This is a genomic window from Streptomyces sp. NPDC008150 (assembly GCF_042956945.1).
Taxonomy (GTDB): domain Bacteria; phylum Actinomycetota; class Actinomycetes; order Streptomycetales; family Streptomycetaceae; genus Streptomyces.
The window spans coordinates 398236-453590 of the sequence record NZ_JBIBHJ010000004.1; the positions used below are offsets into that span (position 1 = coordinate 398236).

The 55355-nt window shown below is 72.8% G+C and carries 54 protein-coding genes and 1 tRNA gene (2 of these 55 only partly in view); 22 read left to right on the plus strand and 33 right to left on the minus strand.

All coding sequences use genetic code 11. The annotated features are described in order from the left end of the window. Positions 1-256, plus strand: the 3' portion of a protein-coding gene (locus ACFZA0_RS13505) for a hypothetical protein (RefSeq protein WP_391015076.1). The gene continues 245 nt to the left of window position 1, outside the view; only the last 256 of its 501 coding nucleotides appear in the window; its start codon lies beyond the left edge, outside the window; its stop codon occupies positions 254-256. A 44-nt stretch (positions 257-300) separates the two neighbouring features. Here ACFZA0_RS13505 and ACFZA0_RS13510 read toward each other — a convergent pair whose 3' ends face one another. Then, positions 301-951 (minus strand): pentapeptide repeat-containing protein, encoded by a 651-nt coding sequence (locus tag ACFZA0_RS13510; RefSeq protein ID WP_391015375.1) that lies wholly within the window; start codon positions 949-951, stop codon positions 301-303. A 252-nt stretch (positions 952-1203) separates the two neighbouring features. On the opposite strand from ACFZA0_RS13510, the gene ACFZA0_RS13515 reads away from it, so the two are divergent. After that, positions 1204-2190 (plus strand): zinc-binding dehydrogenase, encoded by a 987-nt coding sequence (locus ACFZA0_RS13515; RefSeq protein ID WP_391015079.1) that lies wholly within the window; start codon positions 1204-1206, stop codon positions 2188-2190. Between the two features lie 134 nt (positions 2191-2324). Further along, entirely contained in the window at positions 2325-3851 is a 1527-nt protein-coding gene (locus ACFZA0_RS13520; RefSeq protein ID WP_391015081.1) for a DHA2 family efflux MFS transporter permease subunit, read from the plus strand. 52 nt (positions 3852-3903) lie between these two features. Here the strand turns inward: ACFZA0_RS13520 and ACFZA0_RS13525 are convergent, their stop codons facing one another. From ACFZA0_RS13525 to ACFZA0_RS13535, 3 genes are all read right to left on the minus strand, one after another. Next, the gene (locus ACFZA0_RS13525) at positions 3904-5319 is read right to left on the minus strand and encodes an FAD-dependent oxidoreductase (protein ID WP_391015083.1); all 1416 of its coding nucleotides are present in this window, start codon (positions 5317-5319) and stop codon (positions 3904-3906) included. Between the two features lie 10 nt (positions 5320-5329). Beyond that, positions 5330-5983, minus strand: coding sequence for a rhomboid-like protein (locus ACFZA0_RS13530; protein WP_391015086.1), 654 nt, complete (start codon positions 5981-5983; stop codon positions 5330-5332). Between the two features lie 104 nt (positions 5984-6087). Continuing rightward, positions 6088-6164: transfer RNA gene (locus ACFZA0_RS13535), tRNA-Thr, on the minus strand. Between the two features lie 238 nt (positions 6165-6402). Between ACFZA0_RS13535 and ACFZA0_RS13540 the strand changes: the two genes are divergently transcribed. The 3 genes from ACFZA0_RS13540 (at position 6403) to ACFZA0_RS13550 (ending at position 9229) form a co-directional block, all read left to right on the plus strand. Continuing rightward, positions 6403-7539 (plus strand): sn-glycerol-3-phosphate ABC transporter ATP-binding protein UgpC, encoded by a 1137-nt coding sequence (locus ACFZA0_RS13540; RefSeq protein ID WP_391015088.1) that lies wholly within the window; start codon positions 6403-6405, stop codon positions 7537-7539. A 232-nt stretch (positions 7540-7771) separates the two neighbouring features. Next, on the plus strand, positions 7772-8218 hold the full coding sequence (locus ACFZA0_RS13545) for a hypothetical protein (protein WP_391015091.1): 447 nt from the start codon (positions 7772-7774) through the stop codon (positions 8216-8218). Between the two features lie 279 nt (positions 8219-8497). Then, positions 8498-9229, plus strand: coding sequence for a sugar phosphate nucleotidyltransferase (locus ACFZA0_RS13550; RefSeq protein ID WP_391015093.1), 732 nt, complete (start codon positions 8498-8500; stop codon positions 9227-9229). A 431-nt stretch (positions 9230-9660) separates the two neighbouring features. Here the strand turns inward: ACFZA0_RS13550 and ACFZA0_RS13555 are convergent, their stop codons facing one another. The 7 genes from ACFZA0_RS13555 to ACFZA0_RS13585 all read right to left on the minus strand — a co-directional run bounded on the left by ACFZA0_RS13555 (position 9661) and on the right by ACFZA0_RS13585 (position 16926). Continuing rightward, positions 9661-11337 carry a DoxX family membrane protein gene (locus tag ACFZA0_RS13555; RefSeq protein WP_391015095.1) on the minus strand — a complete coding sequence of 559 codons (1677 nt, stop codon included), beginning with the start codon at positions 11335-11337 and terminating at the stop codon, positions 9661-9663. Positions 11338-11473: 136 nt separating this feature from the next. Further along, positions 11474-12415: a 23S rRNA (guanosine(2251)-2'-O)-methyltransferase RlmB gene (rlmB, locus tag ACFZA0_RS13560; protein ID WP_391015098.1), complete on the minus strand. Its 942-nt coding sequence runs from the start codon at positions 12413-12415 to the stop codon at positions 11474-11476. Between the two features lie 156 nt (positions 12416-12571). After that, on the minus strand, positions 12572-13975 hold the full coding sequence (cysS, locus tag ACFZA0_RS13565) for a cysteine--tRNA ligase (RefSeq protein WP_391015100.1): 1404 nt from the start codon (positions 13973-13975) through the stop codon (positions 12572-12574). A gap of 120 nt (positions 13976-14095) precedes the next feature. Continuing rightward, entirely contained in the window at positions 14096-14500 is a 405-nt protein-coding gene (locus ACFZA0_RS13570; RefSeq protein WP_391015103.1) for a TIGR03618 family F420-dependent PPOX class oxidoreductase, read from the minus strand. A 154-nt stretch (positions 14501-14654) separates the two neighbouring features. Beyond that, positions 14655-15164 carry a 2-C-methyl-D-erythritol 2,4-cyclodiphosphate synthase gene (gene ispF, locus ACFZA0_RS13575; protein WP_391015106.1) on the minus strand — a complete coding sequence of 170 codons (510 nt, stop codon included), beginning with the start codon at positions 15162-15164 and terminating at the stop codon, positions 14655-14657. Continuing rightward, positions 15154-15972 carry a 2-C-methyl-D-erythritol 4-phosphate cytidylyltransferase gene (gene ispD, locus ACFZA0_RS13580; protein ID WP_391015109.1) on the minus strand — a complete coding sequence of 273 codons (819 nt, stop codon included), beginning with the start codon at positions 15970-15972 and terminating at the stop codon, positions 15154-15156. Before ispD ends, ispF begins: the two co-directional genes overlap by 11 nt. A 471-nt stretch (positions 15973-16443) precedes the next feature. Next, on the minus strand, positions 16444-16926 hold the full coding sequence (locus tag ACFZA0_RS13585) for a CarD family transcriptional regulator (protein ID WP_003953493.1): 483 nt from the start codon (positions 16924-16926) through the stop codon (positions 16444-16446). Positions 16927-17605: 679 nt separating this feature from the next. Here ACFZA0_RS13585 and ACFZA0_RS13590 point away from each other — a divergent pair. Then, positions 17606-18253: a DUF461 domain-containing protein gene (locus ACFZA0_RS13590; RefSeq protein ID WP_391015112.1), complete on the plus strand. Its 648-nt coding sequence runs from the start codon at positions 17606-17608 to the stop codon at positions 18251-18253. A gap of 129 nt (positions 18254-18382) precedes the next feature. Here the strand turns inward: ACFZA0_RS13590 and ACFZA0_RS13595 are convergent, their stop codons facing one another. Next, on the minus strand, positions 18383-19063 hold the full coding sequence (locus tag ACFZA0_RS13595; protein ID WP_010358452.1) for a response regulator transcription factor: 681 nt from the start codon (positions 19061-19063) through the stop codon (positions 18383-18385). Then, a complete protein-coding gene (locus ACFZA0_RS13600; protein ID WP_391015114.1) occupies positions 19060-20373 on the minus strand; it encodes an ATP-binding protein in 1314 nt (437 codons plus the stop codon). Before ACFZA0_RS13600 ends, ACFZA0_RS13595 begins: the two co-directional genes overlap by 4 nt. A 224-nt stretch (positions 20374-20597) precedes the next feature. On the opposite strand from ACFZA0_RS13600, the gene phoU reads away from it, so the two are divergent. Both phoU and ACFZA0_RS13610 read left to right on the plus strand, forming a co-directional pair. Further along, positions 20598-21290, plus strand: a complete 693-nt coding sequence (phoU, locus tag ACFZA0_RS13605) for a phosphate signaling complex protein PhoU (RefSeq protein WP_391015116.1) — start codon at positions 20598-20600, stop codon at positions 21288-21290. A 179-nt stretch (positions 21291-21469) separates the two neighbouring features. Then, positions 21470-21625 carry a hypothetical protein gene (locus tag ACFZA0_RS13610; protein WP_391015119.1) on the plus strand — a complete coding sequence of 52 codons (156 nt, stop codon included), beginning with the start codon at positions 21470-21472 and terminating at the stop codon, positions 21623-21625. A 125-nt stretch (positions 21626-21750) separates the two neighbouring features. Here ACFZA0_RS13610 and ACFZA0_RS13615 read toward each other — a convergent pair whose 3' ends face one another. Then, positions 21751-22545 carry a helix-turn-helix domain-containing protein gene (locus tag ACFZA0_RS13615; RefSeq protein WP_391015122.1) on the minus strand — a complete coding sequence of 265 codons (795 nt, stop codon included), beginning with the start codon at positions 22543-22545 and terminating at the stop codon, positions 21751-21753. A gap of 54 nt (positions 22546-22599) precedes the next feature. On the opposite strand from ACFZA0_RS13615, the gene ACFZA0_RS13620 reads away from it, so the two are divergent. Both ACFZA0_RS13620 and ACFZA0_RS13625 read left to right on the plus strand, forming a co-directional pair. Further along, positions 22600-24609 (plus strand): ABC transporter transmembrane domain-containing protein, encoded by a 2010-nt coding sequence (locus tag ACFZA0_RS13620; protein ID WP_391015125.1) that lies wholly within the window; start codon positions 22600-22602, stop codon positions 24607-24609. Then, the gene (locus ACFZA0_RS13625) at positions 24606-26495 is read left to right on the plus strand and encodes an ABC transporter transmembrane domain-containing protein (RefSeq protein WP_391015128.1); all 1890 of its coding nucleotides are present in this window, start codon (positions 24606-24608) and stop codon (positions 26493-26495) included. The genes ACFZA0_RS13620 and ACFZA0_RS13625 overlap by 4 nt, the downstream gene beginning before the upstream one ends. A 16-nt stretch (positions 26496-26511) precedes the next feature. Here the strand turns inward: ACFZA0_RS13625 and ACFZA0_RS13630 are convergent, their stop codons facing one another. Next, positions 26512-27255: a phosphotransferase gene (locus ACFZA0_RS13630; RefSeq protein WP_391015129.1), complete on the minus strand. Its 744-nt coding sequence runs from the start codon at positions 27253-27255 to the stop codon at positions 26512-26514. 320 nt (positions 27256-27575) lie between these two features. Here ACFZA0_RS13630 and ACFZA0_RS13635 point away from each other — a divergent pair, with 320 nt between their 5' ends. Next, positions 27576-28586 (plus strand): hypothetical protein, encoded by a 1011-nt coding sequence (locus ACFZA0_RS13635; RefSeq protein WP_391015132.1) that lies wholly within the window; start codon positions 27576-27578, stop codon positions 28584-28586. A gap of 117 nt (positions 28587-28703) precedes the next feature. Here ACFZA0_RS13635 and ACFZA0_RS13640 read toward each other — a convergent pair whose 3' ends face one another. Next, positions 28704-29324 carry a TetR/AcrR family transcriptional regulator C-terminal ligand-binding domain-containing protein gene (locus ACFZA0_RS13640; protein WP_391015135.1) on the minus strand — a complete coding sequence of 207 codons (621 nt, stop codon included), beginning with the start codon at positions 29322-29324 and terminating at the stop codon, positions 28704-28706. A 139-nt stretch (positions 29325-29463) separates the two neighbouring features. Here ACFZA0_RS13640 and ACFZA0_RS13645 point away from each other — a divergent pair, with 139 nt between their 5' ends. Then, positions 29464-30465, plus strand: coding sequence for a zinc-binding dehydrogenase (locus ACFZA0_RS13645; protein ID WP_391015378.1), 1002 nt, complete (start codon positions 29464-29466; stop codon positions 30463-30465). A 48-nt stretch (positions 30466-30513) separates the two neighbouring features. On the opposite strand, the gene ACFZA0_RS13650 is transcribed toward ACFZA0_RS13645, so the two are convergent. The 4 genes from ACFZA0_RS13650 to ACFZA0_RS13665 form a co-directional block, all read right to left on the minus strand. Continuing rightward, on the minus strand, positions 30514-31002 hold the full coding sequence (locus ACFZA0_RS13650) for a DUF4265 domain-containing protein (protein WP_391015137.1): 489 nt from the start codon (positions 31000-31002) through the stop codon (positions 30514-30516). Positions 31003-31155: 153 nt separating this feature from the next. Next, positions 31156-31344 carry a hypothetical protein gene (locus ACFZA0_RS13655; RefSeq protein WP_391015140.1) on the minus strand — a complete coding sequence of 63 codons (189 nt, stop codon included), beginning with the start codon at positions 31342-31344 and terminating at the stop codon, positions 31156-31158. 100 nt (positions 31345-31444) lie between these two features. Then, the gene (locus tag ACFZA0_RS13660) at positions 31445-32926 is read right to left on the minus strand and encodes a DUF2252 family protein (RefSeq protein ID WP_391015142.1); all 1482 of its coding nucleotides are present in this window, start codon (positions 32924-32926) and stop codon (positions 31445-31447) included. A gap of 272 nt (positions 32927-33198) precedes the next feature. Beyond that, positions 33199-33960: a phosphoglyceromutase gene (locus ACFZA0_RS13665; protein WP_391015145.1), complete on the minus strand. Its 762-nt coding sequence runs from the start codon at positions 33958-33960 to the stop codon at positions 33199-33201. A 292-nt stretch (positions 33961-34252) separates the two neighbouring features. On the opposite strand from ACFZA0_RS13665, the gene ACFZA0_RS13670 reads away from it, so the two are divergent. Further along, entirely contained in the window at positions 34253-35671 is a 1419-nt protein-coding gene (locus ACFZA0_RS13670) for an MFS transporter (protein WP_391015148.1), read from the plus strand. A gap of 119 nt (positions 35672-35790) precedes the next feature. On the opposite strand, the gene ACFZA0_RS13675 is transcribed toward ACFZA0_RS13670, so the two are convergent. Continuing rightward, positions 35791-36336: a DUF2000 family protein gene (locus ACFZA0_RS13675; RefSeq protein WP_391015151.1), complete on the minus strand. Its 546-nt coding sequence runs from the start codon at positions 36334-36336 to the stop codon at positions 35791-35793. Positions 36337-36385: 49 nt separating this feature from the next. Here ACFZA0_RS13675 and ACFZA0_RS13680 point away from each other — a divergent pair, with 49 nt between their 5' ends. Then, positions 36386-37279: an AraC family ligand binding domain-containing protein gene (locus ACFZA0_RS13680; protein WP_391015153.1), complete on the plus strand. Its 894-nt coding sequence runs from the start codon at positions 36386-36388 to the stop codon at positions 37277-37279. Between the two features lie 19 nt (positions 37280-37298). Here the strand turns inward: ACFZA0_RS13680 and ACFZA0_RS13685 are convergent, their stop codons facing one another. Together ACFZA0_RS13685 and mshA are read right to left on the minus strand one after the other, a co-directional pair. Next, positions 37299-37964: a YbjN domain-containing protein gene (locus ACFZA0_RS13685; RefSeq protein ID WP_391015155.1), complete on the minus strand. Its 666-nt coding sequence runs from the start codon at positions 37962-37964 to the stop codon at positions 37299-37301. After that, positions 37957-39294, minus strand: coding sequence for a D-inositol-3-phosphate glycosyltransferase (mshA, locus tag ACFZA0_RS13690; protein WP_391015157.1), 1338 nt, complete (start codon positions 39292-39294; stop codon positions 37957-37959). The genes ACFZA0_RS13685 and mshA overlap by 8 nt, the downstream gene beginning before the upstream one ends. A gap of 297 nt (positions 39295-39591) precedes the next feature. Between mshA and ACFZA0_RS13695 the strand changes: the two genes are divergently transcribed. From ACFZA0_RS13695 to ACFZA0_RS13705, 3 genes are all read left to right on the plus strand, one after another. Continuing rightward, the gene (locus ACFZA0_RS13695) at positions 39592-40422 is read left to right on the plus strand and encodes a class I SAM-dependent methyltransferase (protein ID WP_391015158.1); all 831 of its coding nucleotides are present in this window, start codon (positions 39592-39594) and stop codon (positions 40420-40422) included. 386 nt (positions 40423-40808) lie between these two features. Further along, positions 40809-41960: an NlpC/P60 family protein gene (locus ACFZA0_RS13700; protein ID WP_391015160.1), complete on the plus strand. Its 1152-nt coding sequence runs from the start codon at positions 40809-40811 to the stop codon at positions 41958-41960. A gap of 303 nt (positions 41961-42263) precedes the next feature. Next, positions 42264-43718 carry a SpoIIE family protein phosphatase gene (locus ACFZA0_RS13705; RefSeq protein WP_391015162.1) on the plus strand — a complete coding sequence of 485 codons (1455 nt, stop codon included), beginning with the start codon at positions 42264-42266 and terminating at the stop codon, positions 43716-43718. Positions 43719-43810: 92 nt separating this feature from the next. On the opposite strand, the gene ACFZA0_RS13710 is transcribed toward ACFZA0_RS13705, so the two are convergent. The 3 genes from ACFZA0_RS13710 to ACFZA0_RS13720 all read right to left on the minus strand — a co-directional run bounded on the left by ACFZA0_RS13710 (position 43811) and on the right by ACFZA0_RS13720 (position 45861). Beyond that, positions 43811-44149, minus strand: a complete 339-nt coding sequence (locus ACFZA0_RS13710; protein WP_391015164.1) for a DUF2516 family protein — start codon at positions 44147-44149, stop codon at positions 43811-43813. 284 nt (positions 44150-44433) lie between these two features. Next, on the minus strand, positions 44434-45111 hold the full coding sequence (locus tag ACFZA0_RS13715) for a hypothetical protein (protein ID WP_391015166.1): 678 nt from the start codon (positions 45109-45111) through the stop codon (positions 44434-44436). Between the two features lie 228 nt (positions 45112-45339). After that, positions 45340-45861, minus strand: coding sequence for a helix-turn-helix domain-containing protein (locus ACFZA0_RS13720; protein ID WP_391015168.1), 522 nt, complete (start codon positions 45859-45861; stop codon positions 45340-45342). A gap of 195 nt (positions 45862-46056) precedes the next feature. On the opposite strand from ACFZA0_RS13720, the gene ACFZA0_RS13725 reads away from it, so the two are divergent. Next, positions 46057-46476, plus strand: coding sequence for a helix-turn-helix domain-containing protein (locus ACFZA0_RS13725; RefSeq protein WP_391015380.1), 420 nt, complete (start codon positions 46057-46059; stop codon positions 46474-46476). 10 nt (positions 46477-46486) lie between these two features. Beyond that, entirely contained in the window at positions 46487-46903 is a 417-nt protein-coding gene (locus tag ACFZA0_RS13730) for a VOC family protein (RefSeq protein ID WP_391015169.1), read from the plus strand. Here ACFZA0_RS13730 and ACFZA0_RS13735 read toward each other — a convergent pair. From ACFZA0_RS13735 to ACFZA0_RS13760, 6 genes are all read right to left on the minus strand, one after another. Next, the gene (locus ACFZA0_RS13735) at positions 46881-47495 is read right to left on the minus strand and encodes a dienelactone hydrolase family protein (RefSeq protein WP_391015171.1); all 615 of its coding nucleotides are present in this window, start codon (positions 47493-47495) and stop codon (positions 46881-46883) included. The genes ACFZA0_RS13730 and ACFZA0_RS13735 overlap by 23 nt on opposite strands. Positions 47496-47598: 103 nt before the next feature. Further along, positions 47599-48141, minus strand: coding sequence for a hypothetical protein (locus tag ACFZA0_RS13740; protein ID WP_391015382.1), 543 nt, complete (start codon positions 48139-48141; stop codon positions 47599-47601). A 163-nt stretch (positions 48142-48304) separates the two neighbouring features. Continuing rightward, complete coding sequence (locus tag ACFZA0_RS13745; RefSeq protein WP_391015172.1) at positions 48305-50494, minus strand: phosphotransferase; 2190 nt, start codon at positions 50492-50494, stop codon at positions 48305-48307. A 253-nt stretch (positions 50495-50747) separates the two neighbouring features. Beyond that, complete coding sequence (locus tag ACFZA0_RS13750) at positions 50748-51620, minus strand: GntR family transcriptional regulator (protein ID WP_391015174.1); 873 nt, start codon at positions 51618-51620, stop codon at positions 50748-50750. A gap of 353 nt (positions 51621-51973) precedes the next feature. Continuing rightward, positions 51974-52804, minus strand: a complete 831-nt coding sequence (locus ACFZA0_RS13755) for an HAD family hydrolase (RefSeq protein WP_391015176.1) — start codon at positions 52802-52804, stop codon at positions 51974-51976. Further along, positions 52753-53619, minus strand: a complete 867-nt coding sequence (locus ACFZA0_RS13760; protein WP_391015385.1) for a GntR family transcriptional regulator — start codon at positions 53617-53619, stop codon at positions 52753-52755. The genes ACFZA0_RS13755 and ACFZA0_RS13760 overlap by 52 nt, the downstream gene beginning before the upstream one ends. Positions 53620-53885: 266 nt before the next feature. Here ACFZA0_RS13760 and ACFZA0_RS13765 point away from each other — a divergent pair, with 266 nt between their 5' ends. Next, positions 53886-54074 carry a hypothetical protein gene (locus tag ACFZA0_RS13765; RefSeq protein WP_391015179.1) on the plus strand — a complete coding sequence of 63 codons (189 nt, stop codon included), beginning with the start codon at positions 53886-53888 and terminating at the stop codon, positions 54072-54074. A gap of 52 nt (positions 54075-54126) precedes the next feature. Here ACFZA0_RS13765 and ACFZA0_RS13770 read toward each other — a convergent pair whose 3' ends face one another. Further along, positions 54127-55047 carry a GntR family transcriptional regulator gene (locus tag ACFZA0_RS13770; protein ID WP_391015182.1) on the minus strand — a complete coding sequence of 307 codons (921 nt, stop codon included), beginning with the start codon at positions 55045-55047 and terminating at the stop codon, positions 54127-54129. A 136-nt stretch (positions 55048-55183) separates the two neighbouring features. Here ACFZA0_RS13770 and ACFZA0_RS13775 point away from each other — a divergent pair, with 136 nt between their 5' ends. Further along, positions 55184-55355, plus strand: the 5' portion of a protein-coding gene (locus tag ACFZA0_RS13775) for a hypothetical protein (RefSeq protein WP_391015184.1). The gene runs 59 nt beyond the window's last position; 172 of the gene's 231 nt are visible here — the first part of the coding sequence; the start codon lies at positions 55184-55186; its stop codon lies off the right edge, out of view.

The following is a 55355-nucleotide window of genomic DNA, read 5'->3' on the forward strand; positions in this document are numbered from 1 at the left end:
CCCCCAGCGCGCCGAGCTCGACTTCACCGAGTCCACCGACCGCATGCTTTTCGAGCGGCGCTTCGGCTGGGTGGACATCGAGGCCGACTGGATGCCCTCCGAGGAACCGCCGTTGACCTTCCCGCACACCGAACTCCGGCGCGAGGCACGGGACTTCCTGCACGACCTGATCGCCGACCTGTCCGACATGCACGAGGACCTGGGCGAGAACCCGGCGATCTGGACGCTCCAGGCCCGCTTCCCGCGCGTCTCCTGACGCCCCGACCCGCCCCGCGCGCGGGCGTGTTCGGCCCGTCGCCGTCAGCCGGACACCACCCGCAGCCCCAGCTCGGCCGCCAACACCGGTGCCAGGTCCAGGAGTTGCGAAGGGCTGATCACCGCACCCGACAGCCGGTCGAAGCCGCGCGCGACCTCCAGCGGCACCGCGCCGCGCAGGTCGACGTCGGTGAGCGTCGCGGCGCTGAAGTCCGCTCCCCTGAGCGCGCAGTCCACGAACTCGACGCGCTCCAGCCGCGCCCCGCCGAAGTCGGGCTCGACCAGGACGCAGCCCTCGAAGACCACGTCCCGCAGCCGCGCCGTGCGCAGGTTCAGGTAGTCGATCTTGCCGCCGCGGACCACGACCCGTTCGAGCACCGCGCCGTGCAACTGCACGCCGCCGAGCCGCGCGTCGACGACCTCGGTGTCCCGCAGCGTCGACTCCGCGAGGTCGGTGCCGACGCCCCGCATACCGGTGAGGACCGAGTCGAGGAACCGGGCGCGGTGCAGCCGGGTCTCGTCGAGCGCGCAGTCGGTCAGCGCGCAGTCCATGAAGCGGGCTCCCCCGCCGTCCTGCCCGACGAAGTCCGCGTCGCGGAACTCCAGGGCGTCGTAGTCGCCGTCGGGCTCCAGCGGGGCGCCGTCGTGCGCGGTCAGGGACGGCAGCCGCAGCTCGGGCCGCCGTGCGCCCTTCACCACGTCCTCGCGGCCGGCGCCACCGCCGCGTGAGCCGGTCCTCCGCGAGCCGGAACCGGCGCCGCCCGTCGTCTGCCTGGCCATGCGTGTCATGCGCCCATGCTGCACCCCGCCGCCGACAGCCCCGCGCCGCCCCTGCCGGGCCACGGCCGCCGGACCGCCCGTCCGCGCACCCCTTGACCTCGACCACACTTGAGGTTGAAGGCTGTCCGCACGGCTCTCCCGGGCCACCGAACACCCCACGGAGGTCCCATGCACGCCGTCCGACTCCACGCCCACGGCCCCGCGGAGAACCTCACCTACGAGGAGGTCGACGACCCGGAGCCGGGGCCCGGCCAGGTGCGCGTCGCCGTGGCCGCCGCGGGCGTCCACCTCCTGGACACCGCCCTGCGCGAGGGGCTGCCGGGCCCCGCGCCCGCCCCGGTGCAGCTGCCCACCGTTCCCGGCCGCGAGGTCGCCGGCACCGTGGACGCCCTCGGCGAGGGCGCCGACCCCGCACTGCTCGGCCGCCGCGTGGTGGCCCACCTCGGTTTCGCGCCCGGCGGCTACGCCGAACTCGCCGTCACGGGCACCGAACGCCTGCACACGATCCCCGGCGGCCTCGACGCGGCGCAGGCCGTCGCCATGATCGGCACGGGCCGAACCGCCCTGGGCATCGCGCAGTTCACCGACCTGGGCCCGGAGTCCGTGGCGGTCGTGCTCGCCGCCGCCGGAGGCATCGGCACCCTCCTCGTGCAGTACGCGAAGAACGCGGGCGCCACCGTCGTCGGGCTGGCCGGCGGCCCCGCGAAGACCGCGCTCGTGCGGGCCAACGGCGCCGACCTCGCCGTCGACTACCGGGACGCCGACTGGCCGGACGCGGTGCGCGCGTACCTCGGCGGGCGTCCCGCCACCGACGTCTTCGACGGCGTGGGCGGCCCGGCGGCCCGCGCCTCCGTCGCCCTGCTCGACGGCTCCGCCGGCGGCCGGCACCTCGTCTACGGCTGGGCGGCGGAGGGCCTGGGCACCGGTGGCGCCCACCTGGTCGACGGGGTGTCCCAGCAGGTCCTGGGCCCCGCGATGCTGCGCCGCGCGGGCGGCGCCGACCCGCTGCGCACCCTGGAGCTGCGCGCGCTCGCGGAGGCCGCGGCCGGCCGTCTGGTACCGGCGGTCACCCGCTTCCCGCTGGCCGCGGCGGCCGACGCGCACCGCGCGCTGGAGACCCGCGCGACGACCGGCAAGGTGGTCCTGGAGCCGTGACCGCCGGGTCGCGCCCGCGCCTCCGGGGCCGGGGGCGCGAACCCCGTTCAGCGGATGCGACTCGTCCCGATTCATGGTGTTCTGTCGGAGTGAGAGTCACCCGAAAAGGTGAATCCGGCTCGACCGGCTCGACCATGTCGGACGCCGTGTCGGACGCCTCCTCCCCCGCCACCGGCACGACCTCCCCCGAAGCGGTCGATCCGCATCGCTGGTGGGGACTGGTCGTCATCGCCCTCGCCCAGCTCATGGTCGTCCTCGACGCGACGATCGTGAACATCGCACTGCCCTCGGCCCAGCGCGACCTCGGCATGTCCGACGGCAACCGCCAGTGGGTCATCACCGCGTACACGCTCGCCTTCGGCGGACTGCTGCTGCTGGGCGGGCGCGTGGCCGACCTGATGGGCCGCAAACGGACGTTCGTGATCGGCCTGATCGGCTTCGCCGCGGCGTCCGCGCTCGGCGGCGCGGCCGTCTCCTCCGGCATGCTCTTCGGCGCCCGCGCCCTCCAGGGGGTGTTCGCGGCGCTGCTCGCGCCGTCCGCGCTGTCGCTGCTGACGACGACGTTCACCGACCCCCGGGAACGCGGCAAGGCGTTCGGCATCTACGGCGCCCTGGCGGGCAGCGGGTCGGCGATCGGCTTCATCGTCGGCGGTCTGCTCACCGAGTACCTGGACTGGCGGTGGTGCCTGTACGTCAACGTGCCCATCGCCGTGATCGCCGTGTTCGGCGCGCTCACCCTGCTGCACGACCGGCCCGGACACGGGGGCCGCGCGAACCTCGACGTGCCCGGCGCGGTGCTCGGCTGCGGCGGTCTGGTGGCCGTGGTCTACGGGTTCAGCGAGGCCGAGTCGCGCGGCTGGACGGACGCGCTGGTGCTGGCACTGTTCGCCGTCGGTGTGGTGCTGCTCGTCGCGTTCGTGTGGTGGCAGAACCGGGCGCGCGTGCCGCTGCTGCCGCTGCGCATCGTGCGGGACCGCAACCGGGCCGGCTGCTTCCTGACCATGGGTCTCGCGATCATCGGCATGTTCGGCCTGTTCCTGTTCCTGACGTACTACCTCCAGGGCATCCTCGGGTACTCCCCGGTGAAGTCGGGCCTGGCGTTCCTGCCGCTGACCGTCGCGATCATCATCGGGTCCACCCAGATCTCGGCCCGGCTGCTGCAACGCGTCGCGCCGCGCTGGCTGATGGTGCCGGGCATGGTGCTCGCGGCGGGCGGCATGCTGATCCTCACGCAGATCACCGTCAGGTCCGACTACACGACGCAGATCATGCCGGCGCTGATCCTGCTCGGCCTCGGCATGGGCCTCACGTTCATGCCGGTGTTCGCGACCGCCACCGCGGGGGTCGCCCCGAAGGACTCGGGCGCGACCTCGGCGACCGTCAACACGGCCCAGCAGGTGGGCGGTTCGATCGGCACGGCACTGCTGAACACCATCGCGACGACCAGCACCGCCACCTACGTCGCCGCCCACGTCCGCAGCCCCGCCGACCGGGCCGCCGTCCTGCCGGCGGCGACCGTGCACGGCTACACCGTGGCCATCTGGTGGGCGTTCGGCGTGATGCTGCTGGCCGGTCTCGTCGCGGGCCTGATGGTCACGGCGAAGGCGGCCGGGCACGGAACCCCCGCGGCCCCGGCTCAGCCCGCGCCGGAGGCGGCCTGAGCACCGCGCGCACCGGCGGGCACCGGCCCCCTCCGCCCCGCGGGCGAGGGGGTCAGTGCCGTCCCGTGAGCAGGTCCGCCGCCCGCGCCAGCCGCGAGGACCGCACACCGTGCGAGGTGCGCTCCCGCTCGTCGGCGGCGCGGTAGGTCGCGTACAGGCCCTGCACCCCGAGCCAGCGCAGCGGCTCCGGCTCCCACTTGCGCACCTTGTGCCCCACCCACGGCAGCTCCGTCAGGTCGGTCCTGCCGCCCTGCCCGGAGTCCTGCTGGACCAGGTCGCACAGGGTGCGCCCGGCGAGGTTGGCGGTGGCGACGCCCGAACCGACGTAGCCGCCGGCCCAGCCCAGGCCGGTGGACCGGTCCAGGGTGACGGTCGCGCACCAGTCGCGCGGCACGCCCAGCACGCCCGACCAGGCGTGCGCGATCCCGACCCCGGCGAGCGACGGGAAGAAGCGCACCAGGATCTCGCGCAGCGCCTCCACCGTCGCGGCCTGCGTCCGGCCGTCGTTGTCGGTGCGCGAACCGAAGCGGTACGGGACACCGCGCCCGCCGAGCGCGATCCGGCCGTCGGCGGTGCGCTGCGCGTACATGTACGCGTGCGCCATGTCGCCGAGCGTCTCGCGGCCCTCCCAGCCCACCGACTCCCACTGGGCGTCGGTCAGCGGCTCGGTCGCCACCATCGAGGAGTTCATCGGCAGCCAGGTACGGCGCTGCCCCTTCAGCCCGGCGGTGAACCCCTCGGTGCAGCGCAGCACGTAGGGGGCGCGGACGACCCCGTACGGGGTGACCGCGTGCTGCGCACGGATCTCGGTGACGGGTGTCGCCTCGTGGATGACGACGCCGAGCGCCTCGACGACGGAGGCGAGCTGCTTGACCAGCTTCACCGGGTTCAGGCGGGCGCCGTGCGGCGTCCACGTCGAGCCGACCGCCCCGGCCACGCGGATCCGCTCGGCGGTGGCGCGCGCGCCGTACAGCTCGCGGTCCTTCTCGCCGAACGCCGCCTCCGCCTCGTGGAACGCCTTCAGACGCGCCAACTGGGCCGGGGTGCACGCCACTTCGAGCACTCCGCCGCGGTGGACGTCCGCGTCGACGCCCTCCTCCTCGGTGACCCGCACGACCTCGGTGACGGTGTCGTTCATGGCCCGCTGGAGCCGGACGGCGGCCTCGTGGCCGTGCAGCTTCGCGTAGCGGTCGCGGCCGGCGATGCCGTTGTAGAGCCAGCCGCCGTTGCGGCCGGAGGCACCGTATCCGCAGAAACGCTGCTCAAGAATCGTGATCCGCAGGAAGGGCGCGGCCTTCTTCAGGTAGTACGCGGCCCACAGTCCGGTGAATCCACCGCCGACGATCACGACGTCCGCGGACGCGTCGCCCTCCAGCGGTTCCCGTACGGCGGGCAGGCCGTCGTCGGCGTACCAGAAGGAGATGCCACCGTTGACGGTCGCCCGCACGGGCTGCGCGTTGCTGCTCATGACGGGGACGCTAACCCCGGAGCGCGCGCAGTGTCTCCTTCGGATTCCATGCTTTTCCGCGCCCCGAGGCGAGCGGACGGCAGCCGAATCCGATCAACAGCGCGGTGAAATGCCCGAGATCGGTGTAGGTGTGCCCCACCGCGAGGGGCACCCCGTAGACGGCGAGCGCCAGCCCGGCGTACCCGTACCGCCAGGGCGCCGCGATCCGGTACACGAGCACCCCCACCACCCCCGCCAGCGCGTAACTCACCCCGATGTCAAGGGTGTCGGCGGCGGACGGCGGTGCCGACCCGTCCCTGATCGCCCACCACAGGGCGCCCTCGCTGACGAGCGTGGCGAGCACGTGCGCCGCGACGCACACCCCGAGCCACCGCAGGGTGCCGAGCCAGCGCTCGGCCTGGGCGTGGAAGACGGTGTAGAGCGCGGAGTACGGAACCCAGTGCCCGCCCTCGATCCACATGGCGCTCGCGAAGAGCACGCGCACCGGCCGCCGCGACAGCTCGTGCAGGTTGGTCGACCGCCGGCGCAGGAACTCCTGCTCGAACTGCGGCGACATGTGGTGCAGCGCGACGGTCGTCACGAACAGCACCCCCAGCCACACGTACGTCCCGGGCGCCCGCCGCACGTACGCCCCCACGGCCCGAAACCCCCGCTCGACACGCATGTCCCTGTGCATGCCCCGATTCACCCACGCCGACAGGCTCCGCCCCGGCCCGACATCCCGGAACGGGAAAGGCCAGGTCGGGTTTCCGACCTGGCCTTTCCCGCTGGAGCCCCCTGTCGGATTCGAACCGACGACCTTCGCTTTACAAGAGCGGCGCTCTGACCAGCTGAGCTAAGGAGGCCTGCGGCCCGCGAGGCGCGGGCGCGCCCGTGCAGTGTACCCAGGCACCGGTGCCGCCAAGTCGAAAATTTCCGCGAACTTCACAGCCGCCGACTGATGACAGACCAGGTGAACGCCAGGTAGCGTCCCAGACGGTTCACTCATGTGGACTACACCACCGCGGATCATCCGCTGTGGCGCACACCACCTTTACAACGGATCGTCCGGCACGTTCCTGCCGGTGAAGGGGGCCTCTCACCATGGCCACTGTCTCGTTCGACAAGGCGACCCGGGTCTACCCCGGCTCGACCAAGCCCGCCGTCGACGCGCTCGACATCCACATCGAGGACGGCGAGTTCCTCGTCCTCGTCGGACCGTCCGGCTGCGGAAAGTCCACCTCCCTGCGCATGCTCGCGGGCCTGGAGGACGTGAACGGCGGCGCCATCCGCATCGGTGACCGCGACGTCACCCACCTGCCGCCCAAGGACCGGGACATCGCCATGGTGTTCCAGAACTACGCGCTCTACCCGCACATGTCGGTCGCCGACAACATGGGCTTCGCGCTCAAGATCGCGGGCGTCTCGAAGTCGGAGATCCGGCAGAAGGTCGAGGAGGCCGCGAAGATCCTCGACCTGACCGAGTACCTCGACCGCAAGCCGAAGGCGCTCTCCGGCGGTCAGCGCCAGCGTGTGGCGATGGGCCGCGCGATCGTGCGCGAGCCCCAGGTCTTCCTCATGGACGAGCCGCTGTCGAACCTCGACGCCAAGCTCCGTGTGTCGACGCGTACGCAGATCGCCTCGCTCCAGCGCCGCCTCGGCATCACCACCGTCTACGTCACCCACGACCAGGTCGAGGCCATGACGATGGGCGACCGCGTGGCGGTGCTCAAGGACGGTCTGCTCCAGCAGGTCGACTCCCCGCGCAACATGTACGACCGCCCGGCGAACCTGTTCGTCGCCGGCTTCATCGGCTCCCCGGCGATGAACCTCGTCGAGGTCCCGATCACCGACGGCGGCGTGAAGTTCGGCAACAGCGTGGTGCCGGTCAACCGCGACGCGCTCAAGGCCGCCGCCGACAAGGGCGACCGCACGGTCACCGTCGGCGTCCGCCCGGAGCACTTCGACGTGGTCGAGCACTCCGCGTCCGCCGCCTCGTCGCTGTCGAAGGACGCCGACGACGCCCCGGCCGGTCTCGCCATATCCGTGAACGTCGTCGAGGAGCTCGGCGCCGACGGTTACGTGTACGGCAGCGCCGACGTCGACGGCACGACGAAGGACCTCGTGGTCCGCGTCGGCGGCCGCCAGGTGCCCGAGAAGGGCGCCAAGCTGCACGTCGTGCCGCGCGCCGGCGAGATCCACGTCTTCTCGACCTCCACGGGCGAGCGCCTCACCGACTGAGGCCCGCAGCAAGCCTGTTGGGACACCGGGGCCCCGCGACGACTTCGTCGCGGGGCCCTCGTCGTGCGCCCGCCCGCGACCGCCCCGCGGTCGGCCGGTGCGACAAATACCCCGGCAGACAGGTCATTTCGAGCACCGTGCGTCGATCCGCCACCGCACAACAGCGCCATTTCATCCCCCGAACCGGTGACTAAATGTCGCCAAATCATTACCGGGCGCTACCCTCTCGTGCGTGAAGCACTCCACTATCCAACAGACGCGCCGCGGTCGGGGCCCCGCCCGACGGATCGGTCGCACGCTCGCCCTCGTACTGCCCGTCGTCCTGGTGCTTTCCGGGACCCTCGCGGTCACCCGAGTCAACTGGACGGGGGACTCCTCGAACTCGGTGCTCACCGCCTCCTCGGACGAGGTCTCCACCCGCGCCGGCTCCCGCACACCCCAGGACGTGCTGCGCGACCGGCTGCTGACCGAACTCCAGGAGAAGGACCCGGGCGTCGCGCTCACCCACCTCCAGCAGGCGGTCAACGGCCGCCCCTCGCTGGCGGAGCACTGCGTCTCCATCGCCCGCGCCCTCGGCCGCGCCGCGGTCCGCGTGTACGGCCCGACGCGCGCCCAGTCGTACGCGCGCCCGGTCTGTGACACGTCCTTCGCCTCGGGGGTCCTGACGGCGCACAGCTGACCCCTCCCGGGCCCGCCCGGCTCCCCGGCCCGCCCAGGGCCGGGAGCAGCCCGCTCCGGGCCCGTATGCCCCGCACGGACCCGTACGACCCCGTCCGTGCGCACTCCCCGCGCCACGGACGCGGCCGAACCGTCCGCGAACCTCCGTGCCCCGTCCGCCGGTTGCCGGCAGCCCTCCCGCCGGCAACGGCGCTCCCCCGCCCGGTGCCGCGCGCCCGGCGGTCCTTCACCGCGCCCTCGGCCCGGAACGCACCTCGGCGGGCCACGTAAAGTGCCGGGCATGACCGATCCGAACGCCCTGTCGCGCCCCGTCCAAGCCGTCGTCCTGGCAGGCGGCCAGGGTTCCCGGCTGCGCCCCTACACCGACGACCGGCCCAAGCCGATGGTCGAGATCCCGGGCACCGGCATGCCGATCATCGGCCATCAACTGGAGTGGCTGGCCGAGGAGGGCGTCACCGACGTCGTCGTCTCGTGCGGGCACCTCGCCGAAGTCCTGGAGGACTGGCTGGAGTCGGCGGACCTGCCCGTCCGCGTGACCACCGTCGTGGAGACCGAGCCCCTCGGCCGCGGCGGCGGCCTCAAGTACGCCGCGGGGCACCTTCCCCACCCGGACCGGCCCTGGTACGCCACCAACGGCGACATCTGGACGCGCTTCTCCCTGCGGGACATGGCGGACTTCCACACCGGCCGCGACGCCCTCGCCACGCTCGCCCTGGCCCGGCCGCGGCTGCCCTGGGGCGCCGTGCAGACGGACGGGTTCGGCCACGTCACCGACTTCATCGAGGCGCCGCCGTCCACGGTCGAGATCAACGCCGGTGTCTACGTGTTCTCCCCGGAGTTCACCGCGCTGCTGCCCGACCGCGGCGACCACGAGCGCACCACGTTCCCGCACCTCGCGCGCGAGCGCCGGCTGGCCGGGTTCACGATCCCGCTGGGCGCCTACTGGCGCGCCATCGACACGGCCAAGGACCTGACCCTGGCCGCGAAGGAGCTTGCCGCACTGGGCCGTTGAGCCCGCCACACCTCGCCTCGCGGCCGGACGGCCCGGCCAGGGCGGCGGTCTTCCTCGGCGGTGCCCGGGGTGACCACCGGGCACGCACCGACCGTCCGCACCCGCCACCTCGCGCACCTGCGGGCGGGGCGAGTAGCCGGACGGGACCGGGCCCAACCCGGAACAGGAGGCCCCGGCCGCGCCGCACCAGTCGGCAGCACCCCAACTCCGTCCATCCACACGGCAGAACGCCCACGCACCGCCACAGGTCGAACCCCGCCCCAGCCCGATCCCCCCGGCGGCACCCCAACTCCGGTCCCACGCACGGCGAGGGCCCCGCACGGATGTGTGCGGGGCCCTCGCGGTGCGTACGGCCCGACCCGCCGTACCGCCCGGCGCACCGGGCGGCCCAACGGGCCTTGCTCGACGTCCCGTTGGGCGGCGGCCGGGGCTCAGCCCAGCAGGCCGCCCACCAGGGCGGGCTTGCTCGGTGTCGTGTTGCCGCCGGAGTCGGAGCCGCCGGTCGAGCTGCCCTCGGTCTCGGCACCGCCCGACGCCGGGCCCGAACTCGTCGCGGGCGCCTGCTCGGCGGGCGCCGACTGCTGCGGCGGGACCTGGCCCGCGCTGCCCTGCGTCTGGCTGGGCTCGCCGCCCTGCTGCACGCCGCCCGCCGTCTCGCGCGTGGCCGCCGGGGTGTTCTCGTCGGTGGCACCCGCCTCCGACGGACTGGCCGACGTGGCGCCCTGGGTGGGCGACGACGGCGACGCGGACGTCGTGCCGCGGTGCGTACCGGACTTGTGCGGCAGCGGCTGACCGGGCAGTTCGTTGCGCGGGGCGTCGCCGGGGCCGGGGACGACCACACGGCCCGCGTCGCGCACCGCACCGCCGAGCAACGACCCGACGAGCAGGGTGAGTCCGACGGCGACGGCCGTCACGAGGGCGCCGCGGCGCAGCACGTAGGCGCGCAGTTCCCAGATGTCCGAGCGCGGTCCGAGCCTGCGCCACGCGCCCGCCGCCAGGCGGCCGTCCACGGAGTAGACGGGGGCGCCGGCGATGATCAGCGGCGACCAGGCGGCCAGGTAGATGATGTCGGGCGCGTCGTAGACCGGGACGGTCTTCCAGCTCACGGTGACGATGAGCGCCGCCGACAGCAGCGCCCCGAACGCCGCCGCGACCCGCTGCCAGCAGCCGAGGACCGTGAGCACGCCCACGACGACCTGGAAGAAGGCGATGACGAGACCGGAGCCGACGGGGTGCTGGAGGGCGAACTGCCGCAGCGGCTCGGCGACTTCCCACGGGTGCAGGGTGTTGAGCCACTTGACCATGGAGCCGCGCTTGCCGCCGTCGAAGTAGACGGGGTCGCACAGCTTGCCCATGCCGGCGTAGATGGAGATGAAGCCGAGGAAGATGCGCAGCGGCAGCAGGACGACGCCGAGGTTCATCCGGCGGCCCGGGTAGTAGGCGTGCCGAACGGCCGCCGCGGCGGCGCCCGTTGCCGCCGCTCCGGAGCGGTCGTCGTCCGCCTCGCCGGTGTCGTCGTAGCCGAAGTCCTGGCCCGCGTAGGCCGGTTCGTCGTAGGCGCTGCCCACGGTGCGCATGTTCGGCAGCAGCCGGGGCGGGGCGGCCCCCTCGCCGGTGCGCTGGGCGCCGACGACCGGCGTCTCCAGGGTCTGCGCGGTGGGGTCCTCGGCGTAGCCGTAGCCGTCGGTGCCGTAACCGGCGCCCCCCACACGGGGGATGACCTGGGTGGCTCCGGCGTCGGCGGACGCCTGGTCGCCGTGGGCGACGCCCGCGCCGCGCACCGCCTGCAACAGGCGGTGGGCGCCGGTGTCGTCGGGGGCGGAACGCCCGCTCCAGACAACGGGGCGGCGGCGGGCCGCGGCGCCCTGGGCCGTCGCACCGGCGACGGGGACGCGGGCCGTGGCGTCGGCGGCACCCGAGTGCCCTGCGAGACGCGGCGGCATGGCACGTCGCGTCGAGGCGCCCAGCTGTACGCGGAAACTCGCATGATTGACGATGATCTGCGCCGGATCGCTCGGCACCTTCACCATGCTCAGCGCGGGAGCGTCGTCGAATCCCGACGAGCGGTCCCCCGTGGGTGTGCGGGGTGTTCTGGTGTCCACACTCATCTAACCGAGTGACGCGTGTTTAGGACACTGCTTTGACTTGGCGGATCTGTCCGGACAGCATCAAGGCCGCCCGGCTCCCGCGGACACCCCTCCGGCCGCCCCCGCCACGCGGGCGGGGGCGGCCGTGCGGCGCTGATCAGGCGCGGCGGCGCGACGCCTCGTACAGCACGATGCCCGCCGCGACACCGGCGTTGAGCGACTCGGTGCCGCCCGGCATCGGGATGCGCACGCGCACGTCGCAGGTCTCGCCGACGAGCCGGGACAGGCCCTTGCCCTCGCTGCCGACGACGATGACGACCGGGCCGCCGAGCGCCGCGACGTCGCCGATCTCCGCCTCGCCGTCCGCCGCGAGACCGACCACGGTCACGCCCGCCTTGCGGTATGCCTCCAGGGCGCGGGTCAGGTTGGTGACCCGCGCGACCGGCGTGCGGGCCGCGGCTCCGGCCGACGACTTCCAGGCACCCGCGGTCATGCCGGCCGCGCGCCGCTCGGGCACGACGACGCCGTGGCCGCCGAACGCGGAGACCGAGCGCACGACGGCGCCCAGGTTGCGCGGGTCGGTGACCCCGTCGAGGGCGACGATCAGCGGGTCCTCGCCGGCGTCGTACGCGGCCGAGGTGAGGTCCTCGGGGTGCGCGTACTCGTAGGGCGGGATCTGGAGGACGAGGCCCTGGTGGTTCAGGCCGTTCGTCATGCGGTCCAGCTCGGGGCGCGGCGCCTCCATGAGGTTGATGCCACCGCGCTCGGCGGCGAGCTGGAGCGCCTCGCGGACCCGCTCGTCGTTGTCGATGAACTGCTGCACGTAGAGCGTCGAGGCGGGCACGCCCTCGCGCAGCGCCTCGACGACCGGGTTGCGGCCGACAACCAGCTCGGAGGTGCCCTTGCCGCCGCGTCCGCGGGGGGTCGGGCGGCGCACGGCCTGCTTGGCCTTCGCGTTGGCCACGCGGTTCTTCTTGTGGCCCTTGCGCATCTCGGCGGGCGGGGTGGGGCCCTTGCCCTCCAGCCCCCGGCGCCGCTGGCCGCCACTGCCGACCTGCGCGCCCTTCTTTCCGGACATGCGGCGGTTGTTCCCGGCCATGAGGTACCTGTCTCTGCTCTCTACGGGGTTTCTACGGAGCCTCTTCCTGAGAAGTGGTGCGTGCTCGCGTACGTACGTCTTCGGTGGGTCTGTCTGCGGTCTGTCCTTGAAGTGTGCCGCCCGGAAGGCCGGGCGGCACATTCGGCCAAGGACGGGTCAGCGCGGGCCGAGGCTCCAGCGCGGTCCCTGCGGGCCGTCCTCGATGGCGAGACCCGACTGGTTGAGCTGGTCGCGGATGGCGTCGGCGGTGGCCCAGTCCTTGCGGCCGCGGGCGGCCTCGCGCTGGTCCAGGACCATGCGCACCAGGGTGTCCACCACGCCGTGCAGGTCCTCGCCGCGGTCGTCGCCGCCGCCCGCCCACAGCTCGTCGAGCGGGTCGAGGCCGAGGACGCCGAGCATCGCGCGGACCTCGGCGAGGCGGGCGACGGCGGCCTCCTTGTCGTCGGCCGCGAGCGCGGAGTTGCCCTGGCGGACCGTGGTGTGCACGACGGCGAGCGCCTGCGGGACGCCCAGGTCGTCGTCCATCGCCTCGGCGAAGGCCGGCGGGACCTCGGCGGCGGGCTCCACGACCCCGCCCGTCTTCTCGACGACGCGCTGCACGAAGCCCTCGATCCGCGCGAACGCCGACTCGGCCTCGCGCAGGGACTCCACGCTGTACTCGATCATCGAGCGGTAGTGCGGGGTGCCGAGGTAGTAGCGCAGCACGATCGGACGCCACTGCTTGACCATCTCGCTGACGAGCACCGAGTTGCCCAGCGACTTGGACATCTTGTCGCCGGCCATGGTCACCCAGGCGTTGTGCACCCAGTACCGCGCGAACTCGTCGCCGAAGGCCTTGGCCTGGGCGATCTCGTTCTCGTGGTGGGGGAAGATCAGGTCGAGTCCGCCGCCGTGGATGTCGAAGGCGCTGCCCAGGTACTTGTGGGCCATCGCCGAGCACTCCAGGTGCCAGCCGGGCCGGCCGCGGCCCCACGGGGTGCCCCAGGTCGGCTCGCCGGGCTTGGCGGCCTTCCACATCGCGAAGTCGCGCGGGTCCCGCTTGCCGGTCTCGCCCGCGGACGACGGCTGGAGGAGGTTGTCCAGCTCCTGCCGGGACAGCTCCAGGTAGCCGGGGAAGGAGCGCACGTCGAAATAGACGTTGCCCTCGGACTCGTAGGCGTGGCCGCGCTCGATGAGGCCCTGCATCATCTCGACCATCTCGGTGACGTGGCCGGTGGCGCGGGGTTCGTACGTGGGCGGCAGGCAGCCGAGGGCGGTGTACGCGTCGTTGAACGCGCGCTCGTTCTCGTAGCCGATCGACCACCAGGTGCGGTCCTGCTCCGCCGCCTTGCTGATGATCTTGTCGTCGATGTCCGTGACGTTGCGGACGAAGGTGACGTCGTAGCCGCGGTGGGCGAACCAGCGCCGCATGATGTCGAAGTTCAGGCCGGACCGGATGTGCCCGATGTGCGGGGCGGCCTGCACGGTGGCACCGCACAGGTAGATCGAGACACAACCCGGCACGAGCGGGGCGAAGTCACGGATCTGCCGGGCGTTGGTGTCGTACAGGCGAATGGTCACCCCACCAGGGTAGTGGGCGACGGGGGGTGCCTTGTGCCCCCTCGTGGTATGGATCACGCATTCGTGACACGGGCCGCCGCGGCGCGCGTTCTCGCTCGCGTCCGCGGCGGCCCGGTCCCCTCAGACCCGCCCGACGACCTTGCGGACGACGACGCGCACGACGACCCGCTCGCCGTCCTCGGACGAGGACGGGTTGAACTCGGCGTACTTCTTGCCGGTGTACTTGACGGCGAGCTCGTCGATGAGTTCCTGGCCGCCCTCGGTCGTCATCTCGGCCGTGCCCCGCATCTCCGCGTACAGGTACGGGTTGTCCGGGTCCTGCACGACGACGCTCACGCGGGGATCGCGGGCGAGGTTCTTCTCCTTGCGGCGGTCCACGGTGGTGGAGAACAGCACGTCCTCCCCGTCCCGCTTCACCCACACCGGGGACATCTGCGGGCTGCCGTCGGGCTGGATCGTGCCCACGACGATGAAGGCGGGGCCGTCGAGCAGGGTCTTGAGACGGTCGGACAGTACGGCAGACATGGCGCAATCCTCCGGGCCTGGTCACGGGTCGGTTCGCGGGTACCCTCGCACGCCCCCGCCTCACCCGCACCACGGCGACGCGCCCCCGCGAACGCTCCGGCGCGCCCCCGGGAGGGCGCGTGCGGGCACCGGGGGGCGCGTACCGCGCGGCGGGTCAGCCGGTGCGCACCACAAGCGCCGTCGCGACGGCCATCAGGCCCTCGCCGCGGCCGGGGAAACCGAGGCCGTCGGTGGTGGCGCCGGACACGGAGACCGGCGCGCCGGCCGCCTCGGAGAGGATCTTCTGCGCCTCGTCGCGCCGCTTGCCGACCTTGGGGCGCGCCCCGACGACCTGCACGGCGACGTTGCCGATCCGGAACCCGGCGGCACGCACGATCCGCGCGGCCTCGGTCAGCAGGGTCACCCCGGAGGCACCCGACCACTCGGGCCGGCCGGTGCCGAAGTGCTGCCCGAGGTCGCCGAGGCCGGCGGCGGAGAACAGCGCGTTGCAGGCGGCGTGCGCGACGACGTCGGCGTCGGAGTGCCCGGCCAGACCGGGCCCCTCGTCCTCCCACTTCAGACCGGCGCACCACAGCTCGCGGCCGTCCTCGAAGGCGTGGATGTCGGTCCCGATCCCGACCTGCGGCAGCGGCGGCGGTCCGCCGGCGGCGTTCTCAGAAGCCATCGTTGAGCCTCCTGCGGGCCAGGACCGCCTCGGCGAGGACGAGGTCCAGCGGACGGGTCACCTTGAACGCCTCCTCGTGACCGGGCACGACCACGACCTGCAGGCCGAGCTGCTCGACCATGCTGGCGTCGTCGGTGACGTCGTCCGTCACCGTGTCGTGCGCCCGTACGAGGGTCGCGCGGTCGAAGCCCTGCGGTGTCTGCACGGCCCGCAGCAGCGCCCGGACCGGGGTGCCGACCACGGGCTCCGGCTCCCCGGGGACGGCGGCCGGCCGGACCTGCTTCACGGTGTCGGCGAGCGGCAGCGCGGGCACCACGGCGGGGGCGCCGTCGCGGACCGCGTCGATCACCGCGTCCACCGTGTCGACGGGCACCAGCGGCCGGGCCGCGTCGTGCACCAGCACGACGGCGTGACCCGGCGGCAGCGCGTCCAGACCGAGCTTCACGGACTCCTGGCGGGTGGCACCGCCGGGCACGACGACGAACTCGGTGCGGTCGGGCAGGGCGTACGCGTCCAGCAGCGTCCGGACCTCGGCGGCACCGTCGGGCGGTGCCACGACGACGACGAGGGAGACGGCGCGGGAGGCGGCCATGGCCAGCACCGCGTGGATGAGCATGGGGGTGCCGCTGAGCGTGCGGAGCGCCTTGGGGGCGCCCGGACCGAGCCGCACCCCCCGTCCGGCGGCCGGGATCACTGCCGCGACCAGGGCACCTTCGGCCCCTGACGCACCGGCGGCACCGGTGGCGGGGGCGGATCCGGGGGCTTGTGCGGGGTCGCCCGCGGGCGACGTGCGCGAAACGTCAGACATCGGTTCCTGTCAGGTTTGTGTGCTCGGCCTAGCTGGGTATGGCCACAGCGTGCCGGGGCCGACGCCTCGACCGGACCCTTCCGTGACACCGGTCGAGCAGGCGTCCCGGACCCGGCACACCAGTATCGGGGGCTCCGGGGCCGCGGAATCCGGGGAACCCGAAGCAGGACACGGCACATCGGAAGCCGGCCCGGGGGACCACCGGGATCCGGCGACCACCACACATCCCCACCCCGCGGGGCACTCCCCCGAGGGCGGCGGTGTGCGCGCGTGCGGCCGGAGTGCCGAAAACCCGGTGCGGGTCCGGCGGGCGGGGCCTACGGTGTGACGCGTGACGGCGGGTTCCCAGGCGGGTGCCCGAGGGCGTACGGGCACGAATATGCCGCAGCGCCCGGCAACAGGAGACCAGTCCTGTCATCGGGCACCGCGGCATTCACCGTGCTGCTGAGCTGAGCGGGCGTAGTGCCTGTCTCAGGACGCGAGAACCTCGTCGAGCAGAGCCTCGGCCTTGTCCTCGTTCGTGTTCTCCGCGAGAGCGAGCTCGCTCACCAGGATCTGGCGGGCCTTGGCAAGCATGCGCTTCTCACCTGCGGAGAGTCCGCGCTCGCGCTCACGACGCCACAGGTCACGGACAACTTCCGCGACCTTGATGACATCGCCGGAGGCGAGCTTCTCGAGATTTGCCTTGTAACGACGCGACCAGTTCGTGGGCTCCTCGGCGTACGGCGCGCGCAGCACCTCGAAGACCCGGTCCAGTCCGTCCTGACCGACCACATCACGCACACCGACGAACTCCGCATTGTCCGCTGGCACACGCACCGTCAGGTCACCCTGCGCGACCTTCAGCACCAAGTAGGTCTTGTCCACGCCTTTGATCTGGCGAGTTTCGATAGCCTCGATCAGCGCGGCCCCGTGATGGGGATAGACCACGGTGTCGCCAACCTTGAACGTCATGTGACAGGTACCCCTTCCGTGGCTATCCAGGGTAACACGGAAACTGCATCTTCTGAATGGCGTTTTCGCAGGTCAGGGCATATCTCGGGGCTTGACAACCACAACAGGAACGTGCTGCGGGCGGCTCCCGGAAGCAGGTATGCGCAGGTCGGAGCGGCTGTCCGGGGGGAGTGAAACGCGCCCGTTACACACCCCCACGGGCTCCCCCAAGAGGCCTAACGTCCCGATTTGTCCCCTTCCATGTGCTCGACTTCCGCTACTCCGTTCGGTGCCGGCCGAGCGGATGTCGGGTGAATCGTTAATTGATCACTGACGGCCGCGGGGCCTGCGACGATCAATTTCCGGACGGCCGCGCATTCCGCGGGGAAAACGCGCGGGACGATCACCGATGTTGTTACTGGCGGGACTTATGTGAATGGCGGACCACGGCGAGGTCAATGTGACTCCAGGGATGCACGAGATCCCCGTGAACACCGGGACCCGACAGGACCCGGGCCCGGCACCCCGCGGCCGGTGCGCGCCGACGGGCCCCCGCCGCGCGGACGAACAGCGGGTGGTTGGGGAGGGTCGGGTGCGGCGGGGCGCGAACGGCTCGGTAACCTAAGCCCGCTGACAGACACTTAGGGCGGCTTTACAGAAGTCGCCCTTCTCCGCCCACGTTCAAGGAGTTGCCGCCGCCGTGAGCAGCAGCCTTCGACGCGGCGCTCCCGCCGCCGCCGCCATCGCCATCTCGATCGTCTCGCTCGCCGCTTGCGGAGCCGGCAACAACGCCCAGACCAACCAGATCAAGCCGGACAACGCGGCGACCTCGGTCGGGAACGTCAAGGTCCAGAACGCCATCGTCGTCACCCAGCCCGACCTCCAGTCGACCGGTCCCGCCGTGGTCTCCGCGACGGTGTTCAACAACGGCCGCACCGACGAGACCCTCGACTCGATCACCGTCGACGGCACCGGCAAGTCCGCGAAGATCAGCCCCGCCAAGGGCGGCGGCAAGCTGACCGTTCCGGCGCACGGTTCCGTCGTCATCGGCGGCAAGAACAACGCCTCCGCCGTGCTGCCCAGCAGCCGCAGCGCCGTCAACGACGGCAACGCGCAGCGGATCACCTTCACGTTCAGCAAGTCGGGCGCCGTGAACCTGCGCGCGTTCGTCGTGCCCGCCGAGCACTACTTCACCTCCTGGGGCCCCAGCGAGATGCCGTCGGCGCCCAGCTCCTCCGAGAGCCCCTCCGGCTCCGCGTCGCCGTCCGGTTCGCCGTCGGCCTCCGCGTCCGACAGCGCCTCGGCCACCCCGAGCGGCTCGGCCACGGCGAGCGCCACCGCCCGGTAAGGACGGTCAACGCCGGGTACGCGCGGACCACGCGAGAGCACCCCGTACGCGAGTGGGGCGGGACCTTCCGGGAAGGTCCCGCCCCACTCACGTGTGCGCCGTCGCGGGCGGACCGCCCGCGCGTGCTCTCTACGGCTCGAACTTGTAGCCCAGGCCGCGCACCGTCACCAGGTAGCGCGGGGCACCCGGGTCCGGCTCGATCTTCGCGCGCAGGCGCTTGACGTGGACGTCGAGGGTCTTGGTGTCGCCGACGTAGTCGGCGCCCCAGACCCGGTCGATGAGCTGCATGCGGGTCAGCACGCGGCCCGCGTTGCGCAGCAGCATCTCCAGCAGGTCGAACTCCTTGAGCGGGAGGTCGACCTTGGAGCCGGACACGGTCACCACGTGACGGTCCACGTCCATCCGGACGGGGCCCGCCTCCAGGGCGGCCGGGGTGACCTCCTCCGGCTCGCCGCGGCGGCGCAGGACGGCTCTGATGCGGGCCACCAGCTCCCGCGACGAGAAGGGCTTGGTCACGTAGTCGTCGGCCCCTATCTCCAGGCCGACCACCTTGTCGATCTCGCTGTCCTTGGCGGTGACCATGATCACCGGGACGTTGGAGCGGCCGCGCAGCTGACGGCACACCTCCGTGCCCGGCAGGCCGGGCAGCATCAGGTCGAGGAGGACGAGGTCGGCGCCATTGCGCTCGAACTCGTCGAGTCCGTCGGGGCCGGTGGCCGCGACGGCGACCTCGAAGCCCTCCTTGCGGAGCATGTACGACAGGGCGTCGGAGAAGGACTCCTCGTCCTCGACGACGAGCACTCGGGTCACGGAAGGACCTCCGGGGCGGGAAACGGTTCGTGGCGGGATGCCGAACTGGACGGGCTGGACTGTCCGGTCTCGTCGTCGAGAGCCGGGTGCGGTTGTGCGCGGTCACGGGCCGCGCCCGCCTCCGGCAGCCGCAGGGTGAACGTGGAGCCCTGTCCCTCGGCGCTCCACACCGTGACCTCCCCGCCGTGCGAGGCGGCCACATGCTTGACGATCGCGAGCCCGAGTCCCGTACCACCCGTGGCACGGGACCGGGCCGGGTCGACCCGGTAGAAGCGCTCGAAGACGCGCTCCTTGTCCTTTTCGGAGATGCCGATCCCCTGGTCGGTGACGGCTATCTCGATGAGGCTCCCGCCGGTCACGGAGACCCGGCGGGCGGCTATGCCCACGCGCGTACGGGCGGGCGAGTAGTTGACGGCGTTCTCGACGAGGTTGCCGAGAGCGGCGGCGAGCTGGCCCCGGTTGCCCCAGACGTTGAGGTGCACCGCGCCGTCGGCGCGGTGCCCTTCGCCGCCCGGTTCGGTGCCGCCGGGCGACCAGACGTTCGAGGCCATGGTGATCTGCTTGCTGCCGGCGGCCTGCCGGCAGCGGTCGACGGCCTCGGCGACCAGTTCGTCGACCCGGACCGGCTCCGCGTCCTCCAGCGGGTCGTCGTTCTGCACCCGGGAGAGGTCGATGAGCTCCTGGACCAGGTTGGTCAGGCGGGTCGCCTCGATCTGCATGCGGCCCGCGAAGCGCTCCACCGCCTCCGGGTCGTCCGATGCGTCCATGACAGCCTCGGAGAGCAGCGAGAGCGCCCCGACGGGAGTCTTCAGCTCGTGGCTCACGTTCGCGACGAAGTCGCGTCGTACCGCCTCGATGCGCCGGGCCTCCGTCAGGTCCTCCACGAGCAGCAGGACCAGGCGGGAGCCGAGCGGGGCGACCCGGGCGGAGACCGCGAGGGCGTCGCCGCGGCCGGTGCCGCGGCGCGGCAGGTCGAGCTCGACCTGGCGTATCTCGCCGTCCCTGCGCGTGTCCCGGGCCATCTGGAGCATCGGTTCCACGGCGAGCTTCCCGCCGCGGACCAGCCCGAGGGCGTACGCGGCGGAGCTGGCCTTGACCACGGCGTCCGCTTCGTCGAGGACGACGGCCGAGGAGCGCAGCACCGACAGGACGGTGTCCACACCGGGAGGGAGTACCGCGTCGGTGTGCAGGGATGAGCGGGTGGGGCGCTTCTGTTCCCGCTCGCTCCAGCGGAACGCCAGAGCGGCGATGACACCGGTGAGCACCCCGGCGACCGCCGCCGCTGCGGCGACTGCCGCGTTCACGTCCATGTGACCAGGTTAGGCATGCGATACGTCCTGGCCACAGGCACGGAGGTGCGAGCTTGGACACTCGTCGCCCAGAGTTCACCTTGGAGCCAGTAGTGGTTCATTTGAGGTGGCGGAAAACGACGCGTACGGGCAAGAACGTGGGACCGTGGGGGTGCGCGGACCGGTCTGGTGACGGGCCCGGCCCCCGGAACCCCCTAAAGACGACCGTACGAGAGGGAACCCTGATGCGGGACGCGTACCACGAGGAACTGGACTCGATCGGCGACAGGCTGGTGGAGATGGCCCGGCTGGTCGGGTCGGCCATCGGGCGCGCCACGACGGCCATCCTCGATGCCGATCTCAAGGTGGCCGAAAGCGTCATCGAGGCCGACAAGCGGGTCGACGAGATCCAGCACGACCTGGAGGCCCAGGCGATCACCCTGCTGGCCAGGCAGCAGCCGGTCGCCACCGACCTGCGCATAGTCGTCACGTCGCTGCGGATGTCCGCCGACCTGGAGCGCTCGGGCGACCTCGCCCAGCACGTGGCCAAGCTGGCCCGGCTGCGCTACCCGGAGACCGCGGTCCCGCACGACCTGCACGCCACCATCCTGGAGATGGGCCAGCTCGCCCAGCGCCTGATGGCGAAGGCGGCCGAGGTCGTCATCACCAAGGACGTCGACCTGGCGCTCCAGCTGGAGCAGGACGACGACGAGATGGACCTGCTGCACCGCACCCTCTTCCAGCACCTGCTGGACGACCGCTGGAAGCACGGCATCGAGACCGCCGTCGACGTGACCCTGCTCGGCCGCTACTACGAGCGCTTCGCGGACCACGCGGTGTCGGTCGCCAAGCGGGTCGTCTACCTGGTGACGGGCGAGCACGCCGACGACATCCAGCCGGAGAACATCCCCCCGGTGGCCGGGGTCGAAGGGGCCTGACGGACCCGCGAGGCGGACCGGGAGGACGAAGCGGCGCGGCGGACGGCCGCCGCCGCGGGGCGGTTCCCGGGGGGACGGGCGGAGCGCGCGAGCGAGCCACAGTGCGCCGTTGATGCGCCCGCACCCCTGGGCATCCAATAGGCAACAGGCACCCGCCCTGCGGACCTTGAGGAGGACCCATGGCCGACACCCCGAGCCCGACGCCCGATCCCACGCAGGAACGCCCGACCGAACAGCCCGTGGCCGTCAGGAGCCTGCCGCTCTTCGGCTCGTGCGGCTGCGGTTCCGGCTGCGGCTGCGGCTGCCAGTCGGGCAATCCGTGCCAGTGCGGCTGACGCGGGAGCCCCACGCGTAGGACGCGGTACGCATGACTCCGGGCGGTGGAGGCCCGCCGGGCCGGCCGGGAGGCCGGTCCCCGGCGGGCCTCCCGGCCGTCCGGACGCCGGACCGTGCCCGCCCTTCAGGAGGTGGCGGCCCCGACCCCGGTCCCGGTCACCGGCGTCGCTCCGTCGAGCTGCGCGAAGTACGCGCCGGGGGTGACCCCGGTCAGCTGCCGGAAGGCGGCGACGAACGAGCTCGCGGAGGCGAAGCCGACCAGGGCGGCGGTCCGGCTCACCGACTCGCCCCCGGCCAGGTAAGCCAGCGAGGCGCGCAGCCGCAGCCGGGACCGCCAGCGCTGGAACCCCATGCCGGTCTCCCCCGCGAAGATCCGCGTGAGGGTACGGGTGCTGGCCCCCACCGTGCGGCCCCACGCGTGGAGGTCCCGTTCGTCACCGGGGTCCTCGGCGAGGGCGCGGGCGATGCGCACGGCGCGCTCGTCGCGGGGCATCGGCACGTCGATCGTGAACGTCCGCACGGGCCGCAGCAGTTCGGGCACCAGCGCCTCCGCGCGCGCACGGGCCCCGTCCGGTACGTCCGCGCCGCACAGGAAGTCGATCAGCTCCCGCAGCAGCGGCCCGACCGCGACGACCGTGGGGGCCGTCCAGTCGGGCAGCGCGTGCGCCGGGAGGTAGATGCCCTGCATTGCGGCGGCGCTGCGGGCCGCCGTGGAGGCGTGCGGGACGCCGGCCGGGATCCACAGCGCGAGGGTCGGCGGCAGCATCCAGTGCCGGGTCCCGATCGTCACCATGAGGACGCCGTCCCGCACCCAGGCGAGCTGGTTGTCGTCGTGCGCGTGCTGCCCGAAGCCCTCGCCCGCGGCGAGCGGGAGGTCGTACAGCACGATCGCGGACGGGGATTGGCGGACTGGCGACATAAGTCGGCACCGTACATCGAACATGCCGCGGACCCTCCGGCTAGCGTCAGCGGAGTGCAGCAGCCGCAGTCCGTACAACCGGCCGTGACCCGGCCTTCCGTCGTGCCGCCCGGCGAGGGCCCGGTGGCCGATCCGGTGCGCGGGGCGGTGCGGGGGGAGCGGCGGTCCGTCGCCGCGGCGGCCGTCCTGCTCTCCGGGCACCAGCTCGGGGAGGCCGCGGTCCCGGTGGTGATCGGGGCCGCCGTCGACGACGCGCTGGTCCACTCCGACGCCGGGCGCCTGCTGCTCTGGCTCGTGGTGCTCGCCGCCGACTTCGCGCTGCTCTCGCTGTGCTGGCGGTTCGGTGCGCGCCGGGCCGCCCGGGTCCGGCTGGGCGTCGCGCACAGCCTGCGCGTGCTCGTCGTCGCGCGCGTCCTCGACGGGCGGGGCATGACCGTACGGCGCGAACCCGGTGACCTGCTCACCGTGGCCGTCTCCGACGCCCGCCGGGTGGGCGAGACCGTCCGCACGCTGCTGTCCTCCTTCGCCGGCGCCGTCGTCCTGGCCGGCACGGTCGGGCTCGTGGCCCACGTCTCCTGGACACTCGGCGCGGTGGTGCTGTGCGGCGCGGTCCTCGTCCTCGTCACCGTCGCCCGGCTCAGCGGGCCCGTGGGCGCGCGCAGCGACGCGGAACAGCGGGCCACCGCGCGGACGGCGGCACTCGCCTCGGACCTGGTGGCGGGACTGCGGGTCCTGGCCGGACTGCGCGCGGGACCCGCGGCGGCCCGGCGCTACCGGCACAGCAGCCGGGACGCCGCCGGGCACGCGGTGCGCGCGGCACAGGCCGTGGGCACGGTCGACGCCATCACCGCGCTCGCGGTCGGCTGCTACCTGACGGTCGTGGCGTGGACCTGCGCGGAACTGTCGCTGCGCGGCGCGTTCGAGGCGGGGGACGTCATCGCGGTCCTGGGCCTGAGCCAGTTCGTCCTGGGCCCGCTCCAGTCGGTGGCGGCGGCCTGGCCGGCCCTGGCCCGCGGCCGCGCGTCCGCCCTGCGGGTACGAGCGCTGCTGGGGAGCGGCGCGGTACTGGGGGGCGGCGGAGTGCCGGGGCACGGCGCGGTGCCGGGGCACGGCGGGGCAGCGGACACCGGCGCGGTGCCGGGCGGCGGTCGAGTACGGGAGGGTGGCGGAATGCCGCTCGGCGCCGGGGCGGCGGGCAACGGCCGAGTGTCCGTCGGCGGCCAAGTGCCGCAGAGCGAGACTGCTTCGAGCTACCGCCCGGCCGTCGGCGGGGAGCCGGGTCGGCCCGATGGCCGGGACCCGGTCGGGGCGGGGCCAGGGACCGCGGCCGGGATCGGGACCGGGGGCGGTCCGTCGTCCGTGGTCGCGCCCGGGCTGTGCGTGGAGCGGCTGCGGGCGCCGGGCATGCCCGAGGTGAGCCTGCGGGTGGAGGCCGGTACGACCGCGGGTGTCGCGGTGCTCTCCCCCGGGGCGGCGGAGACGCTGGTGTCGGTGCTCGGCGGCGAGACGGCCCCCACGTCCGGCCGCGTGCGTCTCGTGGACACCGACGGCCCTCGTGACCTGGCCACCCTCCCGCCGGACGAACGCCGAGGCGACCTGCTCGTCTGGCCGCAGGGCGCGCTTCCGCCGGGACTCACGGTCGGCGAACTCCTGGGCGGGGGACGCGCCTTGGCGCAGCGGGAGGCCTTGGCCGACGCGGCGGCGCTCGACGTCGTCGACCGCCTCCCCGAAGGCCACGCCTCACGCCTCACCGAGCACGGCGCGTCCCTCTCCGGCGGGGAGCGCCAACGCCTCGCCCTGGCCCGGCTGTTGACGGAACGGCCCCCGCTGCTGGTCCTGCACGAGCCGACCTCGTCCCTCGACGCCGTCACCGAGGCGGCCGTCGTCGCGGGGATCGGACGCTCGCGCCGCGGGCTGACCACCGTCCTGGTGACCACCGGCCCGGCGGCACTGGCCGCGTGCGACACGGTGACCGTCATCGACGAGGACGGCGTGCGCGCCACCGGCGAGTACGCCGAACTCCTGCGCACCGACGCGCAGTTCCGGGCGGCGGTGACCCGATGAGCGGCGACGGCACCTCCACCGCGCAAGTACCCACGCCCGCCCCTGAACCCGCACCCCGCGAGGACCGGCGGACGACACCGACCGCACCGGCCGCACCAGCCGCACCAGCCGCACCGACACAGGCGAAGGCAGCGGATCTGCTGCCGCGAGTCCCGCCGCGGCGCGCCTTCGCCGCCCTCGCCCGGGAGTTGGCGCGTCGGCCACTGCTCTGCGTCGCCTGTGTCGTCGGCCTGCTGTGCGACGCGTTGGTCGCGCTGGTGCCGCCAATCGGCATCGGCGTCGTCGTCGATGTCGTATTGGGTCAACGCACGCGCGGTGGGCTGGCGTTGGGGGTCGGTCTGCTCGGCGGTGCGGCCGTCGTCGCGGCGCTCACGGCGTACGCCTCGGCGTCGCTCAGCGTCCGGCTCACCGAACCGGCCCTCGCCCGGCTGCGCGAACGGGCCTTCACCGCGGCCCTCGACGGCGACGCCGCCCTGGTCGAAAGGGTCGGTTCGGGCGACGTGGTCGCGCGCCTCACCGACGACGTCGACCGCCTCTCGGACGCGGCCTCGGGCACGCTGACGTCGTTCGTGTCGGCGGCGCTCACCATCGTGCTGACCTTCGGCGGACTGGCCACCCTGGACTGGCGGTTCGCCCCCGTGGCACTGCTGGTGGTACCGATCCAGGTGATCGCCCTGCGCTGGTACCTGCGCACCTCGTCACCCGTCTACGCTGCCGCCCGCATCGCCGAAAGCACCCGTACGCAGCGCCTGTTGACGGCCGTGCACGGTGCCGTCGCGAACCGCGCGCTGCGCCGCGAGCGCCTCGCCCTGGCCGAGGTGGCGGAGGCGTCCGCGGCGGCACGGGACGTCGAGTACGGCGCGGTCCGCCTCGGGACACGCTTCTCCGGGCGCCTGAACGTCGCCGAGTTCGCCGGGCTGGCGGCGATCCTGGCCATCGGCTTCCTGCTGGTGCGCGACGACACGATCTCGGTGGGCGCGGCGACGACGGCCGCGTTGTTCTTCAGCCGCCTGTTCGATCCGGTCAACACGGTCCTCGGCCTCTTCGACACCGTGCAGCAGGCCGCGTCCAGCCTCACCCGGGTGGTCGGGCTGGCGAGCCTGGGGGGCCCGAACGAGAACCCGGACGAGAAGCAGGGCACGGACGCGGTCGCCGCCGTCCCGGCCGGCGTGCCCGTCGGCGTCGTACTGGCCGGGGTGCACGCCCGTCACGGCCCGCACCGGGAGGCGTTGCGCGGCATCGACCTGCGCATACGGCCCGGTGAACGCGTCGCGGTCGTGGGACCGAGCGGTGCCGGCAAGAGCACGCTCGCCCGGCTGGTCGCGGGGTTCCTCGCGCCGACGGACGGCAGCGTCACCCTGACCGGAGCGGACGGCCGGGCCGCGGACTCCGCACGCGTCCTGCTGCTGGAGCAGCGGGGCCACCTGTTCGCCGGCTCGCTCGCCGAGGACCTGCGGCTCGTCGCGCCGGACGCCGACGACGAACGGCTGCGCGCCGCTCTCGGCCTGGCGGGGCTCGACCTGGACCGGCCCGCGTTCGCGGCGGGCCTGGACACCCGGCTCGGGCCGGGCGGCGCCCCGGTCACGGCGGCCGACGCGCAGCACATCGCGCTCGCCCGGCTGGCCCTCGCCGCGCCCGGCCTGGCGATCCTGGACGAGGCCGGGGCGGACGCGGGAAGCGCCGCCGCCGCGCGCCTGGAGGCCGCGGTGGACCGCGTACTGGCCGGCCGCACCGCGCTGGTCGTCGCCCACCGCCTCTCCCAGGCGGTGGCCGCCGACCGGGTGGTACTGCTGTCCGACGGCGCGATCCGCGCGACGGGCACCCACGCGGAACTCCTCGCGGGCGACGAGACCTACGCGGCGCTGTGGCGGGCGTGGTCGGGGTGACCGTGCGGCTGCGGGACTACGTGGCCCTCCACAACGACCGGTAGTAGGCGAGGCGTTGCCTGTCGGGAGTGACCCCGTACGCCTCCAGCAGTGCGTCCTCCCAGCCGGGCCCGTAGTTGCCCACGGTGTTCGCCGAGGCCACCGCGAGGTCCGCCCACCGGTCGGCGAGACCGAGGCTGCCGAGATCGACGTGGGCCGACCACGAACCGTCGTCGGCGAGCAGGGTGTTGGGCGCGCACGCGTCCCCGTGGCACACCACGAGGCGTTCCACGGGCGGGGGTTGCAGCAGACCGTCCGGCACGTCGACGCCCTCCCGCCGGGCACGCTCGACGCGGTCGGGGACGGACCAGCTGAACGGGCATCCCGCGGCCGGGAGTTGATCGTGCAACGCCCGAAGCCCCTCCCCCAGGGCCCGCACGGCGCCGCCCGGGTCGGCACGCCATCGTGGGCTCACCGCGTTCTCGCCGGGCAGCCCGGCGGTGACGAGCCAGGATCCGTCCGCGTCGCTCCCGTGCTCCAAGACCCGCGGCACCGGCGTGAAGGGCGCCGCCCACACGAGGCGTTCGGCCTCGGCGGCGAGGTCGGGGCCGGATCCGGCGGCGGCCCACTTGGCGAACAGCGTCTCCTCCCCCTCCCCGATCCGGAAGGTGAGGCCACCGGACTCGTTCTCCCACACGGGGACGAGCGGCCGGCCCCCGGCCAGGGCGGCGATACGCGGCGGGACGGGCACGGGGGCGGTCGGAGGTCCGGAGTAGAGCATGCGCACAGCCTCCCCGCCGCACGGACGGACGGCGAACCGTTTTCGGCGCCAGGACGACCTGGCGCCGGTCCGACGGGGGTTGAGTGCGGCGACAGGAGCCGGAACACACCGACTGGGCTATCCGTCGCGCCCGACCCGACTCACTCCGCATGACCCACTTGGACCACTCGGGGCACATGGGCATGATCAACCCCAATGGTCCTGAAGTGAGTTGAACGACATTGAACCCCCCGAGGCCGTCACGCACCCGTACTTTCGGGCATTCTTGGGCCCCCGCGCCCTGGCAGGGCAGGGCGGGGCAGGGACATGCGAGGTACCAGGTGGACAAGAAGACCCCGCGCGAGCCGAACAACGAAGTGGCGCCCGGCGCGGCATCGCCGACGGAGTCGGCGCCGCGCGCCGGCCGCCCCGCGCGTGAGCAGAAGGGCGGCAGAGCGCCGAAGAAGACCGGGAAGCGGAAAGGCCCCCGGAAGGCGGGCCACAAGATCCGCCTGGACGGCGCCAACCCCACCGTCAACATCATCAAGGGCAAGAAGAACAGCACCCGGACCGCAGCCGTGAACGTCCTCGTCAAGCGGAAATGGGTAGCCGTGGGGACGGCCGTGCTGGTCGTCGTCATCGGTGGTGGCGGCGTCTACTTCGCCCACAGCGGTGGCGAAGGCAACTCGGGTTCCACATCCAGCCGTTCGGACGGCACTGGTGCCAACGGCGCGCACGCCTCGGCCTCTCCGGCCGACGACACGGGCAGGACGTTGTCACCGTCGCCGTCGCTGTCTGCATCGACCAAGGCCTCCCGAGCCGCCGTGGACGACCCCACTGAGTCGACCGGCAGGAACATCAACGACCCCGGGACCGGATCGGAGCCGGGGCTGGGGACGGGATCCAGCGGCGGAAGCGCTGTCGGCCCGCCGGCCGGGGAGGGAACGGGCTCCGCCGGCGGGTCGGGGTCCTCCACGTCTGGTGCCGATGAGCCCCGTACTACCCAGACGCGTTCCGGCGCGCCCGCGGAAACCTCGGCGTCTCCCAAGTTCCAGGTGACCGGCGGCTCCTGTGACGTCTCGGACGCGGCGGCGGGGATCAGGAAGACCTTGGGCAACCAGTCGTCCGGCTTCACCCAGGGCGGCACGACGTACAACGAGATCGTGCGGGCCTCGGACGGAACTACGCCGATCAGTACCGGCTATGACCACAACGGCACGGTCGCAGGCGGGAGTTCGCAGTGGTCGTGGCTCTGTGAGGCCGGCGACGCCACGGGCACGTACAAGGTCCGGGTGAAGGACGTGGCGTCCGGCGCGTGGTCCAACTGGTCCATCCTGTTGATCAACCCCTGATACCAGGCACCCGAACCCGAGCCCTGAGAGGGTCTGGAGAGCGGGGCCCACGCCCGCACCCCCGCCGTCCGGCACCCCGCCGTCGGCGCCCGCCGTCCGGCGCACCTACCCGCCGCGTCAGTCGTCGGCCCCGTGCCCGTCGAGCACCGCGTCGACCAGCCGTGCGGGCAGGGCCGGGTCCGGCGGGGCCGCCGACAGGAGGATGCGGACCAGGACGGGGCCGCACAGGGCCTCCGTGAGGATCAACGGGTCGGTTTCCGGGGCGAGTTCACCGCGCTCGACACCCCGGCGGACCAGGGCGGCGGTCCGTTCGAGGCGGGCCTCCCAGTACGGCGTGCGCCGGCCCGCGAGGGCGTCGTCCGCCGGCAGGCCGACGCCGAGACGCAGCAGCGCCCCGCCGCGCGGGGTACGGAAGAACGTGTCGACGGCGGCGAGATGCAGGACCAGGTCGTCCCGCACGCTGCCCGTGTCCGGCAGGGGCGCCGCCTCGTCGCCGATCTCCCGCAACGCGTCCTGGATCAGCTTCTCCCGGGTGCCCCAGCGGCGGTAGAGGGACGTCTCGTGCACCCCCGCCTCCCGGGCCACGGCGGCCATCGTCGTCCCGGCCAGGCCCTCCGCCACCAGCACCCGCCCGGCCGCGTCGAGCACGGCCGCGCGCATCGCCGCACCCCGGCGGCGCAGCGGGCCCGGGGCGGGACCGGCGGGCGGGGTGGGTTCGGACGGGTTGCTGTCGTTCATTCCGGCAAAGTAACGCAAGTCCACTTGCTTTGCCCAGAAACCGCTCGTACGCTCTAAAGCAAGAGGACTTGCGATAGCCGGTAGGGCAGGTCGGGTCCGAGACGGACAGCAGAGAGCAGGGAGAGCCGTGGCGACGACGATGCGCGCAGCGCGCCTGAACACCACCCAGCACAGCCTGACCCTGGAGGAGGTGCCCCTGCCGGAGGCACGGCCGGGCGAGGTCGTCGTCAAGGTCGAGGCGGCGGGCGTGTGCCTGTCGGACGTGCACCTCATCGACGGCAGCCTGAAGCCGCTGCTGCTCCAGGGGGACACCGTCACCCTCGGCCACGAGGTGGCCGGCACCGTGCACGAGCTGGGCGCGGGCGTCACCGGCTGGCAGGAGGGGCAGCGCGTCGTCCTCCAGGCCGGCGAGAACCGCGGCGGCGTCGTCCACACCCTCGGCGTCGACTACGACGGCGGATGGGCCGAGTACGTCGCCACCCCGGCGGCCACGCTCGTGGCGCTGCCCGACGACCTGCCGTTCGAGCAGGCCGCGATCATCCCGGACGCCGTCTCCACCCCGTGGGCCGCGATCACGCAGACCGGGCAGGTGCGTCCGGCGGAGGCGGTCGGCGTGTGGGGCGTGGGCGGACTCGGCGCGCACGGCGTCCAACTCCTGCGCGCGGTGGGCGCGTTCCCGATCATCGCGGTCGACCCGTCGCCCGCCGCCCGCGAACGCGCGCTCGCGTTCGGCGCGGACCTCGCCCTGGACTCGGGCGACCCCGACTTCCGTACGAAGGTGACCGCCGCGACGAACGGCCTCGGCGTCGCCGTGGCCTTCGACTTCGCCGGCTTCCCCGCGGTGCGCGAACAGGCGGTCAAGGTGCTGGCACCGGGCGGACGGCTCGTCCTGACCGGCCTGACCAACAAGCCGCTGGTGGTGGAGGACGGCACCCGCTTCAGCTACCTGAAGCAGCAGATCCTCGGCCACTACGGCTCGGAGCCCCAGCACGTGCCCGAACTCGTCGCCCTCACGGCGGGCCACCGGCTCGACTTCAGCCGTTCCATCACGGACGTCTACCCCCTCGACGAGGCGCAGGCCGCGGTGGACCGCATGATCACCAAGGAGGGCAACCCGCTCCGCCTGATCCTCAAGCCCTGAGCTCTGGGCCCTGAGCCCTGGGCCGAGGGGCGGAGAGGCGCCGATTCCTCAACTCCCGTCGAGGGCGCACCACTCGTCGGTGACACACCCTTCCTCCATGTGCCACCACTCCTCGGCGACACCGTGGTCGAGGAGTTTCCGGACCTTGCCGAGGTCCGCGGCGGGAGGCACGTCGAGGGCGACCATGCCGAACCGCTCGATGCCCTCGCCCTCGACGCCGAGTCGGTCGAACGCGCGGAGCACGGCCTGCCGCGCGGCGGCCGAGCCTCCGTCCCTGGTCACGATGAGCCGGACGGTGCAGTTCTCCGACCGGCGGACGATCTCCCCGGCCCACAACTGCCCTTCGTCGTCGGGACGTACGGTGACGACGTCCCCGCAGGCGACCCCCCTGACGAAGAACGGCACGTTGTCCAGCCGCACTTGCCCGTCGCCGAGGTCAACGGCCCAGAGGCTCTCCACACTCGTCGGGGGCCAGTCGTCCTCCCCTATGTCCAGCCGGAAGTAGATCTTCACGTGGGCGTCGGCGATCTCCGTCATGCCGCCAGGATGCCCTGCCCCGCCGGAGGCCCTGCCAACAGGTCCCGCCCCGGGCCCGGTCGACCTCTCCACGCGCTCAACAGGGACGGTGCGAGCGAGCGTTGGCGGCGGACGGCGAGGAATCCGGGGTCACCGCGTACGCCCCGGCCGAGCTCACCGCTTCTGGGCGCGGTACCGCTTCAGGAGGGCGGTCAGGCGCTGCTGGTCGGCGGCGCCGTTCAGCTCGGTGAGCAGGTCGTCGGGGCAGACCTCGTAGTGGTCGCCCCACCATCGCCGCCCCCGGTTGTCCCATATTCGGTACCCACCGGGCACCCCACGTGCGACGTAGCGCCTTCTGCTCACGCCCCGACCCTAGAAGCGGCCGCTTCGAATCTCCACACGGGGCCGGGAGGACGACCCCGGCCCGCCGAACGAGCGCGGGTGGCGCGTGAGTCCGGGCCGGTCACGCCGCTTCTGCCCGCACCCGCCTCGACGCGACCGCGTCGAGGAGTGCCCGGTGGTCGCGTTCGTTCTGGTCCGCGTACGTCTCGGCGAAACGGGCCAACGCCTTGTCGAACACGGCGCCCTGGCCCAGGTACGCGGCGATGGCGATCCGGTCCCCCGACCTGGCGTGGGCCCTGGCGAGGGTCGCGCCGCACAGCCGGCCGAAGAGGGCCATCCCGCGCGGGACCATCAGCGACGGGTCGACGATGCCCTTCCAGTCACGCAACTGCCGTACGTAGAAGTCCCGTTCGACACCGTCGGGGGCGTGGACGTGTTCCCAGCCCAGGAAGATGTCGCTCGCGGCCTGCATCAACCGCTGCCCCGCGACGACGCGTTCGCCCTGCGTCCCGAGCCGACTGGCACCGGCGTAGGGGGCCAGCACGGACTCGCCGGCCTCCTTGGCCTGGAGGAACAGCGGGTCCTCGCCGTCCCGGCCGAGCAGCAGGACGATCCAGCAGCGCGTACCGACGCTGCCGACGCCGACGACCTTGCGCGCCATGTCCACCAGCTTGAACTGGCGGAGCAGGTGCCGCCGGTCGGCGGCCAGGGAGTCGCCGTAGCGCCCGATCAGGGCACGGATCATGCCCTCCAGCTCGTCCCGGGCCACGCCCGGAAGCAGGTCGTCGATCCGGGTGATCACCGGAGGCTGCGGGGCGATGCGGCGCTTCTTGTCGACCATCTCGGTGAGCTTGTCGAATGCCTGGAGGTTGTCGCGGGTCCGCGCCTTGGTCAGGGTCCTGGCCAGGTACTTGCGGCCCCGCTTGTCCAGCCGGCCGGAGGCGACGGCGTTCAACTGGTCGGCGTCGGCGCGGGCGTACCAGACGTCGAGATTGCTCATCCCCGCGAAGCGGCGCATCTGTTCGCGGTACGAGCGCACCGTCGTCTCCACGACGACCGCCCGCTCCACGTCGGAGAACCCGTTCTCGCGCCCGGCGATGACCATGCTGGTCGCGAGCCGCTTGACGTCCCACTCCCAGGGGCCGGGCAGGGTCTCGTCGAAGTCGTTGATGTCGAACAGCAGGTTGCGCTCGGGCGAGGCCAGCAGGCGGAAGTTCAACAGGTGGGCGTCGCCGCACAGTTGGGTACGCAGCCCGGTGGCCGGCGTGGTGGCGAGGTCACCGGCCATGATGGCCGCCGCGCCCCGGTAGAAGCGGAACGGTGATTCGGACATGCGCCCGTACCGGATCGGCACGAGTTCCGGCAGCCGGGTCGCCGACTGCCTCTCGATGACGTCCACCGGGTCCGCCCGGCCCGGCCCCGCCTCGAACTCGGCGTGACTGGACCGTGGCACCCGGCCGCGGGCGGCCCGCCCCAGCTCGGCCCGCTCCCGCGGTGAGCGCCAGGGCGGGGGCGGTGTGCGGGTGGCGGCACTGACGGCGGCGGCGCGTCCGGCGCCGGCTGCGCGAGCGGTGGCGGTGCGGGTGGCGGATTTCCGGGTCATCACGGCCTCCTGAATTCCCACGGCGCGCCGGGCACCGCACCGGCCCCGCCCGGCGGACGAGCGGCACCGGAGCAACGCGAACGCGCCGGGCTCCCCTTCCATGCTGCGCGCGTTCCCCCCGAACCGCGCGCGCTCCCGCCCGGGACCGGGCGCGGGACCCGCTCCGGTCCCGGCACTCGCGCCCTAAGCCCAGAGCCGTGCCGCAGCAGAAAGCCCCCTGCGGACGGCACGTGCCGTCCGCAGGGGGCTGTCCGCCGGTGCCTCGCGTCGCGCTACTTCTTCTTGCCCTGGTTCTTGACCGCCTCGATCGCCGCCGCTGCCGCGTCCGGGTCGAGGTAGGTGCCGCCGGGGGTCAACGGCTTGAACTCCGCGTCCAGTTCGTAGGAGAGCGGGATGCCGGTCGGGATGTTGAGGCCCGCGATGTCGGCGTCCGAGATGCCGTCCAGGTGCTTGACCAGGGCGCGGAGGCTGTTGCCGTGGGCCGCGACCAGGACCGTGCGGCCGGTCAGCAGGTCCGGGACGATGCCGTCGAACCAGTACGGGAGCATGCGGACGACGACGTCCTTGAGGCACTCCGTGCGCGGACGCAGCTCGGGCGGGAGCGTCGCGTAGCGCGGGTCGGCGAACTGGGAGTACTCGGCGTCGACGTCCAGCGGGGGCGGCGGGGTGTCGTACGAGCGGCGCCAGAGCATGAACTGCTCCTCGCCGAACTCGGCCAGGGTCTGCGCCTTGTCCTTGCCCTGGAGGGCGCCGTAGTGACGCTCGTTCAGGCGCCAGCTGCGGTGGACCGGGATCCAGTGGCGGTCGGCGGACTCCAGCGCGAGCTGCGCCGTGCGGATGGCGCGCTTCTGGAGGGACGTGTGAACGACGTCGGGAAGCAGGCCGGCGTCCTTGAGGAGCTCACCGCCGCGGACTGCCTCCTTCTCGCCCTTCTCGTTGAGGTTGACGTCCACCCAGCCGGTGAACAGGTTCTTCGCGTTCCATTCGCTCTCGCCGTGGCGGAGGAGGATCAGTTTGTACGGTGCGTCGGCCATGGATCCGAGCGTAATCGAACCTCACGATCGCTCGCGCGTCCGGCCGATTGCCGGACAGTTGACGGCATCTGTTAATCGAGTGGCTTCCCCCGTAAGGGATCCGTAAGTTGTGCTCGCCGGACCTGCCGCTTACGTCCGGCACGCATGCGTCGCGCCCCGGCATCTCCGCCGTGGTTCGCCGCGTCACGACCGCCGCGTTCTCGTCGTGCACGCGCGTGTGCGTCCGAGCCGCTTGCCCGCGCCTGCCCGGTCCGACCCGCGCCGGCGCGCAGATCCGATCCGTGGGGGACCCATGCCACTCGCCGCCCTGAGACGTGCCACGCGGGAGACCGTCTCGGGTCTGCCGCGCGAGTTCTGGTGGCTGTGGACCAGCACGCTCGTCAACCGGCTCGGCGCCTTCGTCGCGACGTTCATGGCGCTCTACCTGACGCTGGACCTCGGCTACTCCGCCTCGTACGCGGGTCTCGTCGCCTCGCTGCTGGGGCTCGGCGGGGTGCTCACGTCGCTGGTCGGCGGCGTCATGGCCGACCGGCTCGGGCGGCGCCCCACCATGCTGATCGCGCAGACCTGCACCGCGCTGTCCACCGCGCTGCTCGGCCTCGTGCACGACAAGGTGTCGATCGCCGTGGTCGCCTTCGTCGTCGGCATGGCCTCGAACGCCTCACGGCCCGCCGTGCAGGCGATGATGGCCGACATCGTCCGTCCCGAGGACCGGATGCGGGCCTTCTCGGTCAACTACTGGGCGGTCAACCTCGGTTTCGCCGTCTCGTCCGCCGCGGCCGGGTTCATCGCCGGATACAGCTACCTCGCCGGGTTCCTCATCGAGGCCGGCATGACGCTGGCCTGCGCCGTCGTCGTCTTCCTCAAGGTGCCCGAGTCGCTGCCCGCCGCCCCCGCCCAGGTGGCGGGCGAGCCGCCCGCCCCGTCCGTCGGGCTCGGTACGGTGCTGCGCGACCGGCGGTTCATGAGCGTCGTCGGGCTGTCGTTCCTCGTCGCCGTGATCTTCCAGCAGGGGTCCGTGGGGCTGCCGGTCGCGATGGGCGCGGCCGGGTTCACCCCGTCCGACTACGGCCTGGCCGTCGCCCTCAACGGCATCCTCATCGTCGCGCTCCAGATCCCGGTCACCCGGTTCATCGAACACCGCGACCCGCGCCGCCTGCTGGTGATCTCCTCGCTCGTCGCCGGGTACGGCTTCGGGCTCACCGCGTTCGCCGGCACGGTCGGCGTGTTCGCCCTCACCGTGTGCGTGTGGACCCTCGCGGAGATCGTCAACGCGCCCACCCAGACCGGCCTGGTGGTACGGCTCTCCCCGGTGCACGGGCGCGGGCGCTACCAGGGCGTCTACACGCTCTCCTGGTCGCTGTCCGCGCTCGCCGCCCCGCTGATGTCCGGTTACGTGATCGACAGCCTCGGCGCCGGCTGGCTCTGGGCCCTGTGCGCGGTTCTGGGAACGGTCGCGGCGGCCGGGTACTGGTTCCTGATGCACCACGTCGGCAACGACCCCGCCGGTACGAGGGCCGTCAGCAAGGCGGGCGGCGCGGCTTCCGGGGACGCCCCGGCCGGTGCGGCCTCCGCAGTCGGTGCGGCCTCCGCAGTCGGCGCGGCCCCCAGGGACGGGGCGGTGGTGGTCACCGGCGCGGTCGTGGTCCCCGGCGTCGTCTCGGGAGCCGCGGGCGCCGACCCCACGCCCGAGGTCCGGCCGGTCGCCTGAGGCACGGCCCCGTCGCCTGAGGCGCGGCCGCCGCCGGGGCACGGCTGCGGCGGGTCGACCGGGGCAGGCCGCCGCCGGGGCACCGCTGCCGTCGGGCGGCCACCGCCGCGAGGCCGGGTTCACGGATGCATCCGGGCACCCTTCAGCACCTTGTCCACGGAGTTCTTGGGGCCGTAGACCGCCAGCCCCACCAGGTCCAGGTCGTCCGTGCGCACCGCGCGCACGGCGGCACGGTTGTCGCGGTCGTGGCCCGTGGCGAACAGGTCGGACGTGAACAGCGAGCGCGGCAGCGCACGCGACAACGCGCGCGCGTGCGCCGCCTTCAGCGTCTCCTTGCCGCCCTCGAAGACCAGGACCGGCTGACGGAACATGGACAGGTACCGCACCCCGTCCCCGTCCTCGTACGGTTCGCCGATCACCTCGGGCACCTGCGAGCCCAGGCCGCTGACCAGGAACGCCGTCACGTTCAGCCGCTGCCAGGATTCCAGGTCGTCGCGCAGCAGCACGGCGATCTTCGTGTCGAAGCGGACGGGCTCAGGCGCCGCGCCGGAGACCTGCGGGACGGCGTCCGGCTGCGCGCTCCGCGGGCTCCGCGGGTCCTGCGGGTTCTGCTGGTGCTCTGTGGTGTGCGCGGCGCTCTGCTCCGCGTTCTGCTCGCTGCTCATGCTTCGAGACTGCCGCCGCTCCGTGCGCCGCGTCTTGTACGTTCGTTGCATGTCGGCCGAACAGCGGGGCGTGCGGCCCACACGGCAGGTCACCGCCTGGCGGCCGAAGGTCCGGGGCGTGGTGGAGGTCTTCCACGCCCACTTCACCGAGTACGCGTACCCGATGCACGTCCACGACACGTGGACGCTGCTCGTCGTCGACGACGGCGCCGTGCGCTACGACCTCGAACGCCACGAGCACGGCACCCCGCACGACACCGTGTCGCTGCTGCCGCCGCACGTCCCGCACAACGGTTCGCCGGTCACCGCCGAGGGCTTCCGCAAGCGTGTCGTCTACCTGGACAGCACCCGCCTCGGCGAGGAGCTGATCGGCGCCGCCGTGGACGGCCCCGACCTGCGCGACCCGTTGCTGCGGCACCGTGTCGGACAGCTGCACACCGCGCTCGGCCGCCCCGGCGACGAACTGGAGGCCGAGAGCAGGCTGACCCTGGTCGCCGAACGGCTGCGCACCCATCTGCTGCCCCGTCCGGGAAGCACACGCGCGAGCCTGAGCGGGACGGACGGGTCGGACGGTACGGGGGCGGTCCCGGCGCCCCCTCCCCCTGATCCCCGCCGCGCCGCCGGCCTCGCGCGCAGCCTGCGCGAACTCCTCGACGAACGGCTCACCGCGGGCCTCGCCCTCGACGAGGCCGCCGCGCTCCTGCACGCCCATCCCGCCCACCTGGTACGGGCGTTCAGCGCCGCCTACGGGATCGCGCCCCACCAGTACCTGATGTCCCGCCGCGTCGACCGCGCGCGGCGGCTGCTGCTCGACGGCACGCCCGCCGGGGACGTCGCCGCGACGACGGGCTTCTACGACCAGTCCCACCTCACCCGCCACTTCCGGCGGCTGGTGGGAGTGCCGCCGGGGAGGTACGCGCGTACGGCGCGCGGCGGACGGTGACGGGCACCGTCCGGCAGCGTCAGGAGGGGGTGCCGGGCCGCTCCGCGCCGTCGCCCGCGCCGGTGTCGGTGTCGGCGACCGGCGGATCGGTCGCCACGTCCCGCGTGAGGTGCGTGAACGCGTCCAGGTTGCGCGTGGACTCGCCGCGCGAGACGCGCCACGCGTACTCCTTGCGGATGGAGGACGCGAAGCCGAGTTCGAGGAGGGTGTTGAAGCTGCCGTCGGCGGCCTCCAGCACCTGGCCGAGCAGCCGGTCGATCTCGTCCTCGGTGACGGCGGCCAGCGGCAGCCTGCCGGTGACGTAGATGTCGCCGAGCCGGTCGACGGCGTAACAGACCCCGTACAGCTTGAGGTTGCGCTCCAACAGCCAGCGGTGGACGGCCTGTTCGTTCTCGTCGGGGTGGCGGACGACGAACGCGTTCAGGGAGAGCGAGTGGCGGCCGACGATCAGTGAGAGCGTCGTCGACAACTTGCGGACACCGGGGAGCGTGACCACGAAGGCACCGGGAGCAGTGCTCTCCCACTCCAGACCGGCGTCCCGGAGGGCGCCTTCCACGACCTGCGCCGCGGCGGCCTGCGCCGGCACGAACCGTACGGCGCCGTCCCGCGCCGCGCTCCGCGTCCCGTCGGCCGCAGCGCCGCTTCCGGCCGTTCCGGCCGCCGTCGTTCCGCCCGCCTCAGACATGGTGGGAGCGTACGCGACGGCGGTGGGCGTGCAGGGCGGCCGTGTAGACGTCGGCGGTGGCGGCGGCCGAGGTGTCCCAGCCGAAGGACTGCGCGTGCGCGGCGGCGGCGCCGCCCATGCGGTCCACCAGCTCCGGCCGGTCCGCGAACTCGCCCAGTACGCGCGCGTACGCGACGGGATCGTGCCCCTGCACGAGGAACCCGGTCCTGCCGTCGCGCACCGCCACCGGGAGGCCGCCGACGGAGGCCGCGAGCACGGGCGTACCGGCGGCCTGCGCCTCGATGGCGACCAGGCCGAACGACTCGCTGTACGAGGGCATGACCAGCACGGACGCGGCGCGGAACCAGTCCGCGAGCTGCTCCTGCCCGACCGGCGGCCGGAACCGCACGACGTCCGCGATGCCGAGCCGCGCGGCGAGCTTCTGCAGCCCCTCGGGCTTGGCGAGGCCGCTGCCGCTGGGACCGCCGACTATCGGCACGACGATGTTGGCGCGCAGCGCGGGGCGCTGTTCGAGGAGGGCGGCGACCGCGCGCAGCAGCACGTCGGGCGCCTTCAGGGGCTGGATGCGGCCCGCGAACAGCGGGATCAGCGCGTCCTGGGGCAGGCCGAGGCGGGCACGGGCGGCGGCGCGGCCGTCGCCGGGACAGAAGCGGTCGAGGTTGACACCCGGGTGCACGACGGCGGTCTTGCCGGGGTCGGCGCCGTAGTGGCGGACGAGTTCGTCGGCCTCGTCGTCCGTGTTCGCGATGAGCCGGTCGGCGGCGGAGACGATCTGCGTCTCGCCGATCACCCGGGCGGCCGGCTCCGGGGTGTCGCCCTCGGCCAGGCTGGCGTTCTTGACCTTGGCCATGGTGTGCATCGCGTGCACCAGGGGGACGCCCCAGCGTTGCGCGGCGAGCCAGCCGACGTGCCCGGAGAGCCAGTAGTGCGAGTGCACGAGGTCGTAGTAGCCGGGGCGGTGGCCCGCCCAGGCCTGCATGACGCCGTGCGTGAAGGCGCAGAGCTGGGCCGGCAGGTCCTCCTTGGCGAGCCCCTCGTACGGGCCCGCGTCGACGTGCCGGACGAGGACGCCGGGCGACAGTTCGACGCTGGGGGCCAGGGACGCGGTGGTCGCCCTGGTGAAGATCTCGACCTCGATGTTGAGCGCGGCCAGCCGCTGGGCCAGCTCCACGATGTAGACGTTCATGCCGCCCGCGTCGCCCGTCCCGGGCTGGTGCAGAGGCGAGGTGTGCACGGAGAGCATCGCGACCCGGCGGGGCCTGCGGTGCATCCGCAGCCGCGGCGAAGCCGTCGCAGAGCGACGCCCGAACCTGCTGACGTACTGGCTCACGTGGCGTTTTCTCCTTTCCGCGGACGGCGCGTCGGACGTGGTGCCGAAGGTGGTGCCGGGCTGGTGCTGTTCCGCTGCTGTTCCGTACGCGCGGGCGCACCCGCGCGTACGGGCGTGACGACCGCACGAGGGCGCAGGCCACCCGCCAAGTCTCGACAACGCCGGAGGTGGCCGCTCCATTTCCGGACCGCCTCTCCGGTCGCTCGGCTTTGCCGAACCATTGCCACATTCCGATCAACTGTTCGATGCCGGGACGCGTCACCGCCCGCGCCACCGGCGCCGCATACCCTCGTACCCATGACCGCCCGCCCCATCGCCCGCCCCGTGGGCACGGTGACGCGCGGCACCACGAACCCGAACCGGCTGCGCCGCATGGACCGCTGGATCGCCGCGACCCACGGTGCCGAGCTGCGCCGCACCGCCGACCCCGTCGCCGTGGACCTCGGCTACGGCGCCTCCCCGTGGACGGCCGTCGAGCTGCTGCACCGGTTGCGGTCCGTCGCGCCCCGCACGCGCGTGGTGGGCGTCGAGATCGAACCGGCCCGGGTCGCCGCGGCCCGCCCCTTCGAACAGGACGGCCTCGCCTTCCGGCACGGCGGCTTCGAGATCCCGCTCGCCGCCCGCCCGGCACTGATCCGTGCCGCCAACGTGCTGCGCCAGTACGACGAGTCCGAGGTCGCGGCGGTGTGGGCACGGCTGTGCGCGCGGCTGGCGCCGGCCGACCCGGCAAGGGGCGCGCGGGGCGGGCTGCTCGTCGAGGGCACCTGCGACGAGATCGGCCGGCGGCACGTCTGGGTGGCGCTGGGCCCCGAGGGCCCCCGGACCGTCACCCTCGCCACCCGCCTCGGTTCCCTGGACCGCCCGTCCGACCTGGCCGAACGCCTGCCCAAGGCACTCATCCACCGCAACGTCCCGGGCGAGCCCGTGCACGCCTTCCTGCGCGACTTCGACCGCGCGTGGGCCGCCGCCGCCCCGTACGCGTCGTACGGGGCGCGGCAGCGATGGATCCGGGCGGTACGGGACCTGGCGGCGGACTGGCCGGTGACGGACGGCCCGGCGCGCTGGCGCCAGGGCGAAGTGACGGTGACCTGGGCGGCGTTGGCGCCGCGCGGCGGCGCCGTCCGCTAGGACGGCCTGCCACCACCACGCCTGCGCCCGTGCGGGGGCCCGGCCGCCCCCGAACCCAACGCGCCCTCCGAACCGGCGCGTCCTCCGAACCGCGCGCCCTCCCGCAGGCGCGCCGTTCCGGTTCCCGACGTCACCCGAAAGAGGAGCGAGGCCGGGAACGATCTCCGCGCGGCCATTCGTCACAAAGACAAGAAGATAAGGAAGAACCGGAAGAACGCGAAGAACGGGACGAGTGGGGCCGAGGGAGAGGGGCCCTGGAGGAGGGGCGGGGGCGACGGCGGGGACAGGGATGCGGGACGGGACCCCTGTCGCTTCACGTCCCGGCATGGCACGATCCCTCGGAGTCGAGGGGTTACTGGCGGTAATTCGGCACGGGGGGCGGGGAAATGGGACAGCAGGGGCGCGGTCGGACAGCGGTGGCGGTGAGTGTGATCGGCGTGATCTGCGCGGTCACGGTGGTGGGGGCGACGGCGGGCCCTGCGTTCGCGAGTCCGGCACCGGATCCGGCGTCCACACCCTTTCCGTACTCGTCGTCGTCGGCGCCGCCGGGCTCCGCGTCGCCCCCGGGTTCGGCGGACGACGGCACAACAAGCGCCCCGGACAAGGCACTTGAGGCCGTACGGGCGAAGCTCGACGCGCTCTACCACGACGCGGCCGTGGCCACCGACGCGTACAACGCGGCGGAGGAGAAGGCGGACAAGCAGTCCGCGGCGATCGGTGTGCTCGACCGGAGGATCGAGGCGGCGCGCGTGCGGCTGGCCGACCTCAAGGACCGCGCGGGCGCCGCGGCCCGTGCGCAGTACCGCGGCGGAGGACTGCCTCCCGAGGCCCGGCTGATGCTGAGCGAGGACCCCGGACAGTTCCTCGACGGCGCGGGCCTAGCCCGCCAGGGCGAGCACGCGACCGACGGACTGCTCACCGAACTGGCGCGCACCCGCCGGGAGTTGAAACGGGACGCCGAGGACGCCGAGGACCGCTGGCAGAAGCTGGAGCAGGGCCGCAAGCAGAAGGCGGCGGCGAAGAAGCGCGTCGAGCGGCAGATCGCGGCGGCCAAGCAGCTCGCGTCCCGGCTGGAGAAGAAGGAGAAGGAGCGCCTGGCGGAGCTGGAGCGCGCCGCCGCCCACCGGGCGCAGACGGCGTGGCTCGGCTCCGGCGTCCTCGACGAGATCCGCGGCAGGGCGTCGGAGCGGGGCAGGAAGGCCGTGGCGTTCGCGACGGCGCAGTTGGGCAAGCCCTACGTATGGGGTGCCGAGGGCCCGGCGTCGTACGACTGCTCGGGGCTCACCTCGCAGGCCTGGGCCGCGGCCGGCGTCCCCGTACCGCGCACGTCGCAGGAGCAGTGGCGGCAACTGCCGCACGTCGCCATCAGGGACATGCGCCCGGGAGACCTGATCATCTACTTCGACGACGCCAGCCACGTCGGGATCTACGTGGGCGACGGCCTCGTCCTGCACGCGCCGCGCCCCGGGCGCACGGTGACGACGGCGGGCGCGGGCACGATGCCGATCCTCGGGGTGGTGAGGCCGGACGCGAAGTGAGCCCGGCCGGCGCCGGCGCGAACCGAGTCCCGGCCGCGTGGACGCGCCGGGTGCCCGGGCCGGTGTGACCCAGGGCACCCGCCGCCGCCCGAGCGGTCGCACGGGACGTGACCTTCGTCATTCCGCCACGGCCGACGTCCTGTCCAACTGCGGTACATAACGCGGCATATGACAGCGGCCCTTGGCCCGGCGACGTGGCTCACACCATTCCGCTGCGGCGCCGACACCCGCTATGGTCCCCGTCGGTGGGTCGAGGTCCCTCGCCCCGCCATGCCCTCGGGGGGAGGGAAGGAACCCAAGACGATGCCCGTACCCGTACCGCGGCAGAGAGCCATCCCGGCCGTGGAAAGTGGTCAGGCGCCGGCCTCGCAGACAGCCGAAGGCCCTTCGCGAGAAGTGGCCCCCCACAAGAACGACACGGCCGAGAGGGACGCCCGCAGGACCCGGCCCGCGACCACCCCGACCGACGCGACCACCCCGACCGACCCGGCGGGCACGTCGCACCCCGCACCGGCCGGGAGCGCCCCGGGCGCGCGTGACGGCTTCGGTGCCGTTCCCGCGCACCCGCCGGCCGTCACCCACCTCACGCTGCTGCTGATCGAGGACGACCCGGGCGGCTCACCGCTGGTGCCCGAGCTGGTCGACTCGGCCGGCAACCCCATCCGCGTGCGCCGCGCCCGCAACCTCACCGAGGCCGCGCGGCTGCTCACGGACGACGTGCACTGCATCCTGCTGGACCTCGCGCTGCCCGCGCCCAACCGGTCCCGGGACGCCGAGGCGGACGCCGACGAACTGAGCGTGCTCAAGCACGTCCTGGAGCTCGCGCCCCGGCACGCCGTGCTCGCGCTCACGACGTCCAACGACGCCGAGCGCGGCACCGAGGCGGTCCGCGTGGGCGCCCAGGACTACCTGTTCCGCGACGAACTGGACGGACGGCTGCTGAGCCGCGCGATCCGCTACGCGGTCGAGAGGAAACGTTCCGACTCGGCCGAGCGCAGGCTCGCCGAGGGCCGGCTGCGCGCCCAGGAGAACGCCCGGCTGGAGCGCGGTCTGCTGCCGACACCACTGCTCGAGGGGTCGAACCTGCGGTTCGCCGCGCGTTACCGGCCGGGCCGTTCGCGGGCGCTGCTGGGCGGCGACTTCTACGACACCGTCCGCACCCCGGACGGCACCGTGCACGCGATGATCGGCGACGTCTGCGGCCACGGCCCGGACGAGGCGGCCCTCGGCGTCGAGCTGCGCATCGCGTGGCGGGCGCTGACGCTGGCCGGCCTGTGCGGGGACGAACTGCTGGGCACCCTCCAGGAGGTCCTGGAGCACGAGCGGGACGACGACGAGATCTTCGCGACGCTCTGCACGGTCGACATCGCGCCCGACGGCCGCCGCGCGGGCCTGTGTCTGGCCGGTCACCCGTCCCCGCTGATCGCCCGCCCGGGGCGCCCCGCGAAGCTGCTGCCGCAGGACAACAACGGTCCCGCCCTCGGCCTGCTGCGCGGCGCGCGCTGGCCCCGCCTCCAGGTGGAACTGGGGGCGGAGTGGAGCCTGATGCTCTACACCGACGGTCTGATCGAGGGCCGCGTCGGCGACGGCAGCGCCCGCCTCGGCCAGGACGGCATGGTGGAGATGATCCGCCGCCAGCTCGCCGAGGGGCTGACCGGCGAGCGACTGCTGCGCGCGGCGGTGAGCGAGGTCCGCGACCTCAACGGCGGCGAACTGACCGACGACGTCGCCGTGGTGCTGCTGGACCGCCTGCCGTGACCGCGCCCGCGCCGCGAGGCACGGGTGCGGCGCGGTCGCCGGTGACGACCGGCGACCGGCGACCGGCGACCGGGTAGGCGAGCGGCGGCGGTTCAGCGCCCGCCGTTGTAGGGCCCGTACGGACCGTCGCTGCTGGAGCCGCCGCGGCGACGGTTGCGTCCGCCCCCGGGGAGGCCGCGCAGGGCGGGGCGCACGTCGACCATGTACACGATCGTCGCGACGAGACCGATGATCGGCAGGAACGACAGGATGCCGAAGATCAGGTTCACCACCAGGGCGAGGCCGAGGACGACCAGCCAGAAGACCTTGGACTTCTTGTCCGCCGCCCGGTAGGCGTCCTCACGGCGGATCGCGGCGTCGAACAGCGCGAACCCGCTGAACAGGATCAGGGCCAGGTTCAGCAGCCACAGGAAATTCGCGAACCCCTGCATCAGCACAACATCCACCACCAAACTCGGCTCGTCGGCAGCACGTCAATCGTCCTGCACACGTCTCGTCACTCGCCACGCTCGTCATCACGCGTCGTGCTCGTCGTCACGCGACACCGGCCGGAACCCTCGCGCATGCGCGCGCACCGCCCCGGCGGGCCGTCGTCACGCGGTCACCGTACCCGCAAACGAATCGCCGCTACCCGCACAACGGACCGGGCACTCGGCAAGTGCCCGGTCCGTCGCCGTCCACCCGTTCGTGGGACATCCGTCGCCCCACTCGCGGTTCACTTGGCGGGCGGTGTCGTCTTCTTCGCGGTGGTGCTCTTGCGGGCCGGGGCCTTCTTGGCGGCGGGCTTCTTCGCCGCGGTGCTCGCGCTCGCGCTCGCGGTCGCGCTGCCGCTCGCGCCGCTGCCGGTCACCGGCGCGGTCGCCCGCGTCGCGGGAGTGGCGGCCGCGGGCTTCACGACCTGCGGACGCACGGCTTCCGGCTTCGGCTTCGACGGCGCGGGCTCCGGCTCGACGGCGACCGCGAACTCCTCGATCTCGTCGGCCGCGCCGCCGCGCCAGGTGCGCACGGCGTTCTCACCGTGCTCGGCGACCTTCTCGTACGCCTCGCGCGCCTTGACGGCGTACTCGGCCGCGAAGCCGACCGAGCGCAGGGCGATGTCCTGCGCGGTCTCACCGAGCTTCTTCAGGTCGGTGTCGATGCCGCCGATGAGCTCGTTCACCTTCGTCTGAAGGCTCGCCTGGGTCTCCTTGGCGCGGGCGGCGGCCTTCTCCTGCACGCTCTTCGGGTCGGTGCCGCGGACGGCCTCGATCCGGGCCGGCGCCTCGGCGCGCAGCTGCTCGACGAGGCCGGGCACCTTCCTGGCCTGCTGAAGGGCCAGGTCGGCGGTGCCGGCGGCGAAGTAGAGGGGGGTGGGGTTGTTGAGGGTCTTGCGCAGGTCGTCGGTGATGGCCATGGTGATGGTCCTCCCGGATCGCTTACGGCTGAGGGTCATGTGTCTGCACGGGCAGCCGGCAGGCCGCCCCGTCATGGATCAACGAGTCGCACGGAACAAACGGGTCGAACGAGCCGAACGGGCCGACAGGACGACCGGCCCGCAGGGGTCGCACGCGGCACCAGAATCTACCGGTACGTCCGGCGCCGCCCGTTCCGTCCCGCCCGTCGTGTCCACCGCGCCGCCGGCTCAACCGGCCGCCCGCCGCGAACCGGCGTCGCCGGGGCCGTCCCCGTCCCCGGGGTCGCCGTCGACGGGCAGCGGGGTCGCCCGGACGGCACCGTCGCCGTCCCGGTCGAGCACGTGCGGGGCGTCGCCCGTTCCGTCCGCGTGCGCCGAGGGGCCGCTCCCGGTGGCGGTCTCGAACCCGTTCTCCTTGCGGAAGGACTCGTAGACCTGGAGCAGCACCTGCTTCTGGCGCTCGTTGAGCGTGGGATCGGCGAGGAGGACGGCGCGCGTCTCGACCTCGTCCCGGTCCCGCTCGGCGTCGAGGATGCCGGCCCGCACGTACAGCGTCTCGGCGGAGATGCGCAGGGCCTTGGCCACCTGCTGGAGCACCTCCGCGCTCGGCCTGCGCAGCCCGCGCTCGATCTGGCTCAGATACGGATTGGAGACGCCGGCGGCCTCGGCGAGCTGCCGCAACGAGAGCTGCGCGGTGCGCCGCTGCTCGCGCAGGTACTCCCCGAGATTGCCGACGTTGAGCGATGCCATGAACCCCACCCTGCACCACCCCTGCTAACTATTGCAAGCGAACTGCTTGCAAATGTGTTCGCGGGGGCGGTGCAGGGTGGCAGGCATGGACGGCAGCGGACCGGCAGGCCGCGGTGGCGGTGGCCGTCGGGGCCCGACGGTAAGTGCGACCCGCACACGGCTCCGCGTCTGTACCGTGAAGTCGTGCCCTCGTCAGTGTCGATCCCCGATCTCGTCCGGCTGCGGCGTGCCCGCGACACCATGGACCGTGACTACGCGCAGCCGCTGGACGTGCCCGCGCTGGCCAGGGTCGCGCTCATGTCGTCCGGGCACTTCTCGCGCACCTTCCGCGCGGCCTTCGGGGAGACGCCCTACAGCTACCTCATGACCCGCCGCATCGAGCGCGCCAAGGCGCTGCTGCGGCGCGGCGACCTGTCGGTGACGGACGTGTGCATGGCGGTGGGCTGTACGTCGCTGGGGTCGTTCAGCACGCGGTTCACCGAGCTGGTCGGGGAGAGCCCCAGCGCCTACCGGGAGCGCGACCACGACCACGGCGCCCCCATCCCGGCCTGCGTCGCCAAGGTCCGTACGCGGCCGATCAGGAACGGAGAAGCGGGAACGCCCCCGGGTTCGTAGGGTGACGGGCATGGACATCAAGCTCGCACAGTGCTTCATCGCCGTCGACGACCACGAGACGGCGCTCCCCTTCTACCGCGACGTCCTCGGGCTCGAAGTGCGCAACGACGTCGGCTTCGAGGGGATGCGCTGGGTCACCGTCGGCTCCCCCTCCCAGCCGGACGTGGAGATCGTCCTCGAACCCCCGCTCGCCGACCCGAACGCCCCCGCCGACGACCGCCGCGCGGCGGCCGAACTGCTGGCCAAGGGCATGCTGCGGGGCGTCATCTTCCGCACCGACGACTGCGACGCCACGTTCGAACGCATCCGTGCCGCGGGCGGCGAGGTGCTCCAGGAACCCATGGACCAGCCGTACGGGGTGCGGGACTGCGCGTTCCGCGACCCGTCGGGGAACCTGGTGCGGTTCAACCAGCCGCGGGAGAAGTAGCCGCCGCGCCGTCCGCGTCGACCGCCGCCAGGAAGGCCAGGGTCCGCTCCAGGAGCAGCGCGGCCGACGGCGCGTCGTACGCGGGCAGGCTCGGGTCGGCGAACAGGTGCGCGGAGCCCGGGTACAGGAACAGCTCGGCGTCCGGCGTCGAGGCCGCGAGGGCGCGGGCGGCGTCCAAGTCGCCTTCCGCGACGAAGAGTTCGTCGTCCTCCATGCCGTGGACCTGGACCGGGACCCCCTGCGGCCACGCGTCGCCGAACTCGGCCACCGGCAGGCACGAGTGGAACAGCAGCGCGCCCCGCACACCCGGCCGGGTCTGCGCCAGGTTCTGCGCGGGCAGCACCCCGAGGGAGAAACCCGCGAGGACCAGGGACGCCGGCAGGCCCTCGGCGGCGGCGCGGCCCCGTTCGACGAGCGTGCCGAAGCCGGTCTCGCTCGCGTGGGCGGCCCCCGAGTCCGGGTCGTCGAAGACCTTCCCGTCGTACAGGTCCGGGGTGTGCACGACGTGCCCCGCCCGTTCCAGGTCGGACGCGAACGCGCGGACCCCCTCGGTCAGCCCGTGCACGTGATGGAACAGCAGTACCTCGGCCATACCGGCCCCCTCCGTCTGTCACCCGCCGCGGGCGCCGCCCGCGGCACCCGGCCCGTCGTGCCGAGTATCGCCCAGGGGTACGACAGCGCCGACGGCCGCCGGCTCAGCGGTCCTCCGGCACTCCCACCGCTCGTGCCAGCCACCGACGCAGCGCCACGAAGTCCGGGTCCCGCAGGCCGGTGCGGTGGTCGACGCGGTACAGGCACGCCGGTTCCGGGTGGCGGGCGCTCACCCAGGCCCGGTCGACGTCGGTGATCTCGTCGTCGACCCAGACGAACGGCCGCCCCGCCGCGCGCGCCAGCAGCGGGCGGGTCTTCCAGTGCAGCCCGGCCGGGGTGTCCGTACCGGTGTCCTCGGCGGGGTCGGGCCAGTCCACCAGGGGCAGCGGCGGGAACCCCAGCCGGGGCGCGACGACCGCGTTGGCGTCGTCGAGCCAGGTGGAGGCCCACACCAGTTCGCAGTGGAGCGCCACGAGCCGCGGCCCGAGCGAGGGGTCGATCCGCCCCAGCAGCGGATTCGCCGCACCCGGCTCGTCCCCGACGTCCCCGGAGCCCCCGGGCCCGTCGTCGAACACCGGATAGGGGGCCGCGCCCCCGAAGGGGATGAGCGGCCCGTCGATGTCGAGGAAGAGCAGTACGGCGGCCATCAGCACCCAGGATCGGCCATGCACGGGCGTCCTGTCCTGCCGAACGGCCACCGCCGCTCCCACGACCGCGCGAGGTCGGCCCACGGGCGCCGGCCGCCGGCCGGGCCGCGCCGAGAGGGCCCACAGGTCGTCGAAGTGCTCGGCCCACGTCGACACGACCGCCTCACGCCAGGGCGCGTGCGAGGTACGGATTGGCCGTCGCCCGGATCGGCAGCCCGAGGGACGCGGACGCCGCCGCCAGGGTCATGGCGTAACCCTCCAGCGCCCTGCGGACGTTGGGGGCGTCCAGGCTGGACCGGGTCACCAGCCGGTCCAGGTCCACGTAGGCGGAGCGGACGATCTCGATTCCCCGGTAGACGTGCCAGTCCCGCGCCCAGCCCTCGGTGTGGGAGGACGGCAGGGACCGCGCCCAGCGGCGGAACATGCGTTCCCGGATCTCCGAACGGGTGGGGGTGAGGTGCATGTGGCGCACCAGGTCGTAGAGCGGGTCGCCGACCATCGCCATCTCCCAGTCGATGACGGTGAGCGCCAGCTCGTCCGGGCGGCGCACCAGGTTCCACGGGTTGAGGTCGCCGTGCAGCAGTGCGGGCGACCGGTCGGTCACCACGTGCCGGGAGAGGATCAGCCGGAGCCGTTCGCTGTCCGGAAGTCCCAGCATGCGGGCAAGCTGCTGGGAGCTCTTCGGGAGGCCGTCCACCAGCCGTACGAGCTGGTCGCACAGCCAGGGGAAGAAGGACCAGTTCTCCTCGGCGGGCGCGGGGTCCAGCTGTCGGTAGTCCACCCGCGTCAGGGCGCAGAGCTGGTCGACCAGGGCGTCGGCCTCGTGGAGCCGGAGTCCGTTCACCGGATGGTCGGGAGGCTCGTTGGCGTCCTGCGGGCCGACGTAGGTGTGCACGGCGAAGGGCTCGTGCTGGTAGCTCTCGCCGAGGGCCAGGACACGCGGTACGGCCACCGGGACGTTCGCCGCCTCGATGGCGCCCAGCACAGCGTGCTCGCTGAGGAAGCTGCGCTCGCGGCGGCACGCGTCGTCGGCCTTGCGCCGCACCACGACCGCCCGGTCCGATCCGGGCACCCGGACCACCGTGTTGAGGTGCCCCGTCCCCTTGAAGACCCGATGAGCCGGGGCCCTGCCCTCCGCCAGCAGGGCGTCGCTCACCGCACGGTCGGGGAATTCGTCCCGCGCCTGGAACCGACGGTCCCTCTCCCAGCCCACCGCGACGTAACGCCCCGTCCCGGCACGGCCGTTGAGCCGGGAGCTCTGCCAGCGGAACAGCACCCGCTCGATGTCCGCCTCGGTCGGCAGGACCCGGAGACCCAGTGGCTCGGCGGCGTGGCGCAGCGCCCGGTCCACCGCCGCGGTCGCGTCGTCGAGAGCCTTCGGACTGAACGACTGCTGCAACGACCTCGCCGCGCGCATGACGTCCGGGTAGAGGGACTGGGCCCGTTCGAAGGCGAGGTACCGCCGCAGGTCCCTGTCCAGACCGTTCACGGCGGCGGGGCGGACGTGGCCCATGGCCGTGGCCCAGGCCTCGATCACCTCCGCCTCCTGGTACTCCGGATAGCGCATACGGACCAGGTGAGTGGCGAGATCGTGCAACGGGTCGCCGTAGGTGGCGAGTTCCCAGTCCACGCAGATCAACGGCGGCTGCCCGCCGTACGACACGATGAGGTTGTCCCGGTGCAGGTCGGCGTGGAGAAGGCTGTACGGGCGCCTGGCCATGGCCGGCACTCGCTCGGCGAACCGGGTGAGAGCGTCGTCGGGAACGCCGAGGGAAGCGAACAGGCCACCGAACTCGGCCCAGTTGGGTTGCCTGATCTGACCGTCCGCCAAGTGGGCCAGTGTCTGCAGGAAGCTGCGGCTGCCCTTGCGGGGCCACCCCTCGGGCAGCTTCGGCAGCGCTTCCCTGCGCACCTGGGTCATCCGGGCGAGCAGTTGGGCCATCGCCTCCACGAGCAGCGGGTCGACGGGCTTGCCGTTCCCGCACACTCCGGAGAGCGGGACGCCCTCCACATAGCTGTGGATCGCGAAGTCCTCGCGCTGGAGAAGACACTCGGGGGCGTGCGGGAGGGCACCCCTGACGGCTTGCAGGATCTCCGCCTCGTTGGGCCAGGTCCTGATGACGACGGGCAGCACCTCGGCCCGCCGGACGCGCACCGTCACCGAGGTGCCCGGTTCCCGTCCCACCACTCTGGCCATCTGTTCGGTCAGGGCCAGGACGTAGTTCTGGTTGTGGTGACCGCTGCTCTTGGCCCCCGACCGGGAAGCCTGCTCGGCGAAGGTCCTGCACACGTCGTCCTGCTGACGACGGATGGCGCGTTCCCCGAGAAAGCGGGGAAACGAGGGTGCGCCCACTGGCTGCTCCGGTCTCACTTGCACAAAAGGGAAAAGTGGGGCAAACGTTAATCCGGCCCGGTGCGCCGCACGACCGGGGCGGAGGCCAAGTGGCCGGAACAGGGCGTTCTGCAGCCATCTGCGTCAGGACACCGGAGAGGGCCTGGTCGCCCTCCCCCGTGCATGAACGGAGCGATCGCTCACACAGTTCGGGCATGCTAACGCAAGTCGGCAGGACCGATTCGGAGCGTCCGAATTCATTCGAATGAGCGAGCTAGGCCGACGCGGACATGCGCTCCCAGAGGGATTCGAACCAGCTCGCGATGCCGGCGACGAAGACCGACCCCGGTGAGTCCGGGTCGTCGTCCTTGACGTGGTGGGTGAGCGTGGCGCCGACGCCCAGGACGTCGTACGCGTCGATGGTGGCGCCGTCGTCCAGGACGATGGGCCGTTCGATCACCTCGTACATGCCGTGGAGGACCTCGCGGCCGTTGAGCATGTAGGCCTTGAAGGCCGGCGCCAGCGGGGCGACGCGGATCTCGCAGCGGACGGACGGGACCAGTCCCTCGACCGCCAGTTCGTTGAGGACCGTCCGCAGGGAGGCGGTGTGGGCGTCCGTGATGGCCCGGAGCCTGCCCTGCAACCGCGGGTTGTCGGCCGCCTTAAAGGCTCTCGGGTACGGCAGTTGCAGGCTCGGGGACGGCAGCAGGACGCGCAGCTTCACGCTCTCCGGCGAGATCACGCGGGCCCTGATCCGCTCGGCCTGGAGCCGGATGTGCGCGTCCAGGGACTCGGAGGTCAACGTGTAGACGTCCAGGGTGACTTCACCCTCCTCGAACGCCTCGCTGATGAGGGGGCCGAGGGTGATCGGGCGTCGCGAACGGGTGGCACGGGCGGTGGCGGACTGGATGCGCTGGTTCTTGACGACCCGGGCCGGAGTCCCCTGCCGGGCGTCGATCCAGCCCTCGGAGTTCAGTTCCTGCACGACCCGCTGGACAGTGTCCCTGGAGACCCCGAACTCCTGCGCCAACTCCCTTTGCGACGGCAGCAGAGAGCCCACCACGTACGTCCCGTCGGCCATCCGGACACGCAGTTCGTCGGACACCTGCCGGAACGCCTTGCCGTCACGTCCCCGGGGAGCGGTCATACGCCCTGACTACCGCTCGGGCGGAACGCACAAACCGCTTCCGGCCGACAAGCAGCCGCTTCCGGCCAGACAAGCAGGCAGACCAACCAGGCCGTTACTGGATCTAGTTGGCCGGGCATGCCTGCCGTAGTTCAGTCAACCAGGCAAGTGCATAGTCCAGTTGACTGGTTCGCCGCATGTGCCACAGGGGGTGGAACACGTGCTCATTCACCTGCTCGGCAGGGCCGTTGGACTGGACGACCTGCTGGACCTTGCCGGACCGGCCTCCCTGGTCCTGCACGTACTGAGGGGGGTGTACCGGCGCTGGACCGGCCGGCGGCGCGGGCGGCGAGTGGCCGGCGCCGCCCCGGCCGTCACCCCCGCACCGCCCACAGCACCGGCTCCAGTGAGGAGACGACGGCCTCCGCTCCGGATTTCCTCAGGAGCTCGGCCTTTTCTTCGTTGCGCGCGTAGCCGAGGAACGCGACGCCCGCGCTCAGTGCCGCCTCGTGGTCCGAGGGGGAGTCGCCGATCATCAGGGCGGTGGACGGCGCCGCCCCCATCGCCGTGAGGGCGCGGTGCAGGCAGTCCGGGTCCGGCTTCAGGCGGTGGAGGTCGGCCGTGCGGCCGTAGAGGTGGGGGGCGAAGCAGCCGAGCAGGCCCCGGCCGGTGAGGTAGTCGCGCACCACGCGCGGGGAGTTGTTGGTCGTGACCGCGAGGCGGGCGCCGACCGCCGTCCAGGTACGGATCAGCGGGTCCGCGTACGCCGTGGGCAGCGCGGTGCGGGCGGCCTTGGACTCCTCCCGGGTGAGCCGTTCCTCCAGTTCGGTCACCAGGTCGCTGCCCGGGTGGCGGCGGTCCACGGCGCGCAGGACGACGTGCGGGTCCAGGGAGTCGCGCTCGTCGGCGGTCAGCAGGCCGCGCAGCCCGCGTTCCTCCAGCCACCGCACCGAGTCCGCCGCCACGCGCTTCGCCGAGTGCCGCGCGAAGAGGCGGCAGATGGGCCCGTCGAAGTCCCAGAGCACGACCCGGGCGGCTCCGACCAGTTCCCGTACTCTCGCGGTCTCGGTCGCCGTCCCGGTCGCCGTCTCGGCCGCCGTCCCGCCCGCGGTCCCCGCGGTCGCCGTTCCGGTCTGCTTCGCGTCAGAGGTCACTAGGAGAGTGTCAGGTCCTTGGTGATGGTTTCCCAGAGGGCGTCGAACCACTTCTGCGATTCCGACACGAACGCGGCGTCCCGCTGGCCGGCCCCCTTGTCGAAGGAGAACAGCAGGGACTCGGTGCCCATCACGTCGTACATGTCGAGCATTCCGCTGTCGGACGGCTCCTCGCGCCGCGCGATCATGTAGTACGCGATCAGCGCCTCGGTGTCGTTGAGGAGGTACAGCTTCACCGGCGGTGTGAACGGCAGCGCGCGGAAGGCGACCCGGACCTCGATGCCGTGCGTGGCGCGCAGCGCCAGCAGGTTGTGCCGCAGGACGTGCCCCTGGGCGTTGCGCTGGGCCAGCCAGCGCGTGTGCACGGGGTCGGTGTCACCGTCCGCCTCGTCGGGGTCCACGGAGACGGGGAACGCGAGGTTGATCTTCCGCGAGGGCAGCAGGATGCGGGCCTCGATCGACTCGGGCCGGATGCTGCCCTCGTGGATCATGCGCAGCGGCTCCCCCAGGGCCAGCATCAGCGACTCGGCGGTCAGGCAGGCCGCGTCGATGCGCACGTGCTTCTTCGCCCGGAACGCGTCGCTCAGCCGGGGCGCGAGCCCGACCATGGTCGGCCGGGGCTCGTCCCATCCCGGTGCCGTCGGCGCGGCGATCCTGGGCGGGCTGCCCTTGCTCACGTTGGTGAGCAGGCCGTCCTCCTGGAGCGCGCGCAGCGCCTGCCGCACCGTGCCGCGTTCGACGCCGAACTCCTCCGCCAACTCGGCCTGGGTGGGCAGACGGTCGCCCGCCTTGAGGTCACCGTCGCGGATGCGTTCCCGCAGGGTGTCGGCTATCTCCTGGGACGAGGGTCTTCTGCTGCCGTTCACTGCTGCCACGTTCTCCTGGGTCACGACAAGACGCTACAACTCGGCTTCATCCATCCCCACCCATCTCCAGCCGACGCCATCCAGCCCCATCTCCCTTGTGTTGATGAGAACTTGTTTACGACTAGGTACCAACTGGGGACAACTTAAGTGTAGTTGGTTGCCAACTTGGTCGAGTTGGCGGAATTCTTCCCGCCGTTCTCCTCACCAACCCCCGCACATGTCGCATCGCCCCGATCGGAAAGAAGTCAGAAGAAGGGGGAACCATCGTGCCCGCCCTCGCTCTCCTCTCCGCGGTCCTGGTCGTCGCCCTGGAGCAGTACGTCCAGTGGAAGTACGGCGTGCTGGGCGCCACCGGTCTGCTGCTGCTCACCGTCGGCGTCAAGGCCCGCAATCCCACGGTCAGTTCGGCCGGTGCCCTGCTGCTGGCCCTGCTCGTGACCGGCCCCGCCATGTGAACGTGTCCGCCACGGACGCGGGGAGACGTCGGTCCGGCCGCCCGTCGCCGGCCTAGCCCGTCAGCGCCAGGTCCGAACTGATCGTCTCCCACAGTGCGTCGAACCACCGGTGGGACTCCTCGACGAACTTGGTGTCCCGAGGTCCCGCCCCGCGCTCGAACGCGAAGAGGGTCGACCTGGTCCCCTCCGTGTCGTACGTCTCCAGGTGGTCGTGGTCGACCTCCCGCTCGCGCCGGGCCACCGTGTAGTAGGCGAAGAGCGCCTCCGCGCCGTTGAGCAGGTACAGCTTCACCGGCGGCGTGAACGGCAGCGCCCGGAACGAGACGTGCACGTCGATGCCGTGCGTCGAACGCAGCGCCAGCAGGTTGTGCCGCAGCACCTGGCCCTGGGCGTTGCGCTGGGCCAGCCATCCCTCGTGCACCGGCTCGCCGTCGGCCTTGCCGTCCACCGGCACCGGGAACGCGAGATCGATGTGCCGGCTGGGCAGCAGCACCCGCAGATCGACCTTGGCCGGTTTCAGCTCCCCCGCGTGGATCAGCCGCAGCGGCTCGCCGATCGCGAGCCCCAGGGACACCGAGGTCAGGCACAGCGCGTCGATCGACACGTGCTCGGCGGCGAACGCCGCGGTCGTGCGGGACGCCAGCTCCACCATGGTCGGCTGCGGGGTCCCCGCGGGCCCGGCGGCCGGGCCGCCGCGGCCTCCCGCGACGGTCGCGGGGCTCCCCTTGGAGACGTTGGTGAGCAGGTGCTCGGACTGGAGGATCCGCAGCGCCTCCCGGACCGCGCCGCGCTCCACACCGAACTCGTCGGCCAGCGTGGCCTGCGTGGGCATGCGCTGACCGGGCCGCAGCCTGCCCGAGGTGATCCGGGCGCGCAGCTCGTCGGCCACCTCACGATGTGTCGGGAGGGGCTGTGGCGGCCTCTTCCGTCCATTGACGGAGGCGTATTCCGGGTCCACGGCGAAACCGTACAACTTCTCGCCAAGTTTGGGCAGTTCACGTGAAGGTGGTTATGAGCCGCTTCCTGGCGGAGATAACTACAACGAAGTTGGTGGCCAACTCTCACAACCTGGTGCGACTTCAGCGATGTTGGCACCAGGGTGACGGTTGGTGACCGTTGTCCCCGAGGGGACCGTCCTGAAGGGGGTCGTCGTGCCCGTCGTCGCAGCATTCGTCATCGTCGCACTCGCCGCCGTCCTGGAGCACTACACGCACTGGCGCTACGGCGCGATGGGCCTCGTGGCCCTGGTCGCCCTGATCGCCGGCCGCAGGGCCAAGGGAC

Excerpts from the sequence above, each read along its gene's own strand:
- ACFZA0_RS13640 (WP_391015135.1), bottom strand. The coding sequence starts at position 29,324 with ATGAACGACAGCAACCCGTCCGAACCCACCCCGCCCGCCGGTCCCGCC.
- ACFZA0_RS13705 (WP_391015162.1), top strand. The coding sequence starts at position 42,264 with ATGCCCGTACCCGTACCGCGGCAGAGAGCCATCCCGGCCGTGGAAAGT.
- ACFZA0_RS13645 (WP_391015378.1), top strand. The coding sequence starts at position 29,464 with ATGCGCGCAGCGCGCCTGAACACCACCCAGCACAGCCTGACCCTGGAG.
- ACFZA0_RS13650 (WP_391015137.1), bottom strand. The coding sequence starts at position 31,002 with ATGACGGAGATCGCCGACGCCCACGTGAAGATCTACTTCCGGCTGGAC.
- ACFZA0_RS13700 (WP_391015160.1), top strand. The coding sequence starts at position 40,809 with ATGGGACAGCAGGGGCGCGGTCGGACAGCGGTGGCGGTGAGTGTGATC.
- ACFZA0_RS13520 (WP_391015081.1), top strand. The coding sequence starts at position 2,325 with ATGTCGGACGCCGTGTCGGACGCCTCCTCCCCCGCCACCGGCACGACC.
- ACFZA0_RS13525 (WP_391015083.1), bottom strand. The coding sequence starts at position 5,319 with ATGAGCAGCAACGCGCAGCCCGTGCGGGCGACCGTCAACGGTGGCATC.
- ACFZA0_RS13555 (WP_391015095.1), bottom strand. The coding sequence starts at position 11,337 with ATGAGTGTGGACACCAGAACACCCCGCACACCCACGGGGGACCGCTCG.
- ACFZA0_RS13675 (WP_391015151.1), bottom strand. The coding sequence starts at position 36,336 with ATGAGCAGCGAGCAGAACGCGGAGCAGAGCGCCGCGCACACCACAGAG.
- ACFZA0_RS13735 (WP_391015171.1), bottom strand. The coding sequence starts at position 47,495 with ATGGCCGAGGTACTGCTGTTCCATCACGTGCACGGGCTGACCGAGGGG.
- ACFZA0_RS13615 (WP_391015122.1), bottom strand. The coding sequence starts at position 22,545 with ATGTCGCCAGTCCGCCAATCCCCGTCCGCGATCGTGCTGTACGACCTC.
- ACFZA0_RS13715 (WP_391015166.1), bottom strand. The coding sequence starts at position 45,111 with ATGGCCATCACCGACGACCTGCGCAAGACCCTCAACAACCCCACCCCC.
- ACFZA0_RS13720 (WP_391015168.1), bottom strand. The coding sequence starts at position 45,861 with ATGGCATCGCTCAACGTCGGCAATCTCGGGGAGTACCTGCGCGAGCAG.
- ACFZA0_RS13740 (WP_391015382.1), bottom strand. The coding sequence starts at position 48,141 with ATGGCCGCCGTACTGCTCTTCCTCGACATCGACGGGCCGCTCATCCCC.
- ACFZA0_RS13540 (WP_391015088.1), top strand. The coding sequence starts at position 6,403 with ATGGCCACTGTCTCGTTCGACAAGGCGACCCGGGTCTACCCCGGCTCG.
- ACFZA0_RS13630 (WP_391015129.1), bottom strand. The coding sequence starts at position 27,255 with ATGCTCTACTCCGGACCTCCGACCGCCCCCGTGCCCGTCCCGCCGCGT.
- phoU (WP_391015116.1), top strand. The coding sequence starts at position 20,598 with ATGCGGGACGCGTACCACGAGGAACTGGACTCGATCGGCGACAGGCTG.
- ACFZA0_RS13710 (WP_391015164.1), bottom strand. The coding sequence starts at position 44,149 with ATGCAGGGGTTCGCGAATTTCCTGTGGCTGCTGAACCTGGCCCTGATC.
- ACFZA0_RS13530 (WP_391015086.1), bottom strand. The coding sequence starts at position 5,983 with ATGCGTGTCGAGCGGGGGTTTCGGGCCGTGGGGGCGTACGTGCGGCGG.
- rlmB (WP_391015098.1), bottom strand. The coding sequence starts at position 12,415 with ATGGCCGGGAACAACCGCCGCATGTCCGGAAAGAAGGGCGCGCAGGTC.
- ACFZA0_RS13750 (WP_391015174.1), bottom strand. The coding sequence starts at position 51,620 with ATGACCGCTCCCCGGGGACGTGACGGCAAGGCGTTCCGGCAGGTGTCC.
- ACFZA0_RS13660 (WP_391015142.1), bottom strand. The coding sequence starts at position 32,926 with ATGACCCGGAAATCCGCCACCCGCACCGCCACCGCTCGCGCAGCCGGC.
- ispD (WP_391015109.1), bottom strand. The coding sequence starts at position 15,972 with ATGTCTGACGTTTCGCGCACGTCGCCCGCGGGCGACCCCGCACAAGCC.
- ACFZA0_RS13680 (WP_391015153.1), top strand. The coding sequence starts at position 36,386 with ATGTCGGCCGAACAGCGGGGCGTGCGGCCCACACGGCAGGTCACCGCC.
- ACFZA0_RS13515 (WP_391015079.1), top strand. The coding sequence starts at position 1,204 with ATGCACGCCGTCCGACTCCACGCCCACGGCCCCGCGGAGAACCTCACC.
- ACFZA0_RS13685 (WP_391015155.1), bottom strand. The coding sequence starts at position 37,964 with ATGTCTGAGGCGGGCGGAACGACGGCGGCCGGAACGGCCGGAAGCGGC.
- ACFZA0_RS13665 (WP_391015145.1), bottom strand. The coding sequence starts at position 33,960 with ATGGCCGACGCACCGTACAAACTGATCCTCCTCCGCCACGGCGAGAGC.
- ACFZA0_RS13570 (WP_391015103.1), bottom strand. The coding sequence starts at position 14,500 with ATGTCTGCCGTACTGTCCGACCGTCTCAAGACCCTGCTCGACGGCCCC.
- ACFZA0_RS13585 (WP_003953493.1), bottom strand. The coding sequence starts at position 16,926 with ATGACGTTCAAGGTTGGCGACACCGTGGTCTATCCCCATCACGGGGCC.
- ACFZA0_RS13610 (WP_391015119.1), top strand. The coding sequence starts at position 21,470 with ATGGCCGACACCCCGAGCCCGACGCCCGATCCCACGCAGGAACGCCCG.
- ACFZA0_RS13670 (WP_391015148.1), top strand. The coding sequence starts at position 34,253 with ATGCCACTCGCCGCCCTGAGACGTGCCACGCGGGAGACCGTCTCGGGT.
- ACFZA0_RS13550 (WP_391015093.1), top strand. The coding sequence starts at position 8,498 with ATGACCGATCCGAACGCCCTGTCGCGCCCCGTCCAAGCCGTCGTCCTG.
- ACFZA0_RS13695 (WP_391015158.1), top strand. The coding sequence starts at position 39,592 with ATGACCGCCCGCCCCATCGCCCGCCCCGTGGGCACGGTGACGCGCGGC.
- ACFZA0_RS13600 (WP_391015114.1), bottom strand. The coding sequence starts at position 20,373 with ATGGACGTGAACGCGGCAGTCGCCGCAGCGGCGGCGGTCGCCGGGGTG.
- ACFZA0_RS13625 (WP_391015128.1), top strand. The coding sequence starts at position 24,606 with ATGAGCGGCGACGGCACCTCCACCGCGCAAGTACCCACGCCCGCCCCT.
- ispF (WP_391015106.1), bottom strand. The coding sequence starts at position 15,164 with ATGGCTTCTGAGAACGCCGCCGGCGGACCGCCGCCGCTGCCGCAGGTC.
- ACFZA0_RS13730 (WP_391015169.1), top strand. The coding sequence starts at position 46,487 with ATGGACATCAAGCTCGCACAGTGCTTCATCGCCGTCGACGACCACGAG.